Consider the following 57,671-nt stretch of genomic DNA (forward strand, 5'->3'; position numbering starts at 1 on the left):
ATCTCCGCGTTCTCTTCTTTCGTACCAACGGTAATACGAATTCCATTTGGTAAACCAAGTGGGCTACCGGAACGAACGATATATCCTTTTTGCAGTAACCTTTCAAATACTTCATCCCCTGGAATACCAAGCTCTAAAAAGACAAAATTCGCCTGTGATGGATAATAAAACACTTGATACTTCTCACAAAAATCGTAATATTGCTGTAATCCTTTATTATTCACATTCACACACTCTTGTATAAACGCTTGATCTTCTACCGCAGCTTGCGCAACTACTTGTGCAATTGATGACGTATTAAACGGTAATCTTGCTACCTCTAACGAACCTATTAAATTTTCATTTCCTACTGCATAACCAATACGAAATGATGCCAATCCATATGCTTTTGAAAATGTACGTAATACCATAAGATTTTCATACTTCTCTAGAAGTGGTAATGTTTGCGGATAATCTTTAGCCCCCGCGTACTCATAGTATGCTTCATCCATAATAACAAGAGCTGTTTTGGGAACTGCTTCTAAGAATGAAAGTAATCGCTCCATCGAGACATACGTTCCTGTTGGATTATTAGGGTTACAAATCCATACAATACGTGTATGCTCATCAACTTGTGCAAGCATTGCCTCTAAATCGTGTGTACCCTCTTTTAAAGGTACTTCACGTACTTCTGCTTTTTCAATTACTGCATGATGACGGTATTGTGAAAATGTCGGCTTTGCCATGACAACATTTGTTCCTTCTTGTAACAGAGCACGGCTAATCATTTGAATCACTTCATCTAAGCCGCTGCCAAATAAAATTTGTTCACTTTTCACATGAAGATGATCTGCTAATTTTTCACGAAGAGCATACGCTGCGCCGTCTGGATAAAGCGCATATTGTCCATCTAATGATGCCAAAGCTTCTGTTACACGTTTTGAACATCCAAATGGATTTTCATTTGATGCTAGCTTTACAATTTTAGATAATCCATATTGTCTCTTTACTTCTTCAATATTTCTACCTGGCACATACGCTTTTAACGACAATAATTGCTCTTTTACCTTCATTCAACTTCCCCCTATCATTTTTGTAAATCGGGCCTTAGCTGCACCGCTTTCTCTAAATAGACATGATGAATTTCATGTTGTAGTTTATTTGTCATAACCGTCATCATAACGCGAATACATTTCTCAAGAGCATTCGGAACTTCTATTTCTTGCATGCACATGACCGGTACATAGGACCAATCCTCAATACGTCTTAATGCAGCTGCCGGAAAACATGCATTTATATCTGTTGTTGTGGAAATTAATACAGATACAATATCAGCAGGAGAAACCCCATTAGTACTTGCCATTTCTTTCACTAAACGCTCGGTTGCAGTCAATATTTCCTCTATTTCATTACAATCAACTGTAGTTGCGCCGCGAATTGCGCGAATCAAATAGACTCCTCCTCTCTTTGAAATGCTTCTAAAGCGGTTCGGACGGTCTCATCTGAAATAGATACGACATCCACTACCCCAATTTCCTGCATAAGGACCATACGAATTGTTCCACCATTCGCTTTTTTATCTTGTTTCATCAATTGAACGAGGCGATTCACATCAAGTTTACTTGGTATGCTTGGATAGCCATATGCAGTAAACCACCGTTTGATTTCCTTATATTGAAGATCTTTTTCATATATTTGTTCACTTAAAAAGATGGCAAATAACATACCGATTGCAACCCCGTCACCATGTGTGATGTTTCCATATCCCATCTCTTTTTCTAGAGCATGTCCAAGTGTATGCCCAAAATTCAAGTAAGCACGAACACCTTTTTCAGTTTCATCCTCTGCCACAATTTTTGCTTTTACTGGTATTGCACGCTGCAGTGTATAAATTAACTTATCATCTCTTAAATCGGCTAATGTTTTCACTTCTTCGCGCAGCCAATGATATAATTCTGTATCCCCAATAAGCGAATGTTTAATTACTTCCGCAAAACCAGAGCGCCATTCTTTTTCTGGAAGAGAGTTTAAAAACGGAGTATGATAAATCACTGCTTCTGGCTGGTGAAATGCGCCAATCATATTTTTCCCAAGCGGATGATTGACTGCAACCTTACCTCCAACTGCACTATCATGGGCAAGTAAAGTTGTCGGTATTTGGACAAATCGAATCCCTCTCATAAACGTTGCTGCAACAAATCCTGCTAAATCCCCAATCATTCCGCCGCCAAGCGCTAGAATAAGAGAATGACGATCTAGACCTTTTTCAAGTGCAAACGTTTGAGTAGCATAATAATTTTCAAACGATTTTTCTTTCTCGCCACTTGGGACCACGAACGAAAATACCTCTTGTTTTACCTGCAAAGTATTTATCACTTCGGCTAAATGAAATGAAGCTACCGTTTCATCAGAAATTAGTAAAATACTTGAAACAGCTGGTTTCATATTTTCTATAAGTTTTGATAATTGTAACAATGCATGATTTCCAACATACACATTATATTGTTTGGAACCTGTTTGAATCTGTATTGTCTTCATCAAAATCCCCTCGCATATTCGTTATGTTTCTCAATATTTTCACGAATTAGATCAATGCGATCGGTCCCAAATTGTTCAATTACGGCTGCAGCTAGCTCCCAAGCTACAACCGCTTCCGCTACAACACTTGCCGCTGGTACAGCACAGCTATCAGAACGCTCAATACTTGCTTGAAACGCTTCTTTCGTATCAATATCAATACTTTGCAGCGGTTTATATAAAGTTGGAATTGGTTTCATGACTCCGCGAACAACAACTGGCATACCTGTCGTCATACCACCCTCTAATCCACCTGCATTGTTTGTACGTCGCGTATATCCATTATCTTTATCCCATAAAATCTCGTCATGGACAAGACTTCCTGGCTTATGAGCTGCCTCAAAGCCAATCCCAATCTCCACACCTTTAAATGCATTAATACTCATGATTGCAGCCGCAAGTTTTGCATCTAATTTACGATCATAATGTACATAACTTCCAACACCAACTGGCATACCTTCTACAACAACTTCAACGATCCCTCCGATAGAATCTCCGTTTGTTTTTGCATCATCAATCGCTTGCATCATTTTCTGCGCTGCTTCTTCATCTAAACAACGAACAGGAGATGCCTCTGTAATCGTTTGTAACTCTTCAATAGAGTCATACGACTGCTTCTCCGCTTTCACTCCTCCAATTTCAATTACATGCCCCGCTACTTTTATACCCAGTTCTTCTAAAATGCGCTTTGCAACCGCTCCAGCAGCTACACGAACCGTTGTTTCTCTAGCTGAAGAACGCTCTAATACATTGCGCATATCGCGATGACCATATTTAATCGCACCATTTAAATCTGCATGTCCTGGACGAGGTCGTGTAATTTGTCGTTTCATTTCTTTTGACTCTGCCTCTGTCAATGGTTCTGCTCCCATAATTTTTGTCCAATGTGCAAAATCACGATTTTCGACAACAAGCGTAATTGGTGCACCAATTGTATATCCATGACGAACACCACTTAAAATTTGAACTTGATCTTTTTCAATTTGCATGCGACGTCCGCGACCATACCCTTTTTGCCTTCTTGCTAATTCTGTATTAATATCATCCGCTACTAAAGGTAAACCTGCCGGAATCCCCTCTAATATAGTCGTTAGTTGTGGCCCGTGAGATTCACCAGCTGTTATATATCGCATCGGTTACTCCCCTTTATTTCAGTATTTATGTAACACTATATCATAACCTCTATCGTTTCGTAACTAATACGAAACAAAAAAGCGCAAGAAGGAATTTAAACATCCTTTCTTGCGCTTTTTCACTAAAATCATTATTTTTAAAGCGTTTACAAATTATTTCGAAATAATTAGTAAATCCACTCATTCATTGATCTAGAGTACTCAACTAGCTCTTCTTTGTTAAAGAAAATACCAATTTCACGTTCTGCACTTTCAAGAGAATCTGAACCGTGAATAATGTTTTTTGCAACAGTTACTCCAAAGTCACCGCGAATTGTACCAGGTGCAGCTTCATTTGGTCTTGTTTTCCCCATCATGTTACGAGCTGTCTCAACAACACCTTCACCTTGCCATACCATTGCAAAAACAGGTCCAGACGTAATGAAATCTACTAATTCACCGAAGAAAGGTCTCTCTTTATGTTCAGCATAATGCTGTCCAGCAATCTCTGGTGTTACTTGCATAAGCTTAGCACCAACTAATTGAAAGCCTTTTCTTTCAAATCTAGCAACAATCTCCCCAATGACTGCACGTTGTACACCATCTGGTTTTACCATTAAAAACGTTTTTTCCATAATAAATCTCTCCACTTCATAATATGTATGTAATTGTATATCCCCAAACACATAGTATCACCGTTATCAAAATTGTGCAACATTTTTGAAATGGAGAGATTATTATTTTCCTCGAAAAACATTTAAAATTTACGTTTTCCAATGTATTTTGCAACATTTTGCAACGCTAGTTTTGCCTGTCCACGAGGCAACGGCTTAATAATTTCTAATGCTTTATGTAAATATCTTTCACTAAATGCAAAGGCTTGATCAATTGCATTACTATTTTTGACCGCTTCAATAATTTCTTTCATTTCATTTGAAGACATATTTTCATTAACCTGAACAATTCTCTCACGAAGTTTAGGATCTTCCATCGCATATAAAACAGGAAGTGTAATATTACCTTGTAACAAATCTCCGCCCGCCGGTTTTCCAAGCTTTTCTTCTGTTGACACAAAATCTAAAATATCATCAATAATTTGATATGACATACCAACAAAGTAACCATACCAAAACAAACGATTCACTGTATCACGACATGCACCAGATGCAATTGCCCCTAATTGACAACTCGCAGCAATTAAAAGTGCCGTTTTTCGTTTAATACGGCGTAAATATGTTCGTAAATTTTGTCCAAAATCATATTTATCTTTAATTTGTTCAATTTCTCCCTTGCACACTTCAAGAATTGTATATGATAATGCTTTATGCACTTCTGGACTTTCTAAATTTGTAATGCATTCTAGAGACTTTGCAAATAAATAATCCCCTGTATACATTGCAATACGATCACCCCAGTTTGCATTTACAGTCGCACTCCCTCTTCTCAAAAGAGCAGCATCAATTACGTCATCATGCACAAGAGAAGCCATATGAATAAGCTCTAATGCAACGGCAACATGTTTAATTATATCGAGCTTATACTCTCCAAATTTCCCCGCAAGCAGAACGAAAACTGGTCGAATTCGTTTCCCACCTGCCTCAATTAGTTGCAACGCTGCTTCTTCAAGTAATTGTTGCTCAGAAGCAACAACTACTTTTAACTCTTTCTCAATTTTATCAATATCCGATCGTAAAAAAGAATACATAAGTTGTAACTTCATATCGTTCACCTTAACCTAAAACTTCTTTTCTATTTTTATCATGCTCTAACAGAAAGTAAAACTCCTACCTCAAAAATAGAGATAGACGGGAGAGAAACACCCGTTAGAGCCCGATTGGTGATACTTTATCATCAACAGGCAATAAATTTCCTACTGATGATAATTTCACTTTATTCTGGCTTATAGCCTAAATGCATTGCTGCTACTCCAAAAGTAAATGGCTTTACTCTTACTTGTTCTAGTCCAGCTTTCTCAAACATACGAGCCAATTCTTTCATTCCCGGAAATGTGCTTGCTGATTCTTGTAACCACGAATATTCTTTATAACTTTTAGCAAACATCTTTCCGAATAAAGGCATAATGTATTTAAAATATAAAAGATAACCTTGTCGAATTCCAATCATTGTCGGCTGCGATGTTTCTAAGCAAATAACTTTCCCACCTGGTTTTACAACACGAGTCATCTCTTTTAATACTTGCATATAATCGGGCACATTTCGGAGTCCAAATCCAATTGTAACATAATCAAACATATCATCCTCAAAGGGTAGTTCCATCGCATTACCATGAATTAATTCTACTTGGTCCAATTGTAAAGCTTCCACTTTCTCTTTTCCAACCGAAAGCATATTTTTACTAAAATCTAATCCATATACTTTTCCACTGGAACCGACCGCATCGGCAAGCGCAATCGTCCAGTCAGCCGTTCCACAACATACATCAAGCGCTGTGCTGCCAGGTTGAACGTCCATAATTCGCATCGTTTCTTTACGCCATGCTTTATGTCTTTGAAAGCTAATAACCGAATTCATTACATCGTATTTATTGTATATTTTCTCAAATACGTCATGTACTCTTTCTTCTTTTGATTGTTGCATGCTTTTACCCTTCTTCCAACTGTAAAATTCAAAATACTCAAGTTGCCTCTTTCAATGTGGAAAAAATGTTTCAATCCCTGTATCATCTTGCATCAAAGTATCAATTTGACTCCGTATCTTTTTTATCGATTCGTTGTATACGTTCTCCATTTTCGTTTTATCATCAGAAGATAAAATCTTTTGAAATGCTATAAATACTGGCGACGACTCTTTTTTCAAGAATATTTGATACTCAGTTTGCAACCGATTTATTGTCAACATATTGTTAATTGTTGACTTTAGATGTTTCACTTGAAAATGATCACACGTTTTTTGTAAAAGAGCCGATTCAATCATTCCTACACTGCTTAACATTTCTTCCATCGTTTCATATGTTTGCTGATATAACATAATTTTGTGTTCATTAATCTCTTTAATGCCTTCTGCCAGCGCACGAATCAGTACGATATCATGATTCATTGAAAGTAAATAATAATATAGTCCACTATAATAATCCCCTGCTAAGACTGTTAGTTGACGTCGTTTATGAGATCCATCCGTCTCCTCTTTATTTGATACCTTCTCATGTGTATCTAAAGCAATTTGTACAAGCATAATTGTTACTGCATAATGTTCAATTTGCTCTCTATGTAAGTTTGCACTTTTTAAAACGGAATATAAGAGCGCTAATTTTTTTTCATCAATAACTGGTTCTTCAATATACTTTATAAAATAAGGATGGCGTAGTTTTTTATATAGCTGCTCCTTTATATCCGTAAACCCTCCGTAGATGTCACCCACAAAAATCACCCTTGTTTTCTAATTCATAAAACCTATTATAACACATTCATTCATTTTTCTATAAAGAAAACTTGACGCAACGAAACAAAGTAGAAATTGAACTTATTTATCCTTCCCCTAGCCGTTTCGTATAAAGCGAAACTTTCATCCCCCATTAATGGAAATCCCGCTTAATAGAGCTGTTACGAGCAGTTACCCACACCTATCTTCCCACACTTCGCTCTAAATCATGAAATGAGGATAACTGCCTACGAATAACGGGATAAAAAAAGAAAAGCAGTTTCCTGCTTTCCTACTAATTCGTCTTAATAAAAGATAGAATCTCCGCACGTGCTGGTGCGTCTGTTTCTAACACACCGCGCACAGCAGTTGTTACAGTTTTTGCACCAGGTTTTTTCACACCGCGCATTGTCATACACATATGCTCTGCTTCTACAACAACCATTACACCATGCGGCTCCAACACTTCCATAATAGAATCTGCTACTGTTGATGTAATTCGTTCTTGTAATTGTGGTCGACGCGCAACTGTATCTACTGTACGTGCCAATTTACTTAACCCTGTTACTTTTCCACCTCGTGGAATATATGCAACATGAGCAACGCCATAAAACGGAACAAGATGATGCTCACACATAGAAAAGAACGGAATGTCCTTTACCAATACAAGTTCTTCATGATCTTCACCAAACACTTTATGTAAATGTTCTTTTGGATCTTCATGCATACCAGAAAATACTTCTGCATACATCTTTGCAACACGTTTTGGTGTATCTAATACTCCCTCACGATTTGGGTCGTCCCCAATTGCTTCTAAAATAAGGCGTACTGCATGTTCGATTTGCTCTAAGTTTACATTTGCCATCCGCTAGCCCTCCCGAATAAAACCTAAAAATACTACGAACACATTCTAGCATATATATGTTTTTAAAAGCAAAAAGAAGAGTTTCCAATAAGGAAACTCTTCTTCCCCGTAAATATGTAAGGATTATTTAACCGCATCTTTTAGCGCTTTACCAGGTTTGAATGCAGGTACTTTGCTTGCCGCGATTTCAATTTCCTCACCAGTTTGTGGGTTGCGTCCTTTACGAGCCGCACGCTCACGAACTTCGAAGTTACCAAATCCGATAAGTTGTACTTTATCACCTTGCTTTAAAGCTTCTAAGATGGAATCAAAAACAGCGTCAACTGCTTTTGTTGCGTCCTTTTTAGAAAGGGAACTTGCTTCTGCAACAGCATTGATTAAATCTGTCTTGTTCATGCCATTCACCTCCTCCCAAAGATACGACTGTATAATGATCATAAAATGAGTCTTACCTTCATTTGTAGGCAATTTTTACAAATTCTATACTACAAAGATGTAGATAAATCATTATCTAGGCCTATATTATACGATTCTCCTTTATAATTCAATATTTTTAAAGAAAATGTTGCCATGAAAATGCGAAAAACTAATGAAACTTGACAATCAGCTATAAAGTATTAGATAATTGCATTTTGTTTTTCATAAAAAACAAAAAAAAGACTCCCGAATAAGGAGTCTTTCGATTATAAAATAATTGCTATTAAGCCGCCAGATCCTTCGTTTATAATTCGTTCTAACGTTTCTTTTAATTTATATCGAGCATTTTCTGGCATTAATGATAATTTTGCCTGAATCCCTTCTCGAACGATAGAGCTAAGTGATCGCCCAAAAATATCTGAATTCCAAATAGAAAGTGGGTCATCTTCAAAATCTTGCATTAAGTAGCGAACAAGCTCTTCACTTTGTTTTTCCGTTCCAATAATTGGCTCAAATGTTGATTCCACATCGACTTTAATCATATGAATAGATGGGGCAACAGCTTTTAATTTCACTCCAAATCGCGATCCATGTCGAATAATTTCCGGTTCATCTAAACTCATATCTGCTAGTGCCGGCGCTGCAACACCGTATCCTGTTTGTTTTACCATTTTTAGTGCATCTGCAACTTGATCATATTCCGTTTTCGCATGAGCAAAGTCAAGCATTAATTTTAGTAAATGATCCCTACCACGAATTTCAACACCTACCACTTCTTTTAAAATTTGATCATACAATTCATCTGGTGCATATAAGTCAATCTCAGCAACACCTTGCCCCATATCAATTCCTGCAAGACTCGCACGATCAATAAATTCATATTGACTAAATTGCCATACAACGCGATCAACATCCCGAAGACGCTTAATATCTTTTACAGTTTCTTGGACAGCCTCTTGATAGCTTTGACGAAGCCAGTGGTTGTCATTTAATACCATTACCCAACTCGGAAGATTTACATTTACTTCTAAAACCGGGAACTCGTATAATGCCTCGCGTAGTACATTGTATACATCACCTTCTCTTAACCCTTCTACGCTCATTGCCAACACCGGAATATCATATTCTTCTACTAAGCTTTGGCGAAGTTGTTCTGTATCAGGATGATATGGCTGTACTGTATTAATGATCATAATGAAAGGTTTTCCAACTTCTTTCAACTCATTTACAACCCGTGCCTCCGCTTCAATGTAATCACGGCGAGGGATTTCTCCAATTGTTCCATCGGTTGTAATAACTACACCGATTGTAGAATGTTCTTGAATTACTTTCCGCGTCCCGATTTCCGCAGCTTCATGAAATGGGATTGGCTCTTCATACCACGGTGTATTAATCATACGTGGTCCATTTTCATCTTCATATCCCTTTGCTCCCGGGACAGTATAACCTACACAATCTACTAAGCGGATATTCACATCAAGTCCGTCTTCAACATGGATAGAAACCGCTTGGTTTGGAACAAACTTGGGCTCTGTGGTCATAATTGTACGCCCAGCTGCACTTTGGGGCAGTTCATCTTGTGCACGCTGACGATCCGAATCGTTTTCAATGTTAGGAATAACAACTAGTTCCATAAACTTCTTAATAAAAGTAGATTTTCCTGTCCGAACAGCTCCTACAACCCCTAGATAAATATCACCGCCTGTACGTTCAGCGATATCTTTAAAAATATCAACCTTTTCCAAGTGATTCCCTCCCTCAACATTTTTGGGAATAAATCATGATTATTCTTGTAGTTTATACTGTACAGCATATGATTTTGTCCCAATTTCATATGACTATTTAAAAAGAACTTTTTGTATACGATGCAAATGTTTCAAGAAGTAAAAAACCCTTCTTCTAGAACTTATTCGTTAGAAGAAAGGTTCATGACTTATCACTTAAAAAAAATTGGTTCTTTGTTCTTTACTGTATACGGCAAAGAATACACAGGTACAAATGGTGTATGCTTCACAAACAACTGGCGAATATCTTCTCCCTCTTTTACTTCATCGCCATATTTTTGTAACATGTCGTATAAATCAATACGATAATCAATATATATCTCACCTTTCTCATCAATAACAAAAGGTAAGTTCTTACCAGAATACGGACTTTCCACTTGAGGAATTTCTTTATATCCCATTTTTTTATAATCAAGCTCATACACACCGTCTGTAATTACTTTTTTAAACGGTGGATATTGATGTTCATCACGATAGATTTGTAGTTTCAATTTTAGATCTCGAATTTGTTCAGCCATTCGAACATCAATTAATTTCACAGTTGGATTTGTTTCTACATCAACTAATACATACTGATAAATTCCTCCGCTTTCAAAAGCATTTCCAGGTGGTTCTTGCATAAGCCTAGGCGTAATCTTTTGAAAATCAATCGGATATTTTTGATAGATTGGTGTATTCATATCCCGTGTTTTAATAGGCAATATATTACCATTTTGTTCCCTATATGTATTAACTGCTGTTTGCACTGCTTGTAATTGTTCTTCATATGGTACTACATTTTGTTGTACCTTTTCTTTCGGATATAGACACCCAGATAGCATACCAGTGCAACACAATACGAAAACCATTAGTATTTTCTTCATCAGAAATCCGTCCTTTGTTTCTATTGTTCAATCGGCCCACTAAATACAACGAGAAAAATAATAAGTCCAGATACAATCATACATGTATATGCAAACAAAGCTGTAAACCCTTTCAAAAACGAATTCTTTATTTTATGACGACTTAACAAAATGAAAATAACAGCAATAAACATGAGAGCCATTGCCCCCAAGGAAAACCACATCTTTATAAGTCCAACAGACATATATACACCCCTTTATCTTAATGTATTTTCCTACTATTTTAACAAATTATAACTTTTAAAAAAATAAAAACAATCCATTTATTGCGTTCGAATCAAAAATAAGACGAAACCCTGCTACTGAAGGACCAGCGGTATGCCATTCACATATGATGAAACCATTAAAAAACCGAAGCACGAGACTTCTCCGCTTCGGCTGACCAAATACTCCCACAAACAGCTCATATTCATTCCTTCCTCACATCGTATGCAATATATATAACAATGGTTTCTCGTACTTTATTTTTTAAACATTTTACTTAATGAGCTAAAATCGGTTGGCATGTTATTATTAATAATCGCATTTACAATTTGATCTTCTTTCTCTTTTGATACATCTCTTCCTGCCATTGCAGCAACTTGATGAATTAACTGACGTAATACTTGCTCATCTCGCAAATTTGCATTTTGAACAGAAGAAGCTAATTTAAAAATATCATCTTTATTTACTTTCGATTGCTTTTCAATATTGTTAAATAAATTATTATCCACTTTGTTCACCCTCTCTTGTAATCTACAATTCATGGTATGCAGAAAATAAAGAATGGTGAAAAGACCCAAAATAAGAAAAAGCTGTACAAATGTATCGTTACACTTGTACAGCTTTTCTTACAACAAATCTGGGATTTCTTCTACTTCGTGTTTACGCACGCGCCCCATCAATGTTCCAACGGCATCTTTTACGTTTTTCTCATTAAATAATACATCATATAAAGCAGCTGTAATTGGCATTTCTACATTCATTTTCTTTGCCATCTCATATGCTGCTTTCGTTGTCCGCACTCCTTCAACAACCATTCCCATATTATCTAATACTTCTTCTAACGAGCAACCTTTACCAAGCATGTTACCAGCACGCCAATTTCGGCTATGAACGCTCGTACACGTTACAATTAGATCACCCATACCTGTTAGGCCAGCAAACGTCAATGGATTCCCACCCATTTTACGTCCTAAACGAGCGATTTCCGTTAATCCACGCGTCATAAGTGCCGCCTTTGCATTATCACCTAAACCAAGTCCATCAGTAATACCCGCAGCAAGGGCGATAATATTTTTTAACGCCCCGCCAAGTTCAACCCCAATAATATCTGGGTTTGTATATACACGGAAATAGCTATTCATAAATAAGTCCTGAACTTCTTCAGCTGCTTCCATACGCTTTGCAGCTGATGTAACTGTTGTAGCTTGACGCAATCCAACTTCTTCTGCATGACTCGGTCCCGATAAGACCACAACATCTCGAATGAGATGTGCCGGAAGTTCTTCTTCAATCACTTCCGAAATACGCTTTGAAGTTCCCGGTTCAATTCCTTTACTCGCATGAATCCATGTAATTGGCTGCGAAACAAATTCTTTCATATTTTTCAATACTTCTCTGTATGCTTTTGTAGGTACAACGAGAAGTACTGTATCCACTCCTGCTAATGCTTCTTCTAAAGAAGAGTAGGCAACGATACTGGCTGGTAGTGTAACCCCCGGAAGATAACGACTATTTTCATGTTTTTCATTAATTTCATTCATGAGTTCTACTCGGTTTCCCCAAAGACGTACATCGTGGCCGTTGTCAGCTAATACCATTGCTAACGCCGTTCCCCAGCTACCTGCTCCTACTACTGTGATTTTTTTCATAAAATCACATCCCCTCCATTAATCTCGTGCTCTTGCAATAATTTTAATCGGTGTTCCTACGAAGCCAAATGCATCGCGCAGACGATTTTTCAAGAAGCGCTCATATGAGAAGTGCAGTAACTCTGGATCATTTACGAATACAACAAATGTCGGTGGTTTCACCGCGACTTGTGTTGCATAGAAAATTTTCAAACGTTGTCCATTATGTGTTGGTGTTGGATTCATTGCAACAGCATCCATAATTACGTCGTTTAATACGTTTGTTTGTACACGAATACTATGACTTGCATTTACCTCATTAATAACAGGAAGCAATGTATGTGTACGTTTTCTCGTTTTTGCAGATAAAAATACGATTGGTGCATAATCTAAAAATTGGAAGTGAGCACGGATATTCTCTTCGAATTCTTTCATTGTTTTCTCATCTTTTTCAACTGCATCCCATTTATTTACAACAATAATAACAGCACGACCTGAATCATGCGCATATCCAGCGATTTTTTTATCTTGTTCAATAATTCCTTCTTCACCATCTAAAACAACTAAAACAACGTCAGAGCGTTCAATTGCTCGAAGCGCTCGAAGTACACTGTATTTTTCGGTACTTTCATATACTTTTCCTTTTTTACGCATTCCAGCAGTATCAATGATAACGTAATCTTGTCCATCTTTACTGTATGGAGTATCAACTGCATCACGTGTTGTACCCGCTACATTACTAACGATTACACGCTCTTGACCAAGCAATGCATTAACCATTGACGATTTCCCAACATTCGGACGACCAATTAAACAGAATTTAATTGTTTCATCATCGTATGCTTCTTCTTCAATTTGTGGAAAATGTTTTGCTGCTTCATCTAATAAATCACCTAGTCCTAAACCGTGTGTACCAGATATCGGAAATGGCTCTCCAAATCCTAACGCATAAAAATCATAAATATCGCTGCGCATCTCTGGATTATCTATTTTGTTGACAGCTAATACAACCGGCTTATTAGAACGATATAAAATCTTCGCAACCTCTTCATCCGCTGCAGTTACACCGTCGCGACCATTCGTCATAAAAATGATAACATCAGCTTCATCAATCGCAACTTCCGCTTGTTGACGAATTTGTGTCAAAAATGGCTCGTCCCCAATATCAATTCCACCTGTATCAATAATGTTAAACTCATGATTTAACCATTCTCCTGCACTATAAATGCGATCTCGTGTTACACCAGGAATATCCTCTACAATTGACACTCTTTCCCCAACAATTCTATTGAAAATAGTAGATTTTCCAACGTTTGGGCGTCCTACTATTGCCACTACCGGTTTTGGCATATACTTTCATCCTTTCTATTTGCTTCTGTTATTATGTAAAAAACCCTTCTTTGTGCAAGAAGGGATTTGCATTCCAGAATATTTCTCTTCATATCAAAACATCTCATATTATAGCACATTTCAAGAGTGTTTCACAATAATATATAGGTTCTCTTGTAAGCGATGTGCAATTCCATCTATAATCGCCTCTAAATTATTGGCTACAAACTCCATTTCTTCTACTGTCTCACATACAAACAATGGAGCTCCGCCAGCAAATTTTTCTGGAATTGTCGTAATGACAGCAAGAATGCATTTTTCTAATATCATCTTTTTTCTCCCCTTCCTGTAGGAGCCTCAGAAGACATATGAACCGCACTTTCTAACGTCGGAACATTTCCGATAATTTGGATAGCTTTATTCACATCTTGATCTTGTGGCAAAACAAACACACCTATTCTTCCATCATTTAAATCCCGTTTTGCAAGTGGTACAAGTGCTGGTGTTCCAGAATCTCGATAAATACCAAGAGCAACAGACATATCATGCAAAATGGCTTGCCTTTGACCTAAATTCGCTAACGTTATTCGTGCATCAATAGACTTTGGTTTCAAAATAAACCCCATGCCATACTTCATAATTTCTTTTTGTCTCGCTGGTAAACCAATATTCATAATATAAATATTATCTACATAAAGACCAGCGCCTTCAAAATGTGGTGGCACATGTTCAATTTCAACAAGATCACGCAGTCGTTTACCGGACATTAACATTTTCGAAACAAAGAAACTTATTATTCCAGCAAAAATACCGGCATACCAAGATTTAAACCCTAAATACGCAAAGCTGGTTACAAAAGATGTTAACATCGCTAAATAGTTACGGCTCTCAAACACAAGTGCAATTCCTTCAATATATGTATTCCCCCGCGGGACAAGCTCATATCCGTCTAGCTGCTGCAATGTATTACGCTCCATATTACGCACATCACGAAACTGCGATGCCGCTAATGTCAAAAATGTAATAGCGGAAAAATCTTTCTTCAAAATTGATGGAATCGCAACCGCCCCAAGAGCAGACGCAGTAATTCCCATTGCAATATGAATAATCTTGCCATGCAAGCGAGTTGGATACTGCCTTGTATCAGTTTGAAGCATTAAAATTCGTGTAACTGTTCCCACAATTACCCCAAGTAAGATCGCTGATGTATATGAATTCATAAACTACCCTTGCCCCTCCTTCACTTGTTTTTGCTTAAATTGCCCTGTGTATGTCATTATTTTTCCAACGCTATATAGAAGACTAAAGAACATTGTGGACACAGCAATCATATTAAAAAACTGCAAGCTACCGAGTTGATACGGAAAATTGAAGCCCTTTAAGACAAAAGCTACAAACAACTCACCTTGCAAAGCTCCTACATACAATCCCCATATACGTAATAGACGGTCTCGATGCAATAAAATAGATGTATAAACGAGAATACCGCTTAGCATCCATGTACGATTTATAACAATCCAAATCGGATCGTACAATTCTATTAAGGAAAAAATTGTATATAACATTGCAATTATAAGCGCACAAAGTAAAGTATAGATTTTTTTCCATACTGAATATACTGCAATTCCAGTAAACGAAATTCCGCCCAGCAAAAGAGCATTTACTGAGATTGTAAAAGAAGAAATTGAAATCACTGTTTGCGAACAACTAATAAATAATAAAATGACAACACTAACACAAAGTCTAAACGTATCTTTTTTCAAAAAAAACGTTGCAACAATCCATCCCATCCACGCTAAAAAATAAAAATAACTTCCTTCCAAGTTATCACCTCCTATTATTTCCATTATGGGAATTTTTCATGAAAAATAATCCTGGTCTACAGTTGCATATTTTTAAAAATAACAGCAACACTTTGTACTAAGGAGGTGGGGACACCATGGGTAAAGATCGTCAAGAAAAAAAATTAAAACAATCGCGACGTGTAGAGTCTGATCGCAGTCAGTCACTACAATATCCGGGCGCAACAGGACTCGATACACCGGAGCAAGCACGAAAACAAAATCAACATTAAAACAAAAACAGCCAACGTGTCGTTGGCTGTTACTTTGTTACTCTATATCCATGCGCAGTAAAATTATTCACCTCAAAATCCCTAGATAAAAATTTTTCAGCGCTTACTATATATTGTTGTATCGATTCCACGCTGGATAAGCCAATGATACGTATCACCACTGATAACAATTGGCACTCGTTGAAGCTCAGCGATTGTTCGCACCCCCAGCGCTGTCATGATAAACTGTAAATCTGTATGTAATAATTCTATTTCTTCTATTAATTTCTCAATACCTTCATTCATCAGTATTCGCAAAAAATGACCTGCAAACGCCACAGCCGATGCTCCTAATGCTAAAGCCTTTGCTACATCAAGTGCTGTTTGAATACCACCTGATGCAATAATAGAGAGGTTTTTTTGTGTAGAGGATGCTTCAATTAAAGATGAAACAGTCGGAATGCCCCACTCATTGAAATAAGAAAGCACTCTCTGCCTTCTTTCATTTTCAACCGCAGCAAAGTTTGTACCGCCATAACCACCAATATCTACAGTAGAAACACCAACATCGGCTAAATTCTCTACTGTTTCTTTACTCATACCAAAACCAACTTCTTTTACTATAACAGGAACAGAAGAATACTTTACAATTTGTTCGATTCTCTCCAATGCACCTGTAAAATCTCTATCGCCTTCTGGCATTGTTAATTCTTGAATGACGTTCAAATGAATTTGTAATGCATTTGCTTCAAGCATATCAACAGCTCGCTTTGCTTGCTCTACTGTTGCTTCACTTCCTAAGTTTGCGATAACAATTCCATTCGGATTCGCTTTTCTCACAATTTTATAAGAAGCAGCTTCTTTAGGATCTTTTAACGCTGCCATTTGCGAACCGACAGCCATCGCAAGCTGATGCTGATGCGCCGCCCAGGCTAGTTGTTCATTAATATGTAGTGTGTGCTCTCCACCACCACCAGTCATCGCATTGATAAAAATCGGCGAACTTAAAGAAAGTTCGCCGATTTCCGTTTGAAATGATATACTTTCATAACTTATATTTGGTAAGCTTTGATGAACAAAAGCAATGTCACGAAAGCCATGTGTACGAGACTGTCCAGTAGAAAGAGCATACTCAATATGTTCTAATTTGCGCTTTGCTCTTACCACACATATCCCTCATTATTTCTTTAATTTTTTTAGCTGTTCTCCAATAATATCACTTAATTGGAATGTAGCAGAATCAGAAGATGGTTCATATTTACTGTAATCTTCTGTTACATTATTTTCTTCAAGCGCTTCTTTTATACTTAAGGAAATACGTTTTTCTTCTGAATGAACTTCTAACACCTTTACTTTTACGTCTTGTCCGATTTCTAATACTTCATTTGGATTTTTTACATGACGATTTGCAATTTGCGAGACATGTACAAGTCCTTCTACACCAGGAAGAATCTCAACGAATGCCCCGAAAGTAACAAGACGTTTTACTTTCCCATCTAATATATCGCCTGCTTTTACTTGATTCGCAACATTTCCCCAAGGTCCTGGCTGTGCTGCTTTAATAGATAAAGAAATACGCTGTGTATCAGCATCAACAGATAAAACTTTTACTTTTACAGTCTGTCCCTCTGCTAATACATCAGATGGTTGTTCTACACGATCATGAGAGATTTGTGAAATATGAACTAAACCATCCACACCGCCAACATTTACAAACGCTCCGAAGTCAGTTAAACGTTGTACTGTTCCTTCTACAATATCACCTTCTTTTAAAGAAGAAACAGCTGCTTTTTTCTTCGTTTCCAACTCTTGTTCTACAACTGCCTTATGAGAAAGAATAACACGATTTTTCTCACGGTCTAATTCTACAATTTTCACTGCCAGTGTCTTCCCTTTATAATCAGTAAAATCTTCTACATAATGCATTTCTACAAGTGAAGCTGGAATAAAACCACGTACGCCAAGGTCAACAACTAGTCCTCCATTGACGATATCTTTGATTGTTACATCAAATACTTCACCTGATGTAAATTTCCCTTGTAATACTTCCCATGCTTTTTCTGCATCTACAGCACGTTTAGATAATACTAAATCATCATCTTCTAATTTAATTACTTTTAACTCAAGAGTTTGTTCTACTTCTACAACATCGCCTGCTTTTTCAATATGGACATTCGCTAATTCACTAATTGGAATGACACCATCAGTTTTGTACCCAACATTCACAAATACTTGCTTATCTTCGACTTTTGTTACTGTACCTGTAACAATATCACCTACTTGTAATGCCTTTGTGTCCACAACTTCTTCATTCATTTTTTCTACCATGTAAATACCTCCCTACTGAAATGGCAAAGCATCTTTATGTATATACGAAATGGAAACAATAGCTTCCATTTGCATGTATGTAAAATATTTAGAAAATACCCTCTTTTACTAACTTCTAACAAATTGACGAATTTGTCAAGATAATTGTCTCATTAATCAATCGGAAGAATCGTACATTTTAAAAAATAAAAATAAGGGAAGAGGCTAACCTCTTCCCTTATTTTGCGAACGTTACCGATACAATATCCATAATCTTTTGAACTACCTCTTCAATAGATAAAGATGTTGTATCTAATTCAACTGCATCCTCGGCTTTCTTTAACGGAGACACTTCACGTTCGGAATCTAATTTATCACGGCGCGCAATTTCTTCTTTTAGTTGTTCTAAATTAGAAGGAAATCCTTTTTGTGTGTTTTCTAAATGTCTTCTCTCTGCTCGTTCCTCGACAGAAGCTAACATGAAAATTTTTACTTCTGCATTCGGTAATACATGCGTTCCAATATCACGGCCATCCATAACAACGCCACCTTTTTCTGCTAACGCTTGCTGACGACGAACCATTTCTTCACGAACGAGACGATGTTTTGCCACAATTGATACAAGATTTGTTACTTCTGGTGTACGAATCGCATTTGACACATCTTGTCCATTTAAAAAGACAAGTTGTACACCTTCTCCATGTTGAAATTTAATATCTATATTTTTTATGACTTCCATTAACTTTTCTTCATTTTCAATATCGATACCTTGCTGCAGTGCCGCATACGTTACTGTGCGATACATTGCACCCGTATCAATATAAACATAAGAAAGTTTTTTAGCAACGATTTTAGCAACCGTACTTTTTCCTGCAGCTGCAGGACCATCAATTGCAATCGAAATTCGTTTCTCCATTGTAACACCCCATTTTTCACTTATAAAAACAGAAGGAAAAGCAGGTACGTTCTCCCCCCTGCTTCTCTCATAATTGTTTCGTTTTACATTACAGGCAGTATAAGCCTGATTAGCTGAATTAACGACCAACGTAGAGAAGAGCTCCCCTACTAATAATCGTTTCGCTTTATTCCGTTTCAAGTCCTCAACTATTGTAGCATAATCCTTCTTAGAAGCAAATGAAAAAGCTATTGATTCACCTCTAAAATATTTGTCATAACACCTTTTGTTACTCCTTCATAAAATATCACTTTTGATACATATTTCGCTATATGCTCTTGGGTTAAAAGTAATTGGACAATACATAAACAAAGACATTGTACAATAAGTATACGAATTAAAATCTTCTCTATTTTCTTCAAATCCCATATCTCCTTTAATTATTATCTCGCTACATTTTTTCAATAAAACTTCCACTCCAAAATTTTGAGAAAACAAAGCAGATAACTCATAAATAACTGTCAACATACGTCCGATTGGTCAAAACTTTCAATTAATAGAGAATAAAGCCTCCCTACTGTTGGAAATTTCACTTTATCCCGCACTAACGGGCAGTAAAACTCCCACCCCAAGATTATAAGAAACCAAAGAGGATGAGTGGGAGATAACTGCCCGTAAGAGCCCGATTGGTTCAACTAACCAACAGTGGGGATGAAGCCCCCCACTGTTGGAAGTTTCACTTTATTTTCATTTTGATAATCTCTTATAAGTTTTATACTTTTTCATTGTCGAATCCGGTCAAATCATGTTATGTTCTTAGTGTATTTTCATTGATTGGAGAGGGGTAAGGGCATTGAAAAAAATTCTTGTTTTACACACTGGTGGAACAATTGCGATGGAAGAAGATAAAGAAACTGGAGTTGTTCAACCCGGCGCGCAAAATCCACTGTTAAAATTTATTCCAAATTTAGAAGAAGATATCGATTTAATTGTTGAAGATGTCTTTCATCTTCCATCTCCTCACATAACGCCAAATGAAATGCTGCAATTGCAGGTCATGATTGACGAGAAGGTTAAAAACGATGGCGTACAAGGGATTGTCATCACACATGGAACAGACACATTAGAAGAAACAGCTTATTTCCTAGATTTAACTGTACAAGCTAATATACCAATTGTTGTGACAGGAGCAATGCGTTCCAGTAATGAATTAGGTGCTGACGGTTTATATAACTTTTTGTCAGCTGTTAAAGTGGCTAGTAGTGAAGAAGCAAAAGGAAAAGGTGTCCTTGTCGTATTAAATGATGAAATTCACTGCGCAACGAATGTAACAAAAACACATACAAGTAACGTGGCAACATTCCAAAGTCCGCAATATGGTCCAATTGGCATGGTAACGAAGCGCGGTGTTGTCTTTCACCATGCATTAGTACATCACGAAAAATATGCCGTTACACAAATTACAAAAAACACTGTTATATTAAAGGCATATGCAGGTATGGATGATACGTTATTATCTGCAATTGAGCAGCTTCCCGTTGATGGAATTATCATCGAAGCACTTGGACAAGGAAACTTACCACCACGCACACTTCCTGCACTACAACGTTTAATAGATAAAGGTATTCCGGTTGTTCTTGTTTCTCGCTGCTTCAACGGAATTGTTCAAGATGTATATTCTTATGAGGGTGGCGGTAAACAATTAAAAGATATGGGCGTTATCTTCACCTATGGTTTAAATGCTCAAAAAGCACGCATTAAATTGCTTGTTGGACTAGAAGTAACAACAGAACAAGCTGAAATTCAAGCAATGTTTAAACATTAAAATACGATTGTAACAAAAAAACACCTTCATCTAATTCTTAACGTTAAAATTAGACGAAGGTGTTTCCATTATTCTATTAACAAATTTTTACTGTTCTCGCTCTACAATGGTTTTCGCAATTGCGTCTCCATGAAATCGACCATTTTCTATAAAAATTTCATTCGCATTATTACCAGCAGCAATTACACCAGCAATAAAAATCCCTTCGACATTCGTTTCCATCGTTTCCTCTTTATAAAGAGGTCTTCCTGTTCCAGAATCAATTTCCACACCCATTTTTGTTAAAAAACTATGATCTGGATGATAACCTGTCATCGCAAAAACAAAATCATTTGGAATCGTATATTCTTCGTTTCCTACCGTATATGTGACTGTATATTCTGTAACTTCTCTTACATGTGCACCAAATTCCATTTTTATCGTACCTTGTCGAACTAACGCTTCAAATTCTGGTAAGATCCACGGTTTAATACTTGGAGAATATACTTGACCGCGATATAAGACTGTCACACGCGCTCCACATTTCACAAGCTCTAATGCCGCATCCACACTTGAATTTTTCCCTCCTATTACTACAACATCACGATCAAAATAAGGATGTCCTTCTTTGAAATAATGCGCTACTTTTTCTAACTCTTCTCCCGGAACATTCATATAATTAGGATTATCATAATATCCAGTTGCGATAATAACATAATTTGCTTTGTACCTCTCTTGCTTTCCGTCCCCTTTTATTGTTCGAACAATAAAGAAACCCTCTTCTTTCTTTACTTCTTCCACCCGTTCAAACGCGTTCACACGTACATGTTTCCGTTTTACTACTTCACGATAATACGCTAATGCTTGATTTCGGACAGGCTTACGATTTTCTGTAATAAAGGCAACTCCACCAATTTCTAGTTTTTCACTAGAAGAAAAAAATGTTTGGTGCGTTGGATAATTATAGATTGCATTCACAATATTTCCTTTTTCAATTACAAGTGGATTGATCCCAACATTTTGCATGGCAATCGCTGCTGCTAATCCGCACGGTCCGCCTCCGATAATAATTGCTGTTTCTTTTTGCATGTAAAGCTCATCTCCTAGTCTTCTACTCTCTATCCAAATAAACAATTAAAAACAAGAAAAAACCTACTTTCAGCAGTAGGCACCTATCTTTATTGTATTCATTTTTCATATATTTGTCATCTATACGATACGTACATGCGATAGACGTCCGCTAAAAACTGTTTAAAAGGTATACCTTGATTATTTAATACACGTTCTGGATCGATTTTACGAGCAGGGTCAAGCTTTTTATGCGAAACAATATCTGTCCTTGGGTTTAAACCAAAATTATGGCACAAATATGCATGATACCAAGTAAAACGTGTATATGCATTCCAAAAATTTATATTTCCTCCGTAGCAAAGTTCAACACCAATTGCTGCGCTGTTAGCATTGTAACCATATATTTCATTATCCGTCGGAACATTGTACCGAACATGATAGGCTACCTCATGAATCGGAATAATCTCTAGTATGGTTTTATCATCAATAAATGTATGAGCTGAAGCTTTTGGTTGTATTTCATTAAAATAGTCTCGATTTCCAATTGCATTACTGCCTGGATTTCCTGTATCATGACTGACAATAAAACGAACTTTTGAAAGTCGATGTCCAGGTCGAGATCCTCCGTGTTTAATATAATTTCGCTGTATAGGAAACTTCGCCATTCACATCATCTCCGCTCTAATAAAATTATCTTTCTAACCTTATATGTATTCAGATGATGTGTCCCTATCGCAAATATTCTTATCAAAATAAAAAATCCATCATATTCGAAACAAATATCATAAATAACAATATACTTATTGCCACCGCATAAAAACCATAAAACCAAATTTCATCTTGTTTCGCTTCTAAACCAAAAAAACGATTCACTCTGTGTAAAAAAGAAGAGCGTTTCACATGCTTCTTGCGCAAAACTTCAACTCGTTCCATTACATTTGGTGACATTACAAAACGTTGTTGTGCAGTCATTTTCATTCTAATCTCTCCCTTATTCTGTTTCCGTTTTTCTATCTAAGAAGAGTATAGCACAAACGTTCTATTAGAACAAGTGTTCTTTTTATGTTTTTTACAAATTCATGTAACTCATAAGCAATACCAATTGCAATGATCGGCCCAATAATATAATTACAACAAAAAACCGCAACTCCCTTTACAGGAAATTGCGGTTTTCGTCATCAATAACCGGTTTATACCCAACCTCTGAAGCGGCTTGCTTCTGCCATTTTACGAACCCCAACCATATAAGCTGCTAAACGCATATTCACTTTGCGAACTTGCGATGTTTCATAAATAGCATCAAATGAGCTTACCATTACTTTTTCTAAACGAGCTTCTACTTCTTCTTCAGTCCAGTAATAACCTTGATTATTTTGTACCCATTCAAAGTAAGAAACTGTTACACCACCAGCACTTGCTAATACGTCTGGAACAAGTAAAATGCCACGCTCTGTTAAAATTTTTGTTGCTTCTAATGTTGTAGGACCATTCGCTGCTTCTACAACAATTTTCGCTTTAATATTCGCTGCATTTTCTTCTGTAATTTGATTTTCAATTGCAGCTGGTACTAAAATATCACAATCTAGTTCTAATAATTCTTTATTTGAAATTGTGTTATTAAACAATTTTGTTACTGTACCAAAGCTATCACGACGGTCTAATAAGTAATCAATATCTAAGCCGTTTGGATCATGAAGTGCACCGTAAGCATCGGAAATTGCAATTACCTTTGCTCCCGCATCGTGCATAAACTTCGCTAAGAAACTACCTGCATTTCCGAACCCTTGTACAACAACGCGTGCACCTTTAATATCAATACCACGTTTTTTCGCTGCTTCGCGAATACAAATTGTTACACCTTTTGCAGTCGCTGTTTCACGGCCATGAGATCCACCTAATACAAGCGGCTTTCCTGTGATAAATCCAGGTGAGTTAAATTCGTCAATACGACTATATTCATCCATCATCCATGCCATAATTTGTGAATTTGTAAATACATCTGGAGCTGGAATATCTTTCGTTGGACCTACGATTTGGCTAATTGCTCTTACATAGCCACGGCTTAATCTTTCTAGTTCTCGGAAAGACATTTCACGTGGATCACAAATGATACCACCTTTACCTCCACCATACGGTAAATCAACAATACCACATTTTAAGCTCATCCAAATCGAAAGTGCCTTTACTTCATTTTCCGTTACATTTGGATGAAAGCGGATACCACCTTTTGTTGGACCAACAGCATCGTTATGTTGAGCACGATATCCTGTAAATATTTTAACAGTTCCATCATCCATACGAACTGGGATCTTCACTGTCATCATACGAATTGGTTCTTTAAGTAATTCATATACCTCGTTCGGATAACCCAATTTCTCTAGGGCTTCTTTAATAACAATTTGTGTCGAATTCAATAATTCAAAATGTTGTTCTCTTTGTTGTGTTTGTGTTTGAGCTCCCTTTTCGGCTACCATAGTAAGTAAACCCCCTGTAATTTCACTTGTTTAGTAAACCTTCATTGCCTAGTATACACTCTTAAAATAGGAATGCAAGAGAAAACGCTAACAAATATATACAAACCTTTTTACCGATTGCAAACGTTTTCAATATCATTATAGTCCTTTTATTCTTTTTAGCAAGGCGAAATACTTAAAAAACTATTATTTTTTCATATAATATATAAATATTTTATATAAGGAAAAACCTCAACTGTATCACCTAGCTGAGGTTTTCTTTTATGATAAAATATTTATATATTTGCTCGATTGCTTCATTCGCCATAAGTTCTTTTCCATATTCCATCATTCGATAAATTGTAATTGTGGAAGGGCTACCAAACTCTGCTAAAATGGCAATCATATCCTCTTTCAGTAACATAGTAGAATCTTCTTCTAACCATAAATAAAAACGATTTTGCCACATATAAAGCTTTCCACCTGTTACTTCAAGACTATATAAACGACCTGCTAATGCAATTACATCCTCCAATGAAGTAAATTCGTATAGTATATGTTCGCTCTCATCAAGAGTAACTTGCATTTCAATAAATTCATCTTGAAATTCATCTTCCGTATCTGATACATGATTCTCTTTCGTAACAATAACAACCATGCCTTGAGCTTGTAGCGAGAACACCTCTACCGCAATTGGACCATCTGCCTCAAAGCCGAGCTCTTTATTCGCTTCTTGCATCATATCTCGAAACAGTTGTTGTACTTTTGGCGCATTTTTCCATAAATCTTCCTTTGTAAGTCCACGTTCTGACAAATCGTCGAACGTCAGAAAGATTTTAATTTTATTGTAATTTAAACGTTCCAACCTCATCCCGTAACCTCCTTACGCAACAGTTGCATTTAATTTTTATTATATGAAACAGAAAATAGATGGTTCTTTCCGAACAACCATTCTCACATTTTTAACCATTCATCCCATTCTTCTTTTGTATCTCCAACAAACCAGTTTCGAGTCTCTTCGCTTTCTTCATTAGAAGCAAACTCAAAGGTAAAACCACTAATCCCAACATAAAGGTTTGCATATTGTTCATGTAATCTCTTTGCAAGCTGAACACTTGCCGTGACATTTTCTTTTATTGTGCAAGAAATAAACAAGATTTTAGGATTTACTTGTTTAATTACATCATCAATATCAGCTTCTTCTATGCCTGTCCCAATATAGATTACTGGATAACCTTTCCGGCGTAAATATGTTGTAAAAATAAATAATCCAAGCTCACATAATTCCCCTGGAGTGCATATAGAAAGTACCTTTGGCAGTCCCGTATTAATAGGCATACTATGATAAATCACTCCGATACGCGAGCGTATAAATGAAGTCACATACCGTTCCTCTGCACTTGTTATTTTTTCATTCAAGCGCATATCTTTTAACCTTACAAGCAATTTTACTAACACATCTGAAATCACTTTATCTATAGAAAAAACACTAAAAGCTTCATCCAGTAACTCCAGCGCTTGTATTTCATCAAATTTTAACAAAGAATAAAGGATATCGTCTACTAAAAGTTCTACTTTATTATATTCTATTTCTGATAAATTGTGATTTTGTAATTGGTTATTTTCTAATAAACTAACTGCTTGTCCAATGGTAAATCCTTGATTCACTTTGTTAATAAGCCATTTTAATATTTGGACATGTTCTTCTGTATATAATCGGTGTCCAGCATTATTACGCTTCGGTGCAATGATTTGATACCGTCTTTCCCAAGCTCGCAATGTTCCTGGATGTATACCGAGCATATTTGACACCACTTTAATGTTATATTTACCTATTAAACTTGGCATATCTCTTCCCACCTTAAAAACAACGTCAATCTTTTCTTTGTAATGTAATCAAATGCGTTTGTGCAGAAGCACGAAAACGCAATGGCACAAGTGTTGTTCCATAACCATTACTTACAAACAAAGTCGCCTGTGGATATTCATAAATTCCACCTTTCAAAAAACGTGTAGAATGAAATAACCGAATTTGTCCACCGTGCGTGTGACCACTTAATACACAGGAGATATTTTCTGTTCCATTTAATTTATATATGATATCAGGATTATGACTCACAAGGATACGAAATCCATCTTCTTCACAATCTGCTAACGCTAAATCTAGACGATCACGCTTCAAACTCACATCGTCAACACCTAGTAACCATATCTTTTCTCCAAACTCTGATTCAAATAAAACTCCTGTATTGTCTAAAATTTTCACTCTATTTTGAAGAAGCAACGCATCTAATTCGTGAAAATCAATCTCGTAATCATTATTTCCCCAAACAAAATACACTTGTCCAATTTCATTTAACCGTTTAACATTATCAGCTACTCTAGATAACGGTACCCCTTGTTCAGCTAAATCTCCACCTATAATAACAAGATCTACTTTCCCCTTCACTTGTTGTATTAAGGATTGAGAAATCGTTCTTCTGTGAATATCAGAAATAAAAAAAATTCGTACTTCCCCAAAACTAATTGGAAAATCCACAAACGATACGGTTTGTTCTAACAATGTATCACGCATCGCTTCTCTATACATCATAACGAAGCAAACAATCACAATGCATAATATGAAACAACTTAGTAATCCCCATGTCATACATTTTCCTCATCTTTCCTCTTAACAAAATCTAACCACATAATAACACATCACCCCAGCAAGTGAAGAAAAACCTCCCACTGATGGAAGGTTCGCTTTATTTTTTCTGTTTTGATTCTATCTTCACCGGAATTTTTAACACTTGCCCTGGTTCCAACCCTTCTGCTATTTCATTATATTTCTTTATAATCGGTATCCCATCTTCATTCGGAAAATATTTTTTTGCAATACTTTCGAGTGTTTCTCCCTCTTTCACTGTATGAAACTGAAAGGCCTGTGATGATTTTGATTCATTATCTGTCTTCTTTTTTGAATCAAAAAAGATAACCTCAAATGCGCTTTTTTCAGAATTCGCACTTGATTCTGCTTTCTTCCCCTCAATATAACGTTCTGTATACCACAAAACCCCAATCGGTAGGAGAATAAATAACACTGTTAAGACTCGAACAAAAAAGTGTTTTATTTTAAATTTTGATTTTTTCTTGTCTTTATGAACTTCACTACGTGGCGGTAAACCCTCTTCTTTTGTTTGCGTCGATTCTTTTAAATCCTCTTCAAATTCCATTGTCTGCCTCGTCATATTGGTCACCACCACCTTCCGTTGGGTTCCTTAATTGCAACCCCATTATGAAATCGACTAAAAAATGAGCAAAAATCGTAATTAATAAATTACCTGTCCATTGAAACACATATCCAAATACAACACTAATCATCAATACAAAACAAAATAAAAACGGCTTAGTAATATAACGAATATGCAAAACCGCAAATACAATACTCGCAAAAATTAAGCCAAAATACGTTTGTATTACACCACGAAATAAAAATTCTTCTGCTATTCCAATTAAAAGTGTAACAACAAATACACCAAAAACAGACATCCCTTGAAACATACGATTATTAATTCCACCATCATCGAACCATGATTCAGGCAAAAGATGCATCGCAATATAATCAAGTAAAATGATAATGCAAGCAACTCCCCCACCTATTAGAACAATAGATGAAAAATCCCATTTCCATAAAGCTAGAAATGTGTCCATACTCGGAAATAATATATACGCTAATAGTATCCCAATACATATAATAATTGCTTGTGTAATATATAAATTAAGTCGGATTTCTTTTATACTCATGTCTTCAATACTTATCTTGCGTATATGCATCATTCCTCCGTTCTGAATCCGAAGAGCAATTGCAACTCTGTTTTCCAATTATAGTCGAAAACAGATTGTCTTGCTTGTCTTTTTTTATAATCTTCTATATGAATCCCACAATAATTACAACAATTTTTCGGCTGTGTTTCCTTTGCATATCCAAAATAGGAAAGAATCGACTCTCTTTTACAATTTGTTTGTCGCATCCATTCTTTCATTGTTTCTAGTTGACCATACTTATTATAAAGCCGAATTTTCACTTCTGTAATTAACTTCTGCGCCACTTCATCTGATAAAGATTCAATCATTAATTCCCTATTTTGTATGATTTTCATCCTTTCAAAATGATACCGAACGAATCGCCAATGTTGTTCACTCAATCCTGCTGCATTGTAGCAAATTCCCTCTACACTTTCTAACGGTAATACTTGGGCTTGAACCATTGTTTCTCGTAATAAAGAAAATAAAAAGCGTATTTGTTGTTCATTTGGTAATTCTTCTTCAATAATGGAGATTGGCAACTCATGATCAAGCGGACTACATAGCAAAATGGCAATACTCGCCTCTCCATCTCTACCTGCACGTCCGATTTCTTGCAAATAAGACTCTATATTTGTCGGATAATGAAAATGAATAATATAACGCGTGTTTTGTTTATTTACCCCCATACCAAATGCGCTTGTACACACAACAAGTTGAAGTTGATCGTTCATAAACTGTTGCTGAATTAACATGCGTTCTTCATGTTCCATCCCGCCATGGTAATGCGCAACATCTTCAATACCTTCACTCCGTAGATACGCTGCAAGACGTTCAGTCCAAGCTCTACTCGAACAATAAATAATACCAGGACCTTGTAAATATTTCACATGAGATAACAGCATTTCTTTTTTCTCTTGAATGGTTTGTACAAATTCTACTTTCATCGCAATATTAGGACGATCAATCGAATGTAAGTGTTGCCTCACATCTTTCAAACTTAAACTTTCAATAATATCTTGTAATACCTCTTTTGTAGCAGTAGCTGTTAAAGCAAGAACCGTGGGATAGCCCATCGATGCAATAGCTTGATCTAGCTTTTTATAATCTGTTCGAAAATCATATCCCCATTGAGAAATACAATGCGCTTCGTCCACAACAAATAAAGAGATACGAATTTTTCTTAATTCTTTTAGTAACGCATCCGATTGCAACATTTCAGGAGACACGAATACAAATTTATAGGAATGTAACCGTCGCATAGCTTTTTTTTTCTCTGTCATTGTTCGAAAACTATTTAAGGCAATAACTTTATCTTTCACCATGTATTTTAACTGTGTAACTTGATCTTCCATTAATGACAATAGCGGTGAAACAATGAGTACTGTTCCATCTTGTATAAGTCCTGGAAGCTGATAACAAAGCGATTTTCCTCCTCCGGTCGGCAGCATCGCTACAACAGAATTTCCATTTAATACGTCTGCAATAACTTCCTTTTGCCCTGGCCGAAATGTCCGGTACCCAAACCACTGATATAAAATATCTTCAAGCTTCATGTAATCCCCCTACTCGCGCTAATACAAGACGAATTTCAAAATAGGAAACATGCTCTCCGGCAGCTTGTTTCAAGACTCGCAGCTTCCGCGTTTGTAACTCCTCAATCATTTTCTGTATTTGCTTCATTTTTTCTTTTTCTATAAATTGCTCCACTTGAAATTCTTTTTCTCTCAGTGCAATTTCTACAATATGATCCTCAATTGTCGCAAACTTTAATTTTCGTATCCTGGAAATCTCCTCCATAGTACGTCCTTGTTTCCATAATTGATATGTTTTTTGTGTTGATATACTAAATAAATCTGCTTTTTCATTTGGATACGCAATAATTTGTGCCAATAATGGAAACTTTCGCTGGTGATTTTGTACATGTTGAATAATGAAATGAATCGTTCCCCAAAATAAAAGATATATTCGAAATGCATCTTGCTTCATCATATCTCCAAGTTGATCTGTTGTATAACCGATACGATGATATCCCGTTAGACGATATACGAAAATAGTTGCTTCTAGAGAGGTACTATGGATTAATATTTCATTTATTTCTTTATATAACTGTTCCGCTAGTTGTCCTCTTGAAACAGAAGAATTCATAATAAATTGTTTTACCCACATCGTGATTTCCGTATCTTGCTGAATTGGAAGAAACTTTACATGTTTCTGTTGCAAATGAGATACAGTTTGCACAATCAAAGATAACCTTCTCCAAAAACTCTCCCCAAGTTCACCATATTGCAAACCATGTAAATATTTTGGAAAAGCAAAGAATTTTTCCCATTCGTTTATTTGTTTCTCTCCCATTTCAGATAAAATGTAAGTATTTTCATGCAAACATGTAATAAGTTGCTTGTTTAATAATGCTTCAATCTGTTTATCATAATCATGACGTCTTAAAGATTTATATACACTAAACAAAAAGGAAAGATGAAACATATTTCCATCTTGCAATGTTTGTGAAGAACGTTTCCCTTTTAAAAGGTGATAAATAGAAGAAACCGTTCGTTCACCTTTTAATTGTTTTAAACAGTATAATACAGTATATTGTAGCTGCAACACTTCTTCACCCTTTCAGTCTACTTCTACTTTTATTGTAACAAAATGCATCTTATTTAGATATTTTTAAAATTTCATGTACAACTATAGAAATTAGTTGACATACTCAATTGATAAGAATTATCATTATAATTTTGTATTGAAAAGTTTCAAAAACCGTTTTACAATAAGGTTATAATTTTTCATCAGTGTTCTTATATACATATACATATTATTTAGGGGGTATACAAAAATGGCAAAATACACAATCGTTGACAAAGACACTTGTATTGCATGTGGAGCTTGCGGAGCAGCTGCACCGGATATTTATGATTACGATGATGAAGGTATTGCATTCGTAACACTAGACGATAACCAAGGTATCGTTGAAATTCCAGATGTATTAATCGATGATATGATGGATGCATTCGAAGGTTGCCCAACTGATTCTATCAAAGTGGCAGATGAAGCATTCGACGGTGACGCATTAAAATTTGAATAGTCTCATTGTTGACTTCAAAAAATAACCCTCAAATGTGAGGGTTATTTTTTTACACTTTATTTTCTTCTATTTAGCGCAACTTTCACTAGTCACTCATCCTAAATTTAATGGTCAGCCCCACCAAACAGCCTCTTACTGCTCCTTATGCTAGATAAAGTGAAACTTCCATTAGTGGGGGCTTCATCTCCCACTGATGGTTAGCTGAACCAATCGGGCGCATGCCAGCAGTTATCCCCCACCTATCTTCTTCGATTTTCTCTGAATCTTGAGGTGGGGTCTTACTGCCCGTTAATGCGGGATAAAAAAACATCAGCAGAAAAATCTTCTACTGATGCAAAACCTTCTATTTTATGCATTTTTCATTTTCGCAAATACCCATACTTTCAATCGAGAAAATAAAGGAACAAAAATAATTGTTACTATAATTCCTTTAATTAAATTAAAAGGTAAAATTGCCGCTACAATTGTTTGACGCATTACACTGTTAGACATAGCAGGTTGACCTAAGAACCAAGTGTAAGCTGGTAAAATGATAAAATAATTGAGTACACTCATAATAAGTGACATACAAACTACTCCTAACATCAATCCAGTTGTTAAACTTTTAACTGTGCGATGTTTACGGAATAAAATAGTTGCTGGAAGAATAAAGAGACATCCAGCTACAAAATTCGCCACTTCTCCTACTGGTACACCCGTTAAACTTCCTTGAATCCCATAATATAGAACGTTTTTTATCGCTTCTACAATTACACCTGAAATTGGCCCAAAAATAATGGCTGCAATTAAAGCTGGAACATCACTAAAATCAATTTTTAAAAACGGCGGGAATCCCGGAAATGGAAAATCCAGCATCATTAGTAAATATGCAATACTGCTCAGCATCGCGACGCTCACCATTTGTACTACACTCATCTTTTGTTTCATGTTTCTCTCTCCTTTTCCATCGATCATCTCATGGAAAGTGGAAAGGCTCTGCTATGCCTAAATATATTCTTGCATGAAAAAACCCTTTGCATCCGAAACGCAAAGGGAGAAATTTTAGGCACATCAAACAGACGTTCAAACATTTAACTTTTTTGAACGCTCGAACCTCCATCTTCTCCCATCCAGACTGTACTGTCGGCTTTGGAATCGCACCAAATCCTGCCTTAACGGCTCGCGGGCTTAGAACAAAAATACATGTTCATCACCGCCGGTCGGGATTTTCACCCTGCCCCGAAGATAGACCGATATTCTATTTTCTCCATCATTATACAACAACTTTAAAACAATGTGAATGAAAATGATTCTTTTTCATTCACTCCTCATAATTGCATGCTATTCTAACAATAAGTAAATAATATGACAAAAAAGAACAAATTTTCGTGTTTGTTCTTTTTTGCTCACAATTCTCTAGTCATTTATACATGAAAGTGATAAGATATGATATTGTTAAGAAAAACAGCATTTTCTTACAGTGGAGGAAATGTCATGAGTAAAGAAAAAAAACAGCCTATTCGAGAAATTATGAAAAAAAATCTTCGCAAAGAATACTTTTATTTAAAAAAGGAATTGCTGTTCTATTGTCTTCTTGATTCAGGTAAATTCTCAAGAGATACATATTATGCCACTTTTGATGAAGATGGCATTAGCGTATATCAATACGATAAAAATTTAGACAGTAAACTAAAACTTTGCGAACGACATCCATGGAAAAGCTGGAAAAAAGTCAAAATTGATCATTATTTAACAAAAACTCAATTCGTTTTTCAAGGAGAACGAAATTGGATTCTTTCTCTTTTTCATCAAGGAAAAAAAGCAGAAAAAATTATTCAAACGTATACATCTTTAGAAACAGAAATTGTTTCCAGACCATTTTTAAAAAAACTGCCTGGTTATCGATCTAATACAACATTGAATATGTATATTGGGACTATTTGCTATACCGTACTTATTGCATTTTTATTAAAATTTATTCTCCCATTTCAAATTCAAATTGCTTTGTATTCGCTGTCTATCGGCTGTATGTTGCTAGGTCTTCTTTGTTTCGTTATCGGTCTTATTGAACCTACTCTTGTCTTATTTAGAACAAAAGAAAAAACGCGAGCTAAAGTGTTTTATTATTATAGCTATTTAATAATTACTGGATTTGCATGTATCTTTATTTTCTGGTAACAAGCAAAAGAGCTAGTTTTCCTAGCTCTTTTTCAATTAATATGTAATTTTTGCGTCGGATAAATAGTATCTTTTTGCAAGCGATTTTTCACTTTTAATTCTCTAACAGTTGTACCAAACTTTCTGGCAATACTGACCAGTGTATCACCTTTTTGTACGACATATACAGAGGCGGATGCTACCGTGTTAGGCTTTTCTTGAATTAGTTGCAGTGGGTTCACTGCATTTGTTTTCGCTATCGTCCAAGCCCCTTTATGAACTTCTAAATGTAAGTGAGCACCATTCGATTGTCCTGTATTCCCTACTTGACCAATTTTTTGCCCTTGTGAAACTACATCTCCCTCGCTCACAAGTCGTTTATTCATATGAGCATATACAGCTTCATAATCTTCATGTTTAATAAACACCACATGTCCGTAACTATCAGAAAAATAAGATCTTGTTACAATACCATCTTGCATAGCCGCTATTGAAGTGCCAATCGGTGCAGCAATATCAATACCAAAATGTTTTCCATTTCTCGTTCCAAAATAATCGCTAATTCTCCCCTCTACTGGCCATGCCCACCGCTTTTCTTCCGCGGCTCCTTCTGTTTGTGCTATAAAAAAGACACAAAAGAAAAGCAAAATGATTTTCAAAACTTTCATTGTGAATCCTCCGTTTTCTAAATAACAATCACACTTTCTCTATTGTGGTTAATTATAGTAAAAAGTATACAAAAAAAAGAAAGAGCCTATTTCTCTCTCTTCTCCTCCTTTTCTCGAAATACAATCGCACTTCTTTCATATTCTACATCTTTCACATTAGCACGAGCGTTCACAACTCTTGCAACTGCAAATAAATAATCTGATAATCGATTTATGTATTGCAAAACATATTCATTAATCTCATCCTGTTTCTTCAAAGAAACAATACAACGTTCTGCCCTTCGTGTAACAGTACGAGCAATGTGAATAATAGCTGCCCCTTGACTTCCCCCTGGTAAAATAAAACGCTCGAGTGGTGGTGCCTCTTGGGTATATACATCAATCCTTTCCTCTAGAAAAGCAATCATGTCTTCTGTTACTTTATACGGAATTGTTTTCTTCACAATCGCTAAATCTCCGCCACAATCAAACAACTCATGCTGAATTTTTTCAAGTTCTTGATGAATATCTTGAAACAATTCACCGTTTAGCAATATCATTGCATGTCCGATAAACGAATTCGCCTCATCAATTGTTCCATATGCCTCTACACGCAAATTATCTTTATCTACACGCCCCCCAATAAGACTCGTTTGTCCCTTATCGCCTGTTTTTGTATACAGTTTCATGTTTTCTCTCCTTTTTTCTTTTACATTCTTCACTATTATTAACATTCCTTTTTTTGGTCATGAAAAAAGCTTATCAAAAAGATAAGCTTAAAAATTCACATATAATTTCATCATATTTATTCCGCTATTCACGGGCAGTAAGATCCCCACTGATGGAAGTTTCACTTTATGTTGGCAAATATACAGAGAATGTTGTCCCCTCATCTACTACACTCGATACTGTAATCTTACCATCATGTCCTCGCACAATGTTTTTTGCAATTGCAAGCCCTAACCCTGTACCACCTGTTTTTCCACGTGTACGAGCCTTATCCGCTTTATAAAAACGCTCAAATAAGAATGGAATATCATCTTCTGGAATACCAATACCAGAATCTGCAACTTCGAATACAATTCCGTTATTTTTCTCATCAATAATAAGCGATACTTGACCACCCGCATTTGTATGCCTTAAAGCATTATCAATTAAATTTGTTAACACTTGCTCCATACGATCTGGATCAAAAGAATGCTGCTCTATAGAAGTACGAAAATCAACTACTAACTGCACTCCTTTTTCCTTTGCTATCCCTTGGAATTTCCGTGCAATCTTTTCAACAAATGGAACAATATCTACTTCCGATATATGTAATTCTACGTGACCGCTCTCCATTCGAGCTAAATCTAATAATTCATTTACAAGACGTCCTAAGCGTACAGATTCATCATAGATAATTTGCACAAATTCATGTACTTCTTCTTTCGTTTGAACAATGTCATCTAAAATTGCTTCACTATACCCCTGCAACATAACCATCGGTGTACGTAATTCATGCGATACGTTTGCAATAAAATCTTTACGCATTTTTTCAAGACGGCGTTCTTCTGTCATATCACGAAGTACAGCAACAGCACCACGAATCTTTGTCTGATTGTATAGTGGTGTCATCAGTACAACATAATTACCTTTTTCTAAATTAATTTCTATAACTTGTTGCTGTTCACTTTCTACAACGAGATGAAACAGTTCAACTAGCTCAGATGGCAAACTCACACTTAACTCTATCTCTTTTTCTTCATACCATACTTGTAAGAACCGCTCTGCTGGCGGATTAATTACAACGACTTCTCCTTCTTGATTTAACGTAATAACACCATCAGCCATACTACTTAAAATACTAGAAAGCTGTTCTTTCTCTTGTTGCAGCGCATTAATATTAAACTTCAATTGTTTCCCCATTTGATTTAACGCTGTTGCAAGTTCACCAATCTCATCTTGCGAAACCGCTGGTACCTTCGCATCAAATTTCCCACGCGCTACTTCAAAAGCTACCTCGCGCATTTTACGAAGTGGGGCTGTAATCCGTGTTGATAAGAAAAAGGCAAAGAATGTTGTTAAAATAATCGCAATTCCTGCAGATAAAAAGATAAAATCCGTCGATTTTTCTATTCCTTGTTTTGGTACTTGTAACGATTGATATACGAAGACTGCACCATCTTTTGAAGACTTTAATGGAACCCCGACAATCATAATATCATTCTCAGGATTTTTCTTATTTTTTTCATCTGGGACGTTTTTAATTTTTTGTACATTTTTACGTTCTGTAAATACCGCTTGTAATTCTTTATCATTTTTTAAATCAGTTAGTGTTAATGTTGCTAATCCTTGTTGAGCTGGGGAGGCAGATATTTCATTATTATCTTTAACAACAATAATACGTGAAAGGGGATCAGCAAATTTATATGCGATATGTTCTATCGTCTGCTCATCCGCCCCCTCTTCTATTAATTCAGAAACACTCGTTGCAACTTTTGTAAGCCTCGTTTCTCCCGTTGTTACGTAATAATTATCAAAAAACTGTGAAAGTAAAATGGCAACGAAACCAAGTACAAAAGAAACAAGGAGGAGAATTGTCAGCCATAACTTACCTACTACACTTTTCCAAAGCATTAATCGTTCACAACCTCAAACTTGTAACCAACCCCCCATACAGTTACAATCATTTTCGCTGCATCTGCTGACTTTTTACTTAACTTCTCACGCAGACGTTTTACATGTGTATCAACTGTACGTAAATCACCGAAAAATTCATACTGCCATACTTCTTTTAATAACTGCTCACGGTCAAATACTTTATCAGGTGCCTTCGCTAAAAATAGTAATAATTCATATTCTTTTGGTGTTAAATTCACTTCTTCACCATCAGCTGTAACACGATGTGCATCGTTATCAATTGTGAGATGAGGAAATACAGTAACATCTTTTGTTGTCGTATCTTGCGTAAAGAATGTCGTTGTAACTGAGCGACGTAAAACAGCTTTTACACGTAGCACAACCTCGCGTGGGCTAAACGGTTTTACAATGTAATCATCTGTACCAACTTCAAACCCTTGTACACGGTTTACTTCTTCTCCTTTTGCCGTTAGCATAATAATCGGTGTTGCCTTTTTCTCACGAATACCTTTGCACACTTCAATACCATCTTTTCCAGGCATCATAATATCTAAAAGAATTAGATCATAATCATTTTGCAACGCTTTTTCTAACGCCGTCTCACCATTGTCAGCCTCATCAATGATGTACTGCTCTCTCTCTAAATACATTTTTAACAAACGACGAATACGATCTTCATCATCTACAATTAAAATCTTTAATTCATTTTCCATTGCAACCCGCTGTACATATAAATGTCACAACGGTTCACACCTACCTTTCTTCACTAAAAATGAGCCTTCCAAAAGTTTTTGGTTTCTATTGAGGATTAGTTGAACGAATCAGATGCATGCTAGCATTATCCCATACGTATTTTCTATTCTTCTGAATCTTATGAGGTAGAGATTCTCATTACCGTTGGGATAGCGTACTAAACTTACTCCTATCTCATTTTCATATACAAAACCCTTCTAATTGAAAGTTCACTTTTGCATTATGTTTCACATAAATAATAAAATTTGTTCATATTTTTTCCAAAAATATGTATGTTTCCCGAATAATATAATTTATCCTCGACATCATTTTACAAAACCAGCCTACACTTTGTCATGTTTTTCTCAAAAAAGAAAAAAAATTAACAAAAATAAAATAGGAAAGTGACAGTCACCTTCCTATTTTATACCGCAATAGTAAGCTATACAACAGGATTAGTTGAACTTTAGTTATTGTCATGCATATGAATGCAGACCAGCAATTACTAAGTTTACCACTACAAAGTTAAACATAATAATTGCAAATCCAATTACCGCCAGCCACGCTGACTTTTCACCGTGCCACCCTTTAGACAAACGTAAATGTAAAAAGGCTGCATAAAAGAGCCATGTAATAAGGGCCCAAACCTCTTTTGGATCCCATCCCCAAAAACGTGTCCATGCAATTTGCGCCCAAATCATCGCAAAAATTAATGCGCCTAACGTAAAGACTGGAAATCCAATGGCAACAGAACGATATCCAATTTCATCAAGTAAATCACTATCCACTTTTTTTACTACTGGTTGAATCGCCGCTGCTACTCGTTTACGTAAAATCAATCTTAATAAGATGTACAATCCGATTCCTATAAATATCGACCAAATCACTGTGTTTAATTTTTTCGCATTAATAATAGCAGGTGTTTCTATAACCGGCTCAAATTTTCCGGTTGTGACTAGCTTTCCTTCATGAGGTCCGACTAAAGCAGGTAGATTATACACCATTTCTGCTCGTTGCTCATTTTTATCAATCCATTGGAATTTCGCTTCATACTTTACACTTGAAAAAGCAGTTGTCACTACTATAAATCCAATTACACAAACAAGCGAAAAAATAACTGTTTCCAGCCAAAATGTTTGCTTGCTTTTTTTAGACTGATCCACATTTTTCAGTAAATATATAAGCCCCGCAATAAAACTAATTGCTAAAATAGCTTGGCCAGCAGCCGCTGTTGTTACATGAATCTGTAGCCAGTAACTTTTTAATGAAGGGATAAGCGGTGTAATTTCCCTCGGAAACATACTTGCATAGGCAATGAGTAAAATAGCAACTGGAAGTGCAAATAAGCCAAGGATGCTTGTCTTATATATAAAATACATAATAATAAATGCACCAACCATCATCATGCCGAAAAATGTCCCAAATTCAAAAAAATTACTAACTGGTGCATGTCCTGATGCAATCCATCTCGTAACAAAGTATACCGACTGCGCAGCAAAACCTAAAATAGTAATACTTATCCCAATGTTTGCCCACTTTCGTCCTTTTTCTTTAATTGCACCTCCAAAAAACAACGTTGCAATTAAATACAATACGAAAGCAACAAATAAGAAATTACTACTTATTTCTACCATACTCTCTCCCCACCTTAACTAATTTTCTTCTCATTGGCTTTATCATTTGGCTGTGGAATGCTTGTCCCTTCTAGTACTTTTTCTATCTCTTTTCGCAAACCATACCAATTTTTATTTGTATGCCCAGCAATCCACCATTCATTGTTAACACGTTGTACCCAAATACGTCGATGATTCCAATACATACCTTGAATTACACCGACCATGAAAATAAAGCCTCCCAAAGCTATAATCCAAATTGTCAAATCTTTTCGTACAGTAAGCGCTGTAGCATTACGTGTTTCTACACCCGCAAAAGACATTTTGTATAAATTGTTTCCTTCTGGCTCTATATTTTGTCGAATTCCAACAAAGCTCACTTCTCCATTTGGCGTTTCCGGTGTAAACATTTTAAAGACAAAAGCTGGATTATTAGGAAGCTTCGTTTTGGTATTCGGTTTGCCACTTTCATCAAAATAAAAATCCGGAAAATAACTTAGCAAATGAACAGAGGATCCATTTCCTAAATCGTATGTTTCTTTTGGATTCGTTAGGTCAACTGTAATTGGACCCCATTTTTGTCCGCTGTCTTTCTTTTGTAAAGTGAAAGACATTTTACTAAATTCTCCTTCTTTAAAATCAACTTGATAAAGAGCATAATTATCAAATTTAAGAGGTTCATTCACTCGAATACTGTACTCTTTCACTTTCTCAAGCTTTGGTTTTTGGCCAGCAATATTTTTTCCAACAGTTTTATACAATACGGCGTTTGTTTGATAGTTTTTCGGAATCATTTTATTTCCTACTCGATCAATTGCATCATTAAATACTTGATTTTCTTTATTCTTATCATAAACTTCTTTAATAAACTTTTCGTTCTTCAAATAATACTTCCCATCTGTTCCCGGGACTTCTTTCAGTTCGCCTTCACGAAGCCAAAGCGCTTCATCTACATACATACCAGGGACAAAACGAAGCATCGTTCCAAATAAGAAAATAATAAGACCGATATGATTTACGTATGGACCCCAACGAGAAAAGCGCCCTTTTTCTGCTAGAATATTATCATTTTCCACTTGTACATTGTATTTTTTCTTTTTCAAGTTTTCCTTAACACATTCAATTTCTTCTTTCGTTGCTAGTGCTACACCATATAATCGCTGCCTCTTTAAAAAACTCGGATGCCTTGTTACTCCTTGTTTTTTAAGCGCTTTATACAAAGGAACAACACGATCCAGACTACATATAACGAGAGAAATCCCGATAGATGCTATTAAAATCATATACCACCAAGAGCTATATAGATTGTCAAAACCTAATTGATAATACATCTTCCCAAGGAAACCATATTGCTGTTCATAATACTCCCCAGGTGTAACATTTGGTGGAATGTACATTTGTTGTGGAAAAATAGTCCCCACTCCAGATGCGATAAGGGTAATAACAATGAGCCATACTCCAACTTTTACGGAAGAGAAAAAACTCCAAATTTTATCCACAACTGTTTTTGTATGTGTAAGAGACCGCCTTGCACTTCCTTCATATCGCATATCTAATAGTTTTGTATCTTTCTCATCTTCAAAAGGCTTTCCGCAAGCTTCGCAAAAGATTGTACCGATTGGGTTTACATGACCACAAATACACTTTATTTGTTCCAAATCCCTCACCGCCGTTTCTTTTCTCTATGTATCTATTTTTTATAATATTTTTTCACTGAATAATCAGAATTTTATCGATAGGTACTGAAATCAAACACAGTACCCTGATTAACTAAAAGCCCGAATATATCTTCTATACTCTTCTCATTTATGGAGTAATTTTCTTTAAATATTCTTCCATTTGTTCTTTAGATTGTGTACCTGTAATTTTTTCGATAACCTTTCCGTCCTTATCAATTAAAAACGTTGTCGGTAACGGTCCAACACCATATGTATTTAAAATTTCTTGCCCTTTATCAATCGCTACCGGAAATTTCAGTCCGTATTGATTCACAAAATTTTTCACAGCAAGTTCTGTTTCGTCTGCATCTAACGCCACTATTTCGACGCCTTTTTCTTTATATTTAGGGTACAATTCATTCATATATGGCATTTCTTTTTCGCAAGGTCCACACCATGTCCCCCAGAAATTTAAGAAAACACCTTTTCCTTTTAAATCTTTTAATGTAATCTTGTTCCCTTCTAAATCAGTAGCAACAAAGTTTGGCGCTTCTTTTCCTACTTGCACTTCCTCTTTATCAGCAAAAAAGTTTTGATATAATGTAAAACCTAATGCGCCTCCTAATATGAGTAAAATGATTACACGAAAGAATAACCTATTTTTCTTCACGGTGTCTCTCCTTCCCTAACTGAATAAAGAAATTTAGCACATACTCACCTTTTCTGTTTATGTACTTCTATCCCGCTATTCGCGGGCAGTAAGATCCCCACCTCAAGATTGAGAGAGAAGCGAAAAAGATAGGTGGGGGGATGAAGCCCCCCCACTGATTGAAGTTTCACTTTATACTTCTTTCCTATACTATCTTGGTTTCGTTGAAGCAAGGGCACGAAGTTGCTTTACTTCATGAGGAGAAAGTTCTCTTGCATCTCCTGGACGTAAATTACCTAGCTCTAGAAATCCATAACGCTCACGTTTTAATTTCATCACCTTACATCCAACTGCTTCAAACATTCTGCGTACTTGGCGATTTCTTCCTTCATGAATTGTCAACTGTACAATTGCAACCTCTTTACGTTTATCCCAAGAAAGGATTTTCACATGCGCAGGCGCTGTTTTCCCTTCTTCAAGCATAACACCCTTTTCTAACATGCGGATTTTTTCGCCAGTTAGCTGGCCTTTTACCTTTGCAACATATGTTTTTTCCACCTTGTACCTTGGATGCATTAAAATATTTGCAAAGTCTCCGTCATTTGTCATCAATATTAAACCAGATGTATCATAATCTAAGCGACCGATTGGAAAAAGACGCTGTGGAATTTCTGGAAAGAAATCTGTGACCACTTTTCTCCCTTTATCATCTGTTACACTCGAAATAACACCAGTTGGTTTATATAATAAAAAGTAAGCAGGTGTTTCTTTTTCAAGAGGAATGTTGTTTACTTCAACTTTATCTTGCGCACTCACTTTCGTTCCTAGTTCAGTCACGACTTTGCCGTTAACCTTAACTTTCCCTTGTTGAATAAGTTCTTCTGCTTTTCTTCTTGATGCGATACCTGCTTGTGCTATTACCTTTTGTAGTCGTTCCATTTCGTTTCTTCACCTCAAATTCATCTTACCTTCATTAGAAGGACTTGGCAACTGTCTAGTCTAGTAGACCATGCCTTTTACTTCCCATAAACAACATTGCCAACTTTGTAAGCTAATAAAGGAATGTGATATGATTCTCTTCTTTATTATGGCTCACACCCTTCCATTTGCTTACGACAAATGTTCACGTTTTTGTCAAAAATAATCCATAAAAAAACCACTATTAAGTGCATTCTTAATAGTGGCTGTATCTGTATTATAGTCCAATTTGAATGAAAAATGAACCATTATTACCGAAACATAAGCGAAACAAATACAATCGAACACACAATACCAATTAAATCAGCAAATAAACCAACTTTTAATGCATCGCCCATTTTTCGAATCCCAACCGCACCAAAATAAACTGTTAATATATAAAAAGTCGTATCTGTGCTTCCCTGCATGGTGGAAGCAAGTCTCCCAATAAACGAATCCGGTCCGTATGTGGCAATTAAATCCGTTGTAATACTTAACCCCGCTGATCCTGAAATAGGACGAATAAGTGCAAGCGGAACAATTTCTGCTGGCACATGAATAATATCTAACATTGGTTTCATCACATGAATCATTGCATCTAGCGCCCCAGAAGCTCGAAAAATCGAAATAGAAACGAGCATACCAACCATAAATGGTAAAATAGATACAGCAATTTGAATCCCTTCTTTCCCCCCTTCTACAAACGACTCATATGTCGGTACTTTTTTTATCGTCCCATATAATAAAATAAATCCAATCACACACGGAATTACCCATAGAGAAATCATATTGACGATACTCATTTTTTCTTCCCCTTCCTACTCCTTCTTCGATAAAAATAACGATCAATCCAAATGGCACCAATCATAGATAGTACTTGAGCGATAAACGTTGCCCCTACAATTTCAGTAGGATTTGCAGAATGATACGTCATTCGAATCGAAATAACCGTAGTGGGAATAAGCGTGATAGCTGATGTATTTAAGGCGAGAAATGTTATCATAGAGCGACTCGCAAAGTCTTTCCCTCCATTTAACTCTTTTAAATGCTCCATTGCTTTAATCCCAAGTGGTGTAGCTGCATTTCCTAAGCCAAAAAAATTTGCCCACATATTGGATAAAATAAACCCCATCGCTGGATGATCCTTCGGCACTTCTGGAAACAATTTTTTTACAAGAGGCATACACAGTGCAACAAGCTTTTTTAGTAGTCCCGCTTCTTCTGCAATCTTCATTAAGCCGAGCCAAAAAACAAGAACGCTAACCAGTCCAATACAAATGGTTACAGCACTTTTCGAACCTTCAAAAACCGCTTTATTCACTTCTTCCATCGTTCCATTAAACATTGCATACACAATACCAATTAACGCCATCGCAACCCAGACAAGATTAACCATCTGTTTTCACACCTAACATATGTGAAAATACTTCTTTAAAATCTCTCCAAAACAAACCTGTTGTCGCAATAAGCTTTCGTTTACTATAAAATAGATTACGCTCTCCAATTTCCTCACCATTTATATAGGCAATAGCGCGCCCTACTTTCTCTCCATCTGTTAACTTAGCCATTTTATCAAATTCAATTTTCAACGTAACTTTTTTGAACTCTTCCTTCGTTAGCGACACTACCAAATCATTTTTCGTATATATATGATTTGTATACTTTTTGTCTTGAAGTTCCGAAAGAACTCCCTCTTTTAGTACTGTAGTTGGTATATACCGTTTAAAACCTTCATTAAATAAATACATATGATCATCCCAATCACTCGAAGCCTGCAATGTTACAACAATCAAATCTAACCCATCCTTTGATGCAGTTGTTACAAGTGTTCGTCCTGCCTTTTTCGTAAATCCAGTTTTTCCTCCTGTTGCATACTCGTACATAGAGGTAACAAGCTTATGTTTATTTTTCCATGGATAATCCCACGCTTGTGACTGATACGTTTTCGTTCCAAAAATTTTACGAAATGTTTCATTTCCCATGGCGTACCGTGTTAACTGTGCCATATCATATGCTGAAGAATAATGTGTCCCATCCCCATCTAAACCGTGCGGATTAGAAAAATGTGTATCCTTCATTCCAATTTGTGTGGCTTTTTCATTCATTAAATAGACGAACCCTTCCGTACTTCCACCAACATATTCTGCAATTGCCTGAGCTGCATCATTTCCAGATCGTAACATTAAACCGTATACTAAATCTTCTAACAGTACTTTCTGTCCTGGCTTTAAATAAATGGCCGATCCTTCTACACGAACAGCCGTATTGCTAATTGATACCTTTTCTTTCATTTTTCCTGATTCAATTGCCAAAAGTGCAGTCATAATTTTTGTAATACTTGCAATTTTTTCGGATTCATGCTCTAACTTTCCATATAGTACACGCCCCGAATGCTGCTCCATCAACACGGCATTACGAGCACTAACATCATTCATTTGTGCATGTGTATCATTAGGCAACATACTTGCACATATTACAATAAGTGCAATCATGATCCATCTCCCCCGCATACATTCACGTCCTTTTCGGCACTTTTTGTACAAGTGTATGCTTGGACTTTTAAAATATGAATGAAAATTAAAGTGAAGGACTCCTCCCATTTGTACGGAATAAAGTTAAACTTCCATCAGTGGAGGGCTTTTTCATCCCCCACCTATCTTCCCCGTTTCTCTCTGAATCTTGAGGTGGGAGTCTTACCGCCCGTTAAAGCGGAATAAATAAAAAAGACGCATCCCGATGCGTCTAATATGGTGTCCACTGAAGTTCTTTTACACTTTCAAATCTTTTTTCTACATCACCCCAGTTGACAATATTCCACCAATTTTTAATATATTCTTCCTTTCGATTTTGATACTGTAAATAATATGCATGCTCCCATACATCAAGTACTAATAGAGGTATTGTGTCCCACTGCGTAAATAATTGATGAAGTGTACTTTGTAAAATTTCTAATCGCCCGGAACGAGGTGCCCAAACGAGAATCGCCCATCCGGAACCTTCCACTTTCGCTGCAGCTTCTGTAAAATGTTTTTGAAAACGTAAAAAGCTCCCAAAATCTTTTTCAATTTGCCGTGATAAGTCTCCATGCGGGCTACCACCACCATCTTTTTTCATATTGTTCCAAAAAATAGTGTGTAAATAATGTCCAGAACCATGGAAGGCCGCTTCTCTCTCCCAATGTTTTATTAAATCAAATTGATTTGTTTTTCGCGCTTCTGCCATCATCTTCTCTGCTTTATTCAATCCTTCCACATAACTACGATGATGCTTATCGTGGTGAAGCATCATAATTTCTCTTGAGATATAAGGTTCTAGCGCATTATACGGATACGGAAGCGGCGGAAGCGTATGTCCGCCAATTGGTACAGAAGCTTCTGCATAATTTCTTTCATATAATGCATATTGTTCTGAATCAGGCATTAACGCCTCTTGTAAATAATGTTGAATATGTTCAACATCATCACTAATTTCATAAACAAACTCCGCATCATAATCATATTCATTTTCTTTAATACGATCTAATAACATTTGAATTTTATATGCAAGCATATGGACATCATACACTTCCGTTGCCCGATTATCTAATACGTGTAGAACACTTTCACACCAACTTTCAACTTCATGAAAGTAATCAATAAACACTTCTTGCTGGCTCATATGACACCTCCATCAATGCTATCCTTTTTAAATGTATTCGAAAGTATAGGCATATATGACGTTTCAAAAAGCAAAAGAAGCTAGAAATCACCTAGCTTCTTGCAACAGTTAATATTTTTGTACCATTTTCGTTTGATAGTCTGTCTCATAATATTCTAGCTCTTCACGTAATACTTGAAATTTTCCTTCTAACTCTTGAATCATTCGTTCAATAGAAAAAGGAGGTTGTTTTTGAAACGCAATGGAATTCTTCCCTGTATAAGCTGAACGGCTGTTTTCATACCAATGATCGTTTTTCGGTGAAAAAAACTCTGCAATCACTTGATGATAGATTTTATACAATGTTCTTTCCGCCGCGTTTTTTCGAAATGGCTTATTATTCATTAATACGCAGCAAGCATCTAAGCCTTCTTCACAAAATACGAGTAAACGTCGAATGGAAGCCAACAATCCAGCAAAATACTGTTCATCACCTTCTGGCGTTTCTTCTAACAATAAAGGTAACGTGTGATTATTTACATATTTTGTGATAATTTCGATTACTTCTTCCAAAAAAACAGTTACTTGCTGCGTTTGATTTTCAACCATTAAATTTGACATACTAGTTTCTCCCCCTACCATTTTAATGGACTTTGAAAGTTAATTCTGCTGTTATTTATTTTTTCTGATGCAGCATCTTTACAAAACGCACTACTATTATTGTTTCTTCATCAAAATATACGCAAAATTCTTCTAGTGTATTAATATGAAAACGTTCCTGCTCGCTGCTTCTATTTTTATCATATCAGCTAACGTAACGATATCACAGAAATATATGTTTTGATTTTCGATTTTAAAAAGCAGATTTCCTTCAAAGGGAAGAAATTCTTGCAAAATTCCTTTAAAGCGCAATCTTACTGCCCACAAATAGCGGGATAAAACATGATGTTCCTTTTCTATTCCATTTTGTATATTAGATTGAATTAGTTCTAATTCATAACCCTTGTAACCTGTAATCAGCACTTTTTCTTCCTTTCTCTTGTTCATCCAACTTATTAAAATCACCAAATTATCAATAGAAGTCGTTTACAAATATTAGGAATATAACTAAATTGTCATTGAATTTTTCTTTTTATTTTTATTGAAGTTTGTCATAATAAAAATGTTGCCTCAGTTTTCTTATACAAGGAGAGTTGTCTTTATGCGGTTTTCATGGAAACGTATATTACAAATTGGAAAATTTATTTTCCCTTTTGTGGTATTAACAATTGTGTTTTTTCAAGCACGAAAAGAACTATCGGGCATCTCATTTCGAGAAGCAATTGAAACGATTAAAAACATTCCACCTGGTGGTTTTTTCTTAGCCGTTACAGTTGGTGCATTTGCTATTGCTACAATGTTCTTTTATGACTTTGTTATGCTACGGCATTTACAAGCAGATATACCGGTTAAAAAGATTTTCCGCATCTCTTGGATTGCTAATACATTAAATGGATTTATAGGATTTGGTGGTCTTATCGGGGCAGGTATACGTACAATGTTATATCGTCCTTATGTACAGGAGAACGGTAAACTTATTAAAAGTATCGCTTGGATGACAACGGCATTTATTAATGGGTTAGCATTATTATCCTTTCTTGGCCTCATCGGCGTATTAGATACAAGATTTGTTTTACAAGAAAAACCTTGGTTATGGCCGGTTCTCATCTTTTTTGCTCTTTTTGTTCCATTATACATAGGTGTTTCAAAAATAAAAAATCGTAAACAAAAAACAGAAAAAGCAGAACAAAATCCAACTGTCCTCTATTCACTTGTTTCATTAGTAGAATGGGTATCGGCGGGTATCGTTATGTATGTCATTTTACTTCTATTTGGAATTGAAGTAGATTTCCGTAAGTTTCTTGGTGTATATGTCATTGCAGCTCTGGCTGGCGTTATTAGCCTTGTGCCAGGGGGACTTGGCTCCTTTGATCTTGTTTTCTTAACAGGGCTAGAACAGTATGGATTCGATACAAGCGTATTACTTCCTGCTATGTTATTATATCGCCTTGTGTATTATATTTTACCATTTGGACTCGGTTTGGTTTTTGCAGCGGTTGAAATGACAGGAGCTGCTTTAAAGAAATTTGAAGATAAACCGTTTATTGCGCCTGCTCTTGAAACAACTGGAGTAATCTGGACATTACAACGTGATTTTCTAGGAAAGCTAGGTTCTTGGGCATCTGCTGCGTTAACAAGCTTTGCAGGAATCATGGTGATTTTCTCGACTGTTTTTCCAACAAGTATTGAACGCGCCCATGCACTTCATATTTTAGTCCCTAAATACCTAATACAGATTTCTTTTAGTTTATCGCTAACATTTGGTATTTTGCTCGTTATTTTATCAAGCGGCATTTATCATGGAACAAAGCGCTCCTACTACATGACAGCTGTATCTCTAATCGGAGCCGCAATTTTTAATACCTTAAAAGGAATTGATTTAGAGGAAACCTTCATCTTACTCATTGTACTCGCTGTACTATATATGATTCGCAAACGATTTATTCGTGAAAAAGTGGAGGTTTCCTTCTCAGATTTAGTAAAATTAGTACTCTTTTTACTTATTACATTGTATCTTTACAAAAACCTAGGGACACTATTTGCGGAAGCAAAGGAAGTGTTTAAACCTGATTTTGTTGTTCGTAATATTAAACAAGTACAACGAAGTGCATTTGCTGCAGCCTTTCTTGTACCAAGTTTTTTACTAATTGGTTCCATTATCGCAAATCGCTATCGAAGTAAATTTCCCGGGCAACCTTTCAACCCGAAACGACTGCAACATTTTTTAGATGAACATGGTGGAAACGTGTTAAGCCATCTTGGTTTTTTAGGAGATAAGCAGTTCTTTTTCAGTAGCGATGGAAAAGCAATGATTCAATTTTCTCCTGCAGGCAAACGCCTTGTTGTACTCGGGGATCCAATTGGACAGCAATCTTCTTTTCGTAAAGTACTAGAAGAATTTCTCACAGAAGCAGACCGTTTCGGATATATTTGCGTATTCTATCAAATAGAAAGTAAATGGATGAGTTTATATCATGATTTCGGTTACAACTTTTTCAAACTGGGAGAAGAAGCGGTTGTCGATTTAAATACTTTTACAATATCCGGTAAAAAACGAGCTGGATTGCGTGCAACTTTTAACCGTTTCGAGCGAGAAGGTTATACTTTTGCGATTCACGAACCTCGATTTGCAGATGAATTGTATGATGAACTCCAAAAAGTATCAGATGCATGGCTTGGTGGAAAAAAGGAAAAAGGTTTCTCTCTTGGCTATTTAGATCGTGATTATGTGAACCGTGCGCCGATTGCAACACTTTCTGATGCTGATGGTAAAATCATTGCCTTTACAACATTTATGCCTGTATATCAAGATGGTGAATTATCTGTTGATTTAATGCGTTATTACCCTGATGCACCAGGTGGAATTATGGATGCTATTTTCATTCATTTATTCCAATGGGCAAAAGAAAATGGTTACCGCTGCTTTAATATCGGAATGGCTCCCCTTTCTAACGTTGGGCTATCGGCACAATCATTTTGGTCAGAGCGCGTCGCAGCTGCCATTTTTAACAATGTTCGCTACACATATAGCTTTAGCGGCCTGCGTCATTTCAAAGAGAAATATAAGCCTACGTGGAGTGGGAAATATTTAGCATTTCGTAAAAATCATTCATTACCAATTACGATGCTCGCTGTAACAAAATTAATCGGAAAACGAAAAGACAGCTAAGACCTCTTAGCTGTTTTTTCGTTTCTGAACTTGTAATACAAACTGCTCTTCATATTTCTTTCCATTTATATAAAAAGTACCCCATATTTTATAAATCCCTTCACTTGGAAAGGTAACACGAAATTGTAATTGTTCTTCATCATTTACAGGAACAGCGTACAAGAAATGCTGTTGTTTTTCATCCACTATGCGAAGTACAGCACGTTCTCCTGTATTTGAGCGAAATTTTAATTTTTGTCCTCTTTCTATTTGAAATTGAAACGTTAATGTTTCCTCTTCATTTGGGTGTAACGCTGGAAATAAAAGCGATGCTTTATAAGTACCAATTTTTTTTGTTAATACGGTATCTATAGAAATTGGTCTTTGTTTTTTTTCTTCTTTATTGCCTATTACAATATTTTTTTCAGCAAACTGGTTTGTTGTATCTCCCATTTCTTCATATAGAAAAATTGTATATTCTCCCTCTTTTTTAAATTGATAGGTAGCTTTATATGAACCATTCCCAACAAACGTTGGTCTCACCTGAAGAGACTGCGCTAACTGCTTGTCCACAATAAACATCCGAATATGGTCGTTTACACCACGAATCTCATTCCCTTTTTTATCTTGCAATTGAAATATAATATGTGCAGTTTTATTTACATCGATATCATCAAGCTGCCACTTTACTTGTTGTATTTGTCCAGTTGTTTCTTCGCTGTTCTTATACTTGTTCATATAAAATCCACCAAGAACAATAAGGAGTAAAGTAATAATTCCTATTATAAGATTTTTCACGAAATCACCTATCTACTTTTTGGTAAATTGTAACACAATTCAGATTATTTTACGTATAAAAATATCTAACCTATATTCTTTTTTGTGTAATTATTTCATCTTATCTTCTATCCACCTACCTACCTTCCTTGTTTTTTCATAATTTTGAGGTGGGATTTTGCTGCTCACGAATAGCGGGATAAATAGAAATGTACTATGGAAAACACACTATTGAAAACGCTCTACTTCGTGTATACTACAAAGAGAAGACTGTTTAATCGATATTATAATCATCATATATCGCTTAATGGTATCGATTGCTACATAACAAGGAGGATATTTATGAGCGTTCATATTGGAGCTAAAGAAGGCGAAATTGCTGAATCTATTTTATTACCCGGAGACCCTTTACGCGCAAAATACATTGCAGAAAATTTTTTAGAAAATGTAACATGCTACAATAATGTACGTGGTATGCTAGGATTTACAGGAACATATAAAGGGAAGCGTGTCTCTGTACAAGGAACAGGTATGGGAGTCCCTTCTATTTCTATTTATGTAAACGAGCTGATTCAAAGTTATGGTGTAAAAAACTTGATTCGTGTGGGAACATGTGGTGCGATTCAAAAAGACGTAAAAGTACGTGACGTTATTATTGCAATGACTGCTTGTACAGATTCTAACATAAATCGTTTAACATTCCCTGGATTTGAGTTTGCACCGTGTGCAAACTTCGATTTATTAAAGAAAGCATATGATGCTGGCGTAGAAAAAGGGTTACACATTCGCGTTGGTAACGTACTAACAGCTGACGTATTTTACCGTGAAAGTATGGACATGGTGAAAAAACTTGGTGATTACGGTGTATTAGCTATTGAAATGGAAACAACTGCACTATATACATTAGCAGCGAAATACGGTGTAAATGCATTATCTGTTTTAACAGTAAGTGATCACATCTTTACTGGCGAAGAAACGACAGCTGAAGAGCGTCAAACAACATTTAACGAAATGATTGAAATTGCATTAGATGCAGCAATTCAATCGTAATTTCTACAAGAACTTGTCATACGTCTGGCGAGTTCTTTTTTCTTGTTAGTGCAATTTATCCCGCATTAACAGATAGTAAGAGCCCTCACTGATGGAAGTTTCACTTTATATGACTTTTTGAAAAAAACTATCTCGACAGGCGACAGATTTCCTCTCCTACTCTCTTTATTCGTTTGCTATAATTAAGAAGATGATTATGGAATTTACAATATATGAGGTGAAGAAGTGAAAAAAAGAAGTATTGTGTTTAAGCTTTTTCTATTAACATCAGCATTGTTTACTGCTACGTTTTTACTCTTTTTCGCTGGACAATCGCTATTTTTAGAAAAATTTTATATAAAGAAAAAAATTCATACGGTCCAAACATCTTTCGAAAAATTTGTAAGTAAATATGAAAACAGCAATCAGACATTTGAAGATCTTTCGAAGTTAAAACAAGAGTTTTATGAAAAAACAAATGCTGAACTCGTCTTATTAGATCGTAATGGTATTATTAAAGATGATAGAAATTACCATATTGAAATTGTTGATAAGTCTAATAAAACATTTTTCATTCCACTCAATAACATTTTCACAAACGATGAATATTCTTCGTTTATAAAATTGGGATTAAACCTTAATGATCAAATCAGTGTACAAGGCATCTTAAAACAGGATATGATTATTCCTATTACAATTACTACTAATGACAACAGAATATGGCAAAATGATAATATTATTTCAGATTTGAAGCAATTTGGTATACAACTTCAAGATGTGAAAAGAACTTTATATACAAAGGAATTTGGTGTTGGTGTTAACAGATTTGAGGGTACTATTTCAAAATTACACATTCCTTCCTCAACTGATATTCGTCTTACAAATAAAGATGCATTAATGCAAGGCATTCAACACTGGGAACTTTCTGTCGCATTAGGAAAAACAAATACAAATGAAATGACGACGTATACAATGGGCGGGGAAAATGAAGTAAAAAGTCAGGTTTTTGTTAAACCCGTTTTTAAGAATGGTGAAATAAAAGAATTTGCATTTGCTATGACATCACTGCAGCCCGTTGATGAAGCTATGCTTGTTTTGAAAGATTATTATGTATATGCACTAATTATCGTCTTTCTTGTTATTATTTTATTGTCATTTTATTATTCAAAAATCATTGCTAAACCACTTATTAAAATGAATCGTGTTACAAAGAAAATGGCGAACTTTGATTTTTCAGAAAAACTTCCTATATCAACGGAAGATGAAATTGGAAGCTTATCAGGTAGTATTAACAGCCTTTCTGTAAATTTAAAAGATCGAATTGACAAATTGCATGTAGCAAATACAAAACTACAGCAAGATATTGAAAAAGAGAGACAGCTGGAGAAAACGAGAAAAGAGTTTATCTCTGGGGTATCCCATGAATTAAAAACACCACTAAGTGTAATCCGTAGTTTTGCTGAAGGTATTAAAGATGGTGTAAGTAAAGATACTACGTATTATACCGACGTTATTTTAGAAGAAACTGATAATATGAACCGCCTTATTATCGAAATGCTAGAACTTGCAAAACTTGAATCTGGCACATATAAATTAGAAATTGAACCTTTTTCAATTGGAGAATTAATCCAACAAGTTTATACCAAGTTATTATTTAGTATCGAAGAAAAAAATTTACACGTAGAGCTTGCATTAGATCCAACTATTTATGTGCAAGCAAATCGCAATCGCATTGAACAAGTTGTAGTCAATCTATTAAGTAATGCAATTCGTTACGCACCAACTGGGGAACAAGTAAAGCTATCTGTCATTGAGTATGAAGAAACCGTAAAAGTAGAAATTGAAAATAACGGTACGCCGATTCCTGAAGAAAGCTTAGATAAAATATGGGACCGTTTCTATCGATTAGACGCATCTCGCAGCCGTCATACAGGTGGAACAGGTCTAGGCTTATCCATTGTAAAAAATATTTTAGAACTTCATCATGCCGATTACGGTGTGTATAATAAAGAAAATGGTGTTGTCTTTTATTTCGAATTACAAAAAGCAAAAGAAGTCAAATAATTTGTTCTAATTTCACGAGGAGTTCACATGAAATTCACATACTCCCTTTATAGTAATAACTAGTTAATCCTTTCCTTTACACATATAAAAGAGGAGAGTGCGTGAAATGAAACAAGTAGGACAACCAATTCAAAATGAAAAACAATTAGAAAAAATCAAAGATATACTATTAGAATCATCGAAGCGTGATGCTTTATTATTCGTATTAGCTGTGAATTCAGGATTAAAAGTAAGCGAAATTCTACAATTAAAAGTTGGCGATGTTATTGATGAAAATGAACATGTTCGTCATTCTATTTTGTTTTATAATGACAAAATGAAAAAGCATAAATGGTTCGCTGTAAGTGAAGAATTGCAACATACTATCGAACAATACATGAAAGAGCGAAAAGTATGGAAACGAAACGAACCATTATTAAAATCTCAAAAAGGAACAAAGTCTATTACAAGACAACATGCTTGGTATATTTTAAACAAAGCGGCAAAAGAAGTTGGTTTAGAAGGGATTAGCTCACATACACTTCGCAAGACATGGGGATATTGTGCTTACAAATCTGGTGTAGATATTGCATTTTTACAACACTTTTTTGATCATAGTACCCCATCTAAAACTTTAAAATACATTGGTATTGCTTAGTAATACTTACTGTATGTATATTAAAAAAGGTAACTATTTTGTACATAGTTACCTTTTTTAATTCAATAAACCCTGTCGCTTTCTATATCACCTTATATATCTTTCTCTTTTCTTGTTTCTCCTATCTTCTAGTGATACTCTAATAATAGGGGGGAGAAATATGAACACATTAACAATTGAATTACCTAAAGAAACATTGGAAAAACTACAATTATTACAACAAGCTCACAAAAAGAAAACAGGTGCTATCATTACTGAAAGCACACTCATTCAATCTCTTATATCAAGAGAATTTATTCAAGAAATTACACCTTTTGATTTACAGAAATATGTACAACAAAAAGAGCAGCGATAAAGTGAAACTTTCATCAGTGGATGCTTTTTCCACTGATCATTAGTTGAATCAATCAAGCTCTTATGGACAGTTAACTCCCACCTATCTTCTTTGATTCAGGTGGGAGTTTTACTGACTGTTTGAGCAAGAGAAACACTGCTAATGATTCAACATTTAATTCAAATTCCGCAATATAGACATATGATTACTGCTATATGAAATGTATAATCTGTTACTAGTACACAATATGTACTTTTTGCTTTTACCATCTCTTCTTCTTTACTTATATACCCTACTGAAAGTAACAGTGAATAAAGTAAAACTTTCATCAGTGAGAGTTTTCTTCATCCCCCACCTATTTTCTTCGCTTTTCTCTGAATCTTGAGGTGGTGAGCTTACTGCCCGCGAATAGCGGGATAAACAACAGTAACTGTCGTCATCACTTTCCATGATTTTTTCATCTAGTCCTGCCTTCTTAAATATAACTGACATCCATTATCATTTGAGTATTGTTATTCATTCAATTTTTTTGTAACTTCTATTTTTTTAAGAAAAAATAGAAAAGTTATTGACAATGATAATGATAACCATTATCATTTATTATGAAGTCAACAATTGATGAATCAACCAAGCGCTCAGTAACATTGTTACCCCTCTTTTCTCATAAAGAAAAACACTGTACATTCCCCCCTGTTTGTATAGTGTTTTTCTTTTTTATTACTACTAGTTTACTTCATTCGAATAAATTTAGTTGTTCAGGTCTAGGCTCCCCATACGTAATACCAAGCATATCCATTATTTGTTTTGCATTATCTGCCGCATCTCCGCCAGAGTTATTGTTAAATAAAAGATAGATTTCCTTTGTCTTTGTTTTTAATTCTTGTAGCCTTTCTATCCATTCTTCTAATTCCTGTTTGTTATAGCGATATAAACAGCGTACCGCCCTCCAATTCTCTCCTGTATTCAACCATCCATGTACATTGCGCCCGTGAAATCGAATCAAAGTCATCTGTTCGTGCGTTGCTTCTAGTACAATTGGAATAGAACCGATCCCTGCTTGTGGTTCATCACAAATGGTATGAATCCAACCTTCTTGTTTCATAAATTGTAATGTTTGATTACGAAATTTTGGATAAAACCACGTCTGATTACGAAACTCTAATGAACATGGTATATCTCTCATCTTTTCTTTCGTATAACGTAATAAATCTACATTTTTCTTTTGGCAATCGAACCAAGGCGGATACTGGAATAAAACCATTTTTAACTTATTTGCTTTTTGAAGAGGAGCTATTGACTCTTTAAATGCATGAAACATATCTTCAATACTTGCAAAGGGGCTATCTCCGCGCATATGCCCTGTCATTCCTTGATAAGCTTTCACTATAAACGAAAAATTTGACGGTGTTTCTACAGCCCATTTCTCATAATTTCTTACAGGCTGCATCGCATAAAAAGAACTATCTACTTCTACGATTGGAAAATGCTCACTATATGTTTGTAGTTTATGCTTCATTTCATATGCATCCTTATATAAAGCGCTATGATCTCCCCATCCTGTTAACCCAATAGAAATCATCCGAATATCATCTCCTGTCCATCTCTAAATTTCAAAAACATATTATGATATATGGCTTACAAAGTCATTTAATTGTTCATCATTAACCGGCAGTACCCTACAAACACTGATAGAAGCCTCATTTTATAAATACAGTTACAATCTTAAAAATTTCATCCTATAACTTCTTAATCTACTATAACAAACCTAAAAAAAGTTTTTCTACACACAAAACTCTCTTTCTTTACTTTTCTTTACCGCAGCTTAACGTTAATTTAACGCTCATTTTGTATACTACATATGTAAGAACTTATACGAAACGAGGGTGAATGCAGATGAAAGTATTATCATCTATCCGCTTTTGGACTATTTTTATGTCATGTATAACACTATGTTTTGCACTCTTTGTAATTGGAGAATACAATAAACCAAAAGCAGCCTCAAATGAAGGTACTATACCCTATCACATCCAATATATGAACCAAAATCATATCCCCTTAATGCATAATGCGCAAAAAGAAAAGGTTGTTCTAAAGGGGATGGTGATTACCGATGCCACTTCGTATAAACAATTAGAAGGAATTGCAAAACAAATCAAAGAACAATATGCACACGCAAAACTCGATTCAATTGAACTTACAGTCCATGATAAAAACAATGGTCAATATTATGATGATCTTGCTTATGAGCCAACCTCTAAAGGAAACATTGTCATCTCCTATACACCGTTAAGCAAAGCTGAGCACAGTATGAATGCAAATATAAATATTCAACTCAACAAGCACCCTTAATCTAAAAGGGTGCTTGTTTCTATGTATACACACATTTTTTATAAATTAGTCAAGTATCCTATGTCTTGTCCTGCAAAGATGAATATCATATATCGACAAATGATTTAAAGAGAGAGAACTTACATTAGGGAGGAATTATGTATGATGTATCCATACAATCAGTTCAATCAGTCGTTTTATTCTCGAAATGCGATAAGAAATTACAAAAATTTAATTGGCACAAACGTTCAGGTTAATTTAGGAGGTCCAGAAAAAGCAGAGGGAACATTATTAAAAGTTCAAAGTGATTTTTGTGTCGTACAATCTGACGATGGTGTTGTTTACTATCCGTTACAACATATTAATGGCTTTGCTGAGCAATATGAAGATGACTCTGAAGAATCAGATGATAATGAACAGAACGACAATCAAAATAACCAAAACAACCAAAATGAAGCTCCTATCGTTGTAA

62 protein-coding genes and 1 riboswitch (1 of these 63 cut by a window edge) are annotated in these 57,671 nt (G+C 35.7%); of the genes, 11 read left to right on the forward strand and 51 right to left on the reverse strand.

Going from position 1 to position 57,671, the window contains the following annotated elements:
• From hisC to ACFQZ1_RS06405, 19 genes are all read right to left on the reverse strand, one after another.
• On the reverse strand, nucleotides 1–1,052 hold a 1,052-nt coding region (hisC, locus tag ACFQZ1_RS06315; RefSeq protein ID WP_377881263.1), incomplete at its 3' end, for a histidinol-phosphate transaminase.
• 14 nt (nucleotides 1,053–1,066) lie between these two features.
• Entirely contained in the window at nucleotides 1,067–1,429 is a 363-nt protein-coding gene (gene aroH / locus ACFQZ1_RS06320) for a chorismate mutase (protein WP_377881264.1), read from the reverse strand.
• Nucleotides 1,426–2,517 (reverse strand): 3-dehydroquinate synthase, encoded by a 1,092-nt coding sequence (gene aroB / locus ACFQZ1_RS06325; protein ID WP_377881265.1) that lies wholly within the window; start codon nucleotides 2,515–2,517, stop codon nucleotides 1,426–1,428. The genes aroH and aroB overlap by 4 nt, the downstream gene beginning before the upstream one ends.
• Nucleotides 2,517–3,689, reverse strand: a complete 1,173-nt coding sequence (gene aroC / locus ACFQZ1_RS06330; RefSeq protein ID WP_377881266.1) for a chorismate synthase — start codon at nucleotides 3,687–3,689, stop codon at nucleotides 2,517–2,519. Before aroC ends, aroB begins: the two co-directional genes overlap by 1 nt.
• 167 nt (nucleotides 3,690–3,856) lie before the next feature.
• Complete coding sequence (gene ndk, locus ACFQZ1_RS06335; protein ID WP_230574018.1) at nucleotides 3,857–4,303, reverse strand: nucleoside-diphosphate kinase; 447 nt, start codon at nucleotides 4,301–4,303, stop codon at nucleotides 3,857–3,859.
• A gap of 122 nt (nucleotides 4,304–4,425) precedes the next feature.
• The gene (gene hepT / locus ACFQZ1_RS06340; RefSeq protein WP_377881268.1) at nucleotides 4,426–5,388 is read right to left on the reverse strand and encodes a heptaprenyl diphosphate synthase component II; all 963 of its coding nucleotides are present in this window, start codon (nucleotides 5,386–5,388) and stop codon (nucleotides 4,426–4,428) included.
• Nucleotides 5,389–5,558: 170 nt separating this feature from the next.
• Nucleotides 5,559–6,266 (reverse strand): demethylmenaquinone methyltransferase, encoded by a 708-nt coding sequence (locus ACFQZ1_RS06345; protein WP_377881270.1) that lies wholly within the window; start codon nucleotides 6,264–6,266, stop codon nucleotides 5,559–5,561.
• Nucleotides 6,267–6,317: 51 nt separating this feature from the next.
• On the reverse strand, nucleotides 6,318–7,046 hold the full coding sequence (locus tag ACFQZ1_RS06350) for a heptaprenyl diphosphate synthase component 1 (protein WP_377881271.1): 729 nt from the start codon (nucleotides 7,044–7,046) through the stop codon (nucleotides 6,318–6,320).
• A gap of 295 nt (nucleotides 7,047–7,341) precedes the next feature.
• Complete coding sequence (gene folE / locus ACFQZ1_RS06355; RefSeq protein WP_098309413.1) at nucleotides 7,342–7,911, reverse strand: GTP cyclohydrolase I FolE; 570 nt, start codon at nucleotides 7,909–7,911, stop codon at nucleotides 7,342–7,344.
• A 123-nt stretch (nucleotides 7,912–8,034) separates the two neighbouring features.
• The gene (locus ACFQZ1_RS06360) at nucleotides 8,035–8,307 is read right to left on the reverse strand and encodes an HU family DNA-binding protein (RefSeq protein ID WP_001043860.1); all 273 of its coding nucleotides are present in this window, start codon (nucleotides 8,305–8,307) and stop codon (nucleotides 8,035–8,037) included.
• A 287-nt stretch (nucleotides 8,308–8,594) separates the two neighbouring features.
• Nucleotides 8,595–10,073, reverse strand: coding sequence for a stage IV sporulation protein A (spoIVA, locus tag ACFQZ1_RS06365; RefSeq protein ID WP_377881274.1), 1,479 nt, complete (start codon nucleotides 10,071–10,073; stop codon nucleotides 8,595–8,597).
• A 191-nt stretch (nucleotides 10,074–10,264) separates the two neighbouring features.
• Complete coding sequence (locus ACFQZ1_RS06370; RefSeq protein ID WP_377881275.1) at nucleotides 10,265–10,975, reverse strand: hypothetical protein; 711 nt, start codon at nucleotides 10,973–10,975, stop codon at nucleotides 10,265–10,267.
• A gap of 20 nt (nucleotides 10,976–10,995) precedes the next feature.
• The gene (locus ACFQZ1_RS06375; RefSeq protein WP_377881277.1) at nucleotides 10,996–11,199 is read right to left on the reverse strand and encodes a DUF2768 domain-containing protein; all 204 of its coding nucleotides are present in this window, start codon (nucleotides 11,197–11,199) and stop codon (nucleotides 10,996–10,998) included.
• Between the two features lie 276 nt (nucleotides 11,200–11,475).
• Complete coding sequence (locus tag ACFQZ1_RS06380; protein WP_377881494.1) at nucleotides 11,476–11,727, reverse strand: stage VI sporulation protein F; 252 nt, start codon at nucleotides 11,725–11,727, stop codon at nucleotides 11,476–11,478.
• A 117-nt stretch (nucleotides 11,728–11,844) separates the two neighbouring features.
• Entirely contained in the window at nucleotides 11,845–12,867 is a 1,023-nt protein-coding gene (locus ACFQZ1_RS06385) for an NAD(P)H-dependent glycerol-3-phosphate dehydrogenase (RefSeq protein ID WP_377881278.1), read from the reverse strand.
• 18 nt (nucleotides 12,868–12,885) lie between these two features.
• Nucleotides 12,886–14,196, reverse strand: coding sequence for a ribosome biogenesis GTPase Der (der, locus tag ACFQZ1_RS06390; protein WP_377881279.1), 1,311 nt, complete (start codon nucleotides 14,194–14,196; stop codon nucleotides 12,886–12,888).
• Nucleotides 14,197–14,316: 120 nt separating this feature from the next.
• Nucleotides 14,317–14,505 (reverse strand): capping complex subunit for YIEGIA, encoded by a 189-nt coding sequence (locus ACFQZ1_RS06395; RefSeq protein ID WP_230574009.1) that lies wholly within the window; start codon nucleotides 14,503–14,505, stop codon nucleotides 14,317–14,319.
• A complete protein-coding gene (locus ACFQZ1_RS06400; RefSeq protein WP_377881280.1) occupies nucleotides 14,502–15,395 on the reverse strand; it encodes a YIEGIA family protein in 894 nt (297 codons plus the stop codon). Before ACFQZ1_RS06400 ends, ACFQZ1_RS06395 begins: the two co-directional genes overlap by 4 nt.
• A gap of 3 nt (nucleotides 15,396–15,398) precedes the next feature.
• Entirely contained in the window at nucleotides 15,399–15,998 is a 600-nt protein-coding gene (locus ACFQZ1_RS06405; RefSeq protein WP_377881281.1) for a YphA family membrane protein, read from the reverse strand.
• A 116-nt stretch (nucleotides 15,999–16,114) separates the two neighbouring features.
• Between ACFQZ1_RS06405 and ACFQZ1_RS06410 the strand changes: the two genes are divergently transcribed.
• Nucleotides 16,115–16,249, forward strand: coding sequence for a YpzI family protein (locus tag ACFQZ1_RS06410; RefSeq protein ID WP_020059616.1), 135 nt, complete (start codon nucleotides 16,115–16,117; stop codon nucleotides 16,247–16,249).
• 96 nt (nucleotides 16,250–16,345) lie between these two features.
• On the opposite strand, the gene fni is transcribed toward ACFQZ1_RS06410, so the two are convergent.
• The 4 genes from fni to ACFQZ1_RS06430 all read right to left on the reverse strand — a co-directional run bounded on the left by fni (nucleotide 16,346) and on the right by ACFQZ1_RS06430 (nucleotide 19,852).
• Complete coding sequence (gene fni, locus ACFQZ1_RS06415; protein WP_377881282.1) at nucleotides 16,346–17,395, reverse strand: type 2 isopentenyl-diphosphate Delta-isomerase; 1,050 nt, start codon at nucleotides 17,393–17,395, stop codon at nucleotides 16,346–16,348.
• A 12-nt stretch (nucleotides 17,396–17,407) separates the two neighbouring features.
• A complete protein-coding gene (gene rpsA / locus ACFQZ1_RS06420; protein WP_377881283.1) occupies nucleotides 17,408–18,556 on the reverse strand; it encodes a 30S ribosomal protein S1 in 1,149 nt (382 codons plus the stop codon).
• Between the two features lie 217 nt (nucleotides 18,557–18,773).
• Nucleotides 18,774–19,451 carry a (d)CMP kinase gene (cmk, locus tag ACFQZ1_RS06425; protein ID WP_377881284.1) on the reverse strand — a complete coding sequence of 226 codons (678 nt, stop codon included), beginning with the start codon at nucleotides 19,449–19,451 and terminating at the stop codon, nucleotides 18,774–18,776.
• A gap of 227 nt (nucleotides 19,452–19,678) precedes the next feature.
• The gene (locus ACFQZ1_RS06430; RefSeq protein WP_377881285.1) at nucleotides 19,679–19,852 is read right to left on the reverse strand and encodes a DUF5359 family protein; all 174 of its coding nucleotides are present in this window, start codon (nucleotides 19,850–19,852) and stop codon (nucleotides 19,679–19,681) included.
• Nucleotides 19,853–20,283: 431 nt separating this feature from the next.
• Here ACFQZ1_RS06430 and ACFQZ1_RS06435 point away from each other — a divergent pair, with 431 nt between their 5' ends.
• Nucleotides 20,284–21,255 carry an asparaginase gene (locus tag ACFQZ1_RS06435; protein WP_377881286.1) on the forward strand — a complete coding sequence of 324 codons (972 nt, stop codon included), beginning with the start codon at nucleotides 20,284–20,286 and terminating at the stop codon, nucleotides 21,253–21,255.
• 87 nt (nucleotides 21,256–21,342) lie between these two features.
• Here ACFQZ1_RS06435 and ACFQZ1_RS06440 read toward each other — a convergent pair whose 3' ends face one another.
• The 11 genes from ACFQZ1_RS06440 to ACFQZ1_RS06490 form a co-directional block, all read right to left on the reverse strand.
• Nucleotides 21,343–22,323 carry a YpdA family putative bacillithiol disulfide reductase gene (locus ACFQZ1_RS06440; RefSeq protein WP_377881287.1) on the reverse strand — a complete coding sequence of 327 codons (981 nt, stop codon included), beginning with the start codon at nucleotides 22,321–22,323 and terminating at the stop codon, nucleotides 21,343–21,345.
• A 116-nt stretch (nucleotides 22,324–22,439) separates the two neighbouring features.
• A complete protein-coding gene (locus ACFQZ1_RS06445) occupies nucleotides 22,440–22,970 on the reverse strand; it encodes a peptidoglycan recognition protein family protein (protein ID WP_377881288.1) in 531 nt (176 codons plus the stop codon).
• A gap of 82 nt (nucleotides 22,971–23,052) precedes the next feature.
• Complete coding sequence (locus tag ACFQZ1_RS06450; RefSeq protein WP_377881289.1) at nucleotides 23,053–23,283, reverse strand: DUF3961 domain-containing protein; 231 nt, start codon at nucleotides 23,281–23,283, stop codon at nucleotides 23,053–23,055.
• Between the two features lie 212 nt (nucleotides 23,284–23,495).
• A complete protein-coding gene (gene gudB, locus ACFQZ1_RS06455; protein ID WP_377881290.1) occupies nucleotides 23,496–24,779 on the reverse strand; it encodes an NAD-specific glutamate dehydrogenase in 1,284 nt (427 codons plus the stop codon).
• Between the two features lie 244 nt (nucleotides 24,780–25,023).
• Nucleotides 25,024–25,629 (reverse strand): genetic competence negative regulator, encoded by a 606-nt coding sequence (locus ACFQZ1_RS06460; protein WP_377881291.1) that lies wholly within the window; start codon nucleotides 25,627–25,629, stop codon nucleotides 25,024–25,026.
• Between the two features lie 83 nt (nucleotides 25,630–25,712).
• Nucleotides 25,713–26,606 (reverse strand): MerR family transcriptional regulator, encoded by an 894-nt coding sequence (locus tag ACFQZ1_RS06465; RefSeq protein ID WP_377881292.1) that lies wholly within the window; start codon nucleotides 26,604–26,606, stop codon nucleotides 25,713–25,715.
• Between the two features lie 25 nt (nucleotides 26,607–26,631).
• Nucleotides 26,632–27,408 carry a metallophosphoesterase gene (locus ACFQZ1_RS06470; RefSeq protein WP_377881293.1) on the reverse strand — a complete coding sequence of 259 codons (777 nt, stop codon included), beginning with the start codon at nucleotides 27,406–27,408 and terminating at the stop codon, nucleotides 26,632–26,634.
• Between the two features lie 97 nt (nucleotides 27,409–27,505).
• Nucleotides 27,506–27,988, reverse strand: coding sequence for a LysM peptidoglycan-binding domain-containing protein (locus tag ACFQZ1_RS06475; protein WP_377881294.1), 483 nt, complete (start codon nucleotides 27,986–27,988; stop codon nucleotides 27,506–27,508).
• On the reverse strand, nucleotides 27,963–28,574 hold the full coding sequence (locus tag ACFQZ1_RS06480; RefSeq protein ID WP_377881295.1) for a CPBP family intramembrane glutamic endopeptidase: 612 nt from the start codon (nucleotides 28,572–28,574) through the stop codon (nucleotides 27,963–27,965). Before ACFQZ1_RS06480 ends, ACFQZ1_RS06475 begins: the two co-directional genes overlap by 26 nt.
• Nucleotides 28,574–30,100: a RecQ family ATP-dependent DNA helicase gene (locus ACFQZ1_RS06485; RefSeq protein WP_377881296.1), complete on the reverse strand. Its 1,527-nt coding sequence runs from the start codon at nucleotides 30,098–30,100 to the stop codon at nucleotides 28,574–28,576. Before ACFQZ1_RS06485 ends, ACFQZ1_RS06480 begins: the two co-directional genes overlap by 1 nt.
• Nucleotides 30,090–31,151: a YpbB family protein gene (locus ACFQZ1_RS06490; protein ID WP_377881297.1), complete on the reverse strand. Its 1,062-nt coding sequence runs from the start codon at nucleotides 31,149–31,151 to the stop codon at nucleotides 30,090–30,092. Before ACFQZ1_RS06490 ends, ACFQZ1_RS06485 begins: the two co-directional genes overlap by 11 nt.
• Before the next feature lie 232 nt (nucleotides 31,152–31,383).
• Between ACFQZ1_RS06490 and ACFQZ1_RS06495 the strand changes: the two genes are divergently transcribed.
• Complete coding sequence (locus ACFQZ1_RS06495; protein ID WP_017152544.1) at nucleotides 31,384–31,632, forward strand: ferredoxin; 249 nt, start codon at nucleotides 31,384–31,386, stop codon at nucleotides 31,630–31,632.
• 348 nt (nucleotides 31,633–31,980) lie between these two features.
• Here the strand turns inward: ACFQZ1_RS06495 and ACFQZ1_RS06500 are convergent, their stop codons facing one another.
• Nucleotides 31,981–32,559 carry an ECF transporter S component gene (locus ACFQZ1_RS06500; RefSeq protein ID WP_377881298.1) on the reverse strand — a complete coding sequence of 193 codons (579 nt, stop codon included), beginning with the start codon at nucleotides 32,557–32,559 and terminating at the stop codon, nucleotides 31,981–31,983.
• A gap of 166 nt (nucleotides 32,560–32,725) precedes the next feature.
• A riboswitch (FMN riboswitch) is annotated at nucleotides 32,726–32,862 on the reverse strand.
• 243 nt (nucleotides 32,863–33,105) lie between these two features.
• On the opposite strand from ACFQZ1_RS06500, the gene ACFQZ1_RS06505 reads away from it, so the two are divergent.
• A complete protein-coding gene (locus ACFQZ1_RS06505) occupies nucleotides 33,106–33,789 on the forward strand; it encodes a hypothetical protein (protein WP_377881299.1) in 684 nt (227 codons plus the stop codon).
• A 32-nt stretch (nucleotides 33,790–33,821) separates the two neighbouring features.
• Here the strand turns inward: ACFQZ1_RS06505 and ACFQZ1_RS06510 are convergent, their stop codons facing one another.
• From ACFQZ1_RS06510 to ACFQZ1_RS06575, 14 genes are all read right to left on the reverse strand, one after another.
• Nucleotides 33,822–34,436: a peptidoglycan DD-metalloendopeptidase family protein gene (locus ACFQZ1_RS06510; protein ID WP_377881300.1), complete on the reverse strand. Its 615-nt coding sequence runs from the start codon at nucleotides 34,434–34,436 to the stop codon at nucleotides 33,822–33,824.
• Between the two features lie 86 nt (nucleotides 34,437–34,522).
• Nucleotides 34,523–35,104: a cob(I)yrinic acid a,c-diamide adenosyltransferase gene (locus ACFQZ1_RS06515; protein WP_377881301.1), complete on the reverse strand. Its 582-nt coding sequence runs from the start codon at nucleotides 35,102–35,104 to the stop codon at nucleotides 34,523–34,525.
• Nucleotides 35,105–35,270: 166 nt separating this feature from the next.
• A complete protein-coding gene (locus ACFQZ1_RS06520) occupies nucleotides 35,271–37,034 on the reverse strand; it encodes an ATP-binding protein (protein WP_377881302.1) in 1,764 nt (587 codons plus the stop codon).
• Complete coding sequence (gene resD / locus ACFQZ1_RS06525) at nucleotides 37,034–37,750, reverse strand: DNA-binding response regulator ResD (RefSeq protein ID WP_377881303.1); 717 nt, start codon at nucleotides 37,748–37,750, stop codon at nucleotides 37,034–37,036. The genes ACFQZ1_RS06520 and resD overlap by 1 nt, the downstream gene beginning before the upstream one ends.
• Before the next feature lie 495 nt (nucleotides 37,751–38,245).
• Nucleotides 38,246–39,403, reverse strand: a complete 1,158-nt coding sequence (ccsB, locus tag ACFQZ1_RS06530; RefSeq protein WP_377881304.1) for a c-type cytochrome biogenesis protein CcsB — start codon at nucleotides 39,401–39,403, stop codon at nucleotides 38,246–38,248.
• Nucleotides 39,404–39,417: 14 nt separating this feature from the next.
• Nucleotides 39,418–41,040, reverse strand: coding sequence for a cytochrome c biogenesis protein ResB (gene resB, locus ACFQZ1_RS06535; RefSeq protein ID WP_377881305.1), 1,623 nt, complete (start codon nucleotides 41,038–41,040; stop codon nucleotides 39,418–39,420).
• A 148-nt stretch (nucleotides 41,041–41,188) separates the two neighbouring features.
• A complete protein-coding gene (gene resA, locus ACFQZ1_RS06540; RefSeq protein WP_377881306.1) occupies nucleotides 41,189–41,710 on the reverse strand; it encodes a thiol-disulfide oxidoreductase ResA in 522 nt (173 codons plus the stop codon).
• 189 nt (nucleotides 41,711–41,899) lie between these two features.
• Nucleotides 41,900–42,628 carry a 23S rRNA pseudouridine(2605) synthase RluB gene (gene rluB, locus ACFQZ1_RS06545; protein ID WP_377881307.1) on the reverse strand — a complete coding sequence of 243 codons (729 nt, stop codon included), beginning with the start codon at nucleotides 42,626–42,628 and terminating at the stop codon, nucleotides 41,900–41,902.
• Between the two features lie 290 nt (nucleotides 42,629–42,918).
• Entirely contained in the window at nucleotides 42,919–43,449 is a 531-nt protein-coding gene (gene spmB, locus ACFQZ1_RS06550; RefSeq protein WP_377881308.1) for a spore maturation protein SpmB, read from the reverse strand.
• Nucleotides 43,446–44,042 (reverse strand): nucleoside recognition domain-containing protein, encoded by a 597-nt coding sequence (locus ACFQZ1_RS06555; protein ID WP_377881309.1) that lies wholly within the window; start codon nucleotides 44,040–44,042, stop codon nucleotides 43,446–43,448. The genes spmB and ACFQZ1_RS06555 overlap by 4 nt, the downstream gene beginning before the upstream one ends.
• On the reverse strand, nucleotides 44,035–45,156 hold the full coding sequence (locus ACFQZ1_RS06560) for a D-alanyl-D-alanine carboxypeptidase family protein (protein ID WP_377881310.1): 1,122 nt from the start codon (nucleotides 45,154–45,156) through the stop codon (nucleotides 44,035–44,037). Before ACFQZ1_RS06560 ends, ACFQZ1_RS06555 begins: the two co-directional genes overlap by 8 nt.
• A gap of 232 nt (nucleotides 45,157–45,388) precedes the next feature.
• On the reverse strand, nucleotides 45,389–46,303 hold the full coding sequence (locus ACFQZ1_RS06565) for a superoxide dismutase (protein ID WP_377881311.1): 915 nt from the start codon (nucleotides 46,301–46,303) through the stop codon (nucleotides 45,389–45,391).
• A gap of 108 nt (nucleotides 46,304–46,411) precedes the next feature.
• Complete coding sequence (locus tag ACFQZ1_RS06570; RefSeq protein WP_377881312.1) at nucleotides 46,412–46,903, reverse strand: DUF3907 family protein; 492 nt, start codon at nucleotides 46,901–46,903, stop codon at nucleotides 46,412–46,414.
• A gap of 132 nt (nucleotides 46,904–47,035) precedes the next feature.
• The gene (locus tag ACFQZ1_RS06575; RefSeq protein WP_377881313.1) at nucleotides 47,036–47,329 is read right to left on the reverse strand and encodes a hypothetical protein; all 294 of its coding nucleotides are present in this window, start codon (nucleotides 47,327–47,329) and stop codon (nucleotides 47,036–47,038) included.
• Nucleotides 47,330–47,483: 154 nt separating this feature from the next.
• Between ACFQZ1_RS06575 and mprF the strand changes: the two genes are divergently transcribed.
• Nucleotides 47,484–50,051 (forward strand): bifunctional lysylphosphatidylglycerol flippase/synthetase MprF, encoded by a 2,568-nt coding sequence (gene mprF / locus ACFQZ1_RS06580; RefSeq protein WP_377881314.1) that lies wholly within the window; start codon nucleotides 47,484–47,486, stop codon nucleotides 50,049–50,051.
• A gap of 6 nt (nucleotides 50,052–50,057) precedes the next feature.
• On the opposite strand, the gene ACFQZ1_RS06585 is transcribed toward mprF, so the two are convergent.
• On the reverse strand, nucleotides 50,058–50,828 hold the full coding sequence (locus tag ACFQZ1_RS06585) for a hypothetical protein (protein ID WP_377881315.1): 771 nt from the start codon (nucleotides 50,826–50,828) through the stop codon (nucleotides 50,058–50,060).
• Nucleotides 50,829–51,149: 321 nt separating this feature from the next.
• Between ACFQZ1_RS06585 and deoD the strand changes: the two genes are divergently transcribed.
• From deoD to ACFQZ1_RS06605, 4 genes are all read left to right on the forward strand, one after another.
• A complete protein-coding gene (deoD, locus tag ACFQZ1_RS06590; protein WP_377881316.1) occupies nucleotides 51,150–51,857 on the forward strand; it encodes a purine-nucleoside phosphorylase in 708 nt (235 codons plus the stop codon).
• A 225-nt stretch (nucleotides 51,858–52,082) separates the two neighbouring features.
• Nucleotides 52,083–53,900, forward strand: a complete 1,818-nt coding sequence (locus tag ACFQZ1_RS06595; RefSeq protein WP_377881317.1) for a sensor histidine kinase — start codon at nucleotides 52,083–52,085, stop codon at nucleotides 53,898–53,900.
• Nucleotides 53,901–54,006: 106 nt separating this feature from the next.
• Complete coding sequence (locus ACFQZ1_RS06600; RefSeq protein WP_377881318.1) at nucleotides 54,007–54,537, forward strand: tyrosine-type recombinase/integrase; 531 nt, start codon at nucleotides 54,007–54,009, stop codon at nucleotides 54,535–54,537.
• Nucleotides 54,538–54,697: 160 nt separating this feature from the next.
• Complete coding sequence (locus ACFQZ1_RS06605) at nucleotides 54,698–54,892, forward strand: DUF3924 family protein (protein ID WP_154709092.1); 195 nt, start codon at nucleotides 54,698–54,700, stop codon at nucleotides 54,890–54,892.
• Nucleotides 54,893–55,604: 712 nt separating this feature from the next.
• On the opposite strand, the gene ACFQZ1_RS06610 is transcribed toward ACFQZ1_RS06605, so the two are convergent.
• Complete coding sequence (locus ACFQZ1_RS06610; protein ID WP_377881320.1) at nucleotides 55,605–56,450, reverse strand: DUF72 domain-containing protein; 846 nt, start codon at nucleotides 56,448–56,450, stop codon at nucleotides 55,605–55,607.
• Between the two features lie 314 nt (nucleotides 56,451–56,764).
• Between ACFQZ1_RS06610 and ACFQZ1_RS06615 the strand changes: the two genes are divergently transcribed.
• Nucleotides 56,765–57,220, forward strand: coding sequence for a hypothetical protein (locus ACFQZ1_RS06615; protein ID WP_377881321.1), 456 nt, complete (start codon nucleotides 56,765–56,767; stop codon nucleotides 57,218–57,220).
• 141 nt (nucleotides 57,221–57,361) lie between these two features.
• A protein-coding gene (locus ACFQZ1_RS06620; protein ID WP_377881322.1) for a hypothetical protein crosses the window boundary here: on the forward strand, nucleotides 57,362–57,671 show its 5' end (the start). The gene runs 332 nt beyond the window's last position; only the first 310 of its 642 coding nucleotides appear in the window; the start codon lies at nucleotides 57,362–57,364; the stop codon falls past the right edge of the window.

It is taken from the genome of Bacillus sp. CGMCC 1.60114 (assembly GCF_042676365.1).
Classification (GTDB): Bacteria; Bacillota; Bacilli; order Bacillales; family Bacillaceae_G; genus Bacillus_A; species Bacillus_A rhizoplanae_A.

Coding starts and splice junctions, on each gene's coding strand:
- ACFQZ1_RS06460 (WP_377881291.1), bottom strand. CDS start 25,629: ATGAGGTTGGAACGTTTAAATTACAATAAAATTAAAATCTTTCTGACG.
- ACFQZ1_RS06475 (WP_377881294.1), bottom strand. CDS start 27,988: ATGACGAGGCAGACAATGGAATTTGAAGAGGATTTAAAAGAATCGACG.
- ACFQZ1_RS06520 (WP_377881302.1), bottom strand. CDS start 37,034: ATGCTTTGGAAAAGTGTAGTAGGTAAGTTATGGCTGACAATTCTCCTC.
- ACFQZ1_RS06560 (WP_377881310.1), bottom strand. CDS start 45,156: ATGCGGGGGAGATGGATCATGATTGCACTTATTGTAATATGTGCAAGT.
- ACFQZ1_RS06495 (WP_017152544.1), top strand. CDS start 31,384: ATGGCAAAATACACAATCGTTGACAAAGACACTTGTATTGCATGTGGA.
- folE (WP_098309413.1), bottom strand. CDS start 7,911: ATGGCAAATGTAAACTTAGAGCAAATCGAACATGCAGTACGCCTTATT.
- ACFQZ1_RS06375 (WP_377881277.1), bottom strand. CDS start 11,199: ATGTCTGTTGGACTTATAAAGATGTGGTTTTCCTTGGGGGCAATGGCT.
- aroC (WP_377881266.1), bottom strand. CDS start 3,689: ATGCGATATATAACAGCTGGTGAATCTCACGGGCCACAACTAACGACT.
- ACFQZ1_RS06600 (WP_377881318.1), top strand. CDS start 54,007: ATGAAACAAGTAGGACAACCAATTCAAAATGAAAAACAATTAGAAAAA.
- ACFQZ1_RS06565 (WP_377881311.1), bottom strand. CDS start 46,303: ATGAGCCAGCAAGAAGTGTTTATTGATTACTTTCATGAAGTTGAAAGT.
- mprF (WP_377881314.1), top strand. CDS start 47,484: ATGCGGTTTTCATGGAAACGTATATTACAAATTGGAAAATTTATTTTC.
- ACFQZ1_RS06450 (WP_377881289.1), bottom strand. CDS start 23,283: ATGAAAATGACTGCACAACAACGTTTTGTAATGTCACCAAATGTAATG.
- ACFQZ1_RS06515 (WP_377881301.1), bottom strand. CDS start 35,104: ATGAAACTGTATACAAAAACAGGCGATAAGGGACAAACGAGTCTTATT.
- rpsA (WP_377881283.1), bottom strand. CDS start 18,556: ATGGTAGAAAAAATGAATGAAGAAGTTGTGGACACAAAGGCATTACAA.
- ACFQZ1_RS06395 (WP_230574009.1), bottom strand. CDS start 14,505: ATGATATTAGAAAAATGCATTCTTGCTGTCATTACGACAATTCCAGAA.
- ACFQZ1_RS06510 (WP_377881300.1), bottom strand. CDS start 34,436: ATGAAAGTTTTGAAAATCATTTTGCTTTTCTTTTGTGTCTTTTTTATA.
- ACFQZ1_RS06445 (WP_377881288.1), bottom strand. CDS start 22,970: ATGGCGAAGTTTCCTATACAGCGAAATTATATTAAACACGGAGGATCT.
- spmB (WP_377881308.1), bottom strand. CDS start 43,449: ATGAGTATCGTCAATATGATTTCTCTATGGGTAATTCCGTGTGTGATT.
- hepT (WP_377881268.1), bottom strand. CDS start 5,388: ATGAAGTTACAACTTATGTATTCTTTTTTACGATCGGATATTGATAAA.
- ACFQZ1_RS06605 (WP_154709092.1), top strand. CDS start 54,698: ATGAACACATTAACAATTGAATTACCTAAAGAAACATTGGAAAAACTA.
- ACFQZ1_RS06360 (WP_001043860.1), bottom strand. CDS start 8,307: ATGAACAAGACAGATTTAATCAATGCTGTTGCAGAAGCAAGTTCCCTT.
- ACFQZ1_RS06400 (WP_377881280.1), bottom strand. CDS start 15,395: ATGAATTCATATACATCAGCGATCTTACTTGGGGTAATTGTGGGAACA.
- ACFQZ1_RS06410 (WP_020059616.1), top strand. CDS start 16,115: ATGGGTAAAGATCGTCAAGAAAAAAAATTAAAACAATCGCGACGTGTA.
- ACFQZ1_RS06500 (WP_377881298.1), bottom strand. CDS start 32,559: ATGAAACAAAAGATGAGTGTAGTACAAATGGTGAGCGTCGCGATGCTG.
- ACFQZ1_RS06610 (WP_377881320.1), bottom strand. CDS start 56,450: ATGATTTCTATTGGGTTAACAGGATGGGGAGATCATAGCGCTTTATAT.
- ACFQZ1_RS06470 (WP_377881293.1), bottom strand. CDS start 27,408: ATGACATGGGGATTACTAAGTTGTTTCATATTATGCATTGTGATTGTT.
- ACFQZ1_RS06615 (WP_377881321.1), top strand. CDS start 56,765: ATGAAAGTATTATCATCTATCCGCTTTTGGACTATTTTTATGTCATGT.
- ACFQZ1_RS06485 (WP_377881296.1), bottom strand. CDS start 30,100: ATGAAGCTTGAAGATATTTTATATCAGTGGTTTGGGTACCGGACATTT.
- ACFQZ1_RS06465 (WP_377881292.1), bottom strand. CDS start 26,606: ATGCCAAGTTTAATAGGTAAATATAACATTAAAGTGGTGTCAAATATG.
- ACFQZ1_RS06345 (WP_377881270.1), bottom strand. CDS start 6,266: ATGCAACAATCAAAAGAAGAAAGAGTACATGACGTATTTGAGAAAATA.
- ACFQZ1_RS06385 (WP_377881278.1), bottom strand. CDS start 12,867: ATGAAAAAAATCACAGTAGTAGGAGCAGGTAGCTGGGGAACGGCGTTA.
- rluB (WP_377881307.1), bottom strand. CDS start 42,628: ATGGAACGACTACAAAAGGTAATAGCACAAGCAGGTATCGCATCAAGA.
- deoD (WP_377881316.1), top strand. CDS start 51,150: ATGAGCGTTCATATTGGAGCTAAAGAAGGCGAAATTGCTGAATCTATT.
- ACFQZ1_RS06575 (WP_377881313.1), bottom strand. CDS start 47,329: ATGAACAAGAGAAAGGAAGAAAAAGTGCTGATTACAGGTTACAAGGGT.
- ACFQZ1_RS06555 (WP_377881309.1), bottom strand. CDS start 44,042: ATGGTTAATCTTGTCTGGGTTGCGATGGCGTTAATTGGTATTGTGTAT.
- cmk (WP_377881284.1), bottom strand. CDS start 19,451: ATGGAGAAACGAATTTCGATTGCAATTGATGGTCCTGCAGCTGCAGGA.
- ndk (WP_230574018.1), bottom strand. CDS start 4,303: ATGGAAAAAACGTTTTTAATGGTAAAACCAGATGGTGTACAACGTGCA.
- ACFQZ1_RS06370 (WP_377881275.1), bottom strand. CDS start 10,975: ATGAAGAAAATACTAATGGTTTTCGTATTGTGTTGCACTGGTATGCTA.
- ACFQZ1_RS06440 (WP_377881287.1), bottom strand. CDS start 22,323: ATGCAAAAAGAAACAGCAATTATTATCGGAGGCGGACCGTGCGGATTA.
- resD (WP_377881303.1), bottom strand. CDS start 37,750: ATGGAAAATGAATTAAAGATTTTAATTGTAGATGATGAAGATCGTATT.
- aroB (WP_377881265.1), bottom strand. CDS start 2,517: ATGAAGACAATACAGATTCAAACAGGTTCCAAACAATATAATGTGTAT.
- ccsB (WP_377881304.1), bottom strand. CDS start 39,403: ATGGTAGAAATAAGTAGTAATTTCTTATTTGTTGCTTTCGTATTGTAT.
- ACFQZ1_RS06570 (WP_377881312.1), bottom strand. CDS start 46,903: ATGTCAAATTTAATGGTTGAAAATCAAACGCAGCAAGTAACTGTTTTT.
- der (WP_377881279.1), bottom strand. CDS start 14,196: ATGCCAAAACCGGTAGTGGCAATAGTAGGACGCCCAAACGTTGGAAAA.
- ACFQZ1_RS06505 (WP_377881299.1), top strand. CDS start 33,106: ATGAGTAAAGAAAAAAAACAGCCTATTCGAGAAATTATGAAAAAAAAT.
- ACFQZ1_RS06480 (WP_377881295.1), bottom strand. CDS start 28,574: ATGCATATACGCAAGATAAGTATTGAAGACATGAGTATAAAAGAAATC.
- gudB (WP_377881290.1), bottom strand. CDS start 24,779: ATGGTAGCCGAAAAGGGAGCTCAAACACAAACACAACAAAGAGAACAA.